The organism is Streptomyces similanensis (genome assembly GCF_039543625.1).
Classification (GTDB): Bacteria; Actinomycetota; Actinomycetes; order Streptomycetales; family Streptomycetaceae; genus Streptomyces; species Streptomyces similanensis.
In genome coordinates this window covers 298,857-344,960 of record NZ_BAABKC010000011.1, presented here as the reverse complement: position 1 = coordinate 344,960, position 46,104 = coordinate 298,857, and the positions used below count along the sequence as shown (strand labels likewise).

General features: G+C 75.1%; 38 protein-coding genes (1 of these 38 cut by a window edge). 12 read left to right on the top strand and 26 right to left on the bottom strand.

Annotation, left to right across the window (positions count from 1 at the left end; translation table 11 throughout):
• Positions 1-123 precede the first annotated feature (123 nt).
• The 9 genes from rfaE2 to ABEB07_RS04765 form a co-directional block, all read right to left on the bottom strand.
• Complete coding sequence (gene rfaE2, locus ABEB07_RS04805; RefSeq protein WP_345667150.1) at positions 124-1,536, bottom strand: D-glycero-beta-D-manno-heptose 1-phosphate adenylyltransferase; 1,413 nt, start codon at positions 1,534-1,536, stop codon at positions 124-126.
• Between the two features lies 1 nt (position 1,537).
• Positions 1,538-2,122 (bottom strand): D-sedoheptulose-7-phosphate isomerase, encoded by a 585-nt coding sequence (locus ABEB07_RS04800; RefSeq protein ID WP_345667149.1) that lies wholly within the window; start codon positions 2,120-2,122, stop codon positions 1,538-1,540.
• 37 nt (positions 2,123-2,159) lie between these two features.
• A complete protein-coding gene (locus ABEB07_RS04795) occupies positions 2,160-3,383 on the bottom strand; it encodes a glycosyltransferase (RefSeq protein WP_345667148.1) in 1,224 nt (407 codons plus the stop codon).
• Positions 3,380-4,333, bottom strand: a complete 954-nt coding sequence (locus tag ABEB07_RS04790) for a glycosyltransferase (protein ID WP_345667147.1) — start codon at positions 4,331-4,333, stop codon at positions 3,380-3,382. The genes ABEB07_RS04795 and ABEB07_RS04790 overlap by 4 nt, the downstream gene beginning before the upstream one ends.
• Positions 4,330-5,316 carry a glycosyltransferase family 9 protein gene (locus ABEB07_RS04785; protein WP_345667146.1) on the bottom strand — a complete coding sequence of 329 codons (987 nt, stop codon included), beginning with the start codon at positions 5,314-5,316 and terminating at the stop codon, positions 4,330-4,332. Before ABEB07_RS04785 ends, ABEB07_RS04790 begins: the two co-directional genes overlap by 4 nt.
• On the bottom strand, positions 5,313-6,095 hold the full coding sequence (locus tag ABEB07_RS04780; protein ID WP_425588950.1) for a D-glycero-alpha-D-manno-heptose-1,7-bisphosphate 7-phosphatase: 783 nt from the start codon (positions 6,093-6,095) through the stop codon (positions 5,313-5,315). The genes ABEB07_RS04785 and ABEB07_RS04780 overlap by 4 nt, the downstream gene beginning before the upstream one ends.
• Positions 6,092-7,153, bottom strand: a complete 1,062-nt coding sequence (locus ABEB07_RS04775; protein WP_345667145.1) for a glycosyltransferase family 2 protein — start codon at positions 7,151-7,153, stop codon at positions 6,092-6,094. The genes ABEB07_RS04780 and ABEB07_RS04775 overlap by 4 nt, the downstream gene beginning before the upstream one ends.
• A complete protein-coding gene (locus ABEB07_RS04770) occupies positions 7,150-8,787 on the bottom strand; it encodes a carbamoyltransferase family protein (RefSeq protein ID WP_345667144.1) in 1,638 nt (545 codons plus the stop codon). The genes ABEB07_RS04775 and ABEB07_RS04770 overlap by 4 nt, the downstream gene beginning before the upstream one ends.
• 345 nt (positions 8,788-9,132) lie before the next feature.
• Entirely contained in the window at positions 9,133-10,095 is a 963-nt protein-coding gene (locus ABEB07_RS04765; RefSeq protein ID WP_345667143.1) for a UDP-glucuronic acid decarboxylase family protein, read from the bottom strand.
• Between the two features lie 212 nt (positions 10,096-10,307).
• Here ABEB07_RS04765 and ABEB07_RS04760 point away from each other — a divergent pair, with 212 nt between their 5' ends.
• Positions 10,308-11,129: a polysaccharide deacetylase family protein gene (locus ABEB07_RS04760; RefSeq protein WP_345667164.1), complete on the top strand. Its 822-nt coding sequence runs from the start codon at positions 10,308-10,310 to the stop codon at positions 11,127-11,129.
• Between the two features lie 116 nt (positions 11,130-11,245).
• Positions 11,246-11,686, top strand: coding sequence for an SRPBCC family protein (locus ABEB07_RS04755; protein ID WP_176151013.1), 441 nt, complete (start codon positions 11,246-11,248; stop codon positions 11,684-11,686).
• 7 nt (positions 11,687-11,693) lie between these two features.
• Here ABEB07_RS04755 and ABEB07_RS04750 read toward each other — a convergent pair whose 3' ends face one another.
• The gene (locus ABEB07_RS04750; RefSeq protein ID WP_345667141.1) at positions 11,694-12,614 is read right to left on the bottom strand and encodes a LysR family transcriptional regulator; all 921 of its coding nucleotides are present in this window, start codon (positions 12,612-12,614) and stop codon (positions 11,694-11,696) included.
• 71 nt (positions 12,615-12,685) lie between these two features.
• On the opposite strand from ABEB07_RS04750, the gene ABEB07_RS04745 reads away from it, so the two are divergent.
• Complete coding sequence (locus tag ABEB07_RS04745; RefSeq protein ID WP_176151011.1) at positions 12,686-12,997, top strand: YciI family protein; 312 nt, start codon at positions 12,686-12,688, stop codon at positions 12,995-12,997.
• Between the two features lie 315 nt (positions 12,998-13,312).
• Here ABEB07_RS04745 and ABEB07_RS04740 read toward each other — a convergent pair whose 3' ends face one another.
• The 5 genes from ABEB07_RS04740 to ABEB07_RS04720 form a co-directional block, all read right to left on the bottom strand.
• Positions 13,313-14,464: an XdhC family protein gene (locus ABEB07_RS04740; protein WP_345667140.1), complete on the bottom strand. Its 1,152-nt coding sequence runs from the start codon at positions 14,462-14,464 to the stop codon at positions 13,313-13,315.
• Positions 14,465-14,511: 47 nt separating this feature from the next.
• Complete coding sequence (locus tag ABEB07_RS04735) at positions 14,512-15,978, bottom strand: NCS2 family permease (protein WP_176151009.1); 1,467 nt, start codon at positions 15,976-15,978, stop codon at positions 14,512-14,514.
• Positions 15,979-16,183: 205 nt separating this feature from the next.
• Positions 16,184-18,571, bottom strand: coding sequence for a xanthine dehydrogenase family protein molybdopterin-binding subunit (locus tag ABEB07_RS04730; RefSeq protein ID WP_345667139.1), 2,388 nt, complete (start codon positions 18,569-18,571; stop codon positions 16,184-16,186).
• 2 nt (positions 18,572-18,573) lie between these two features.
• Complete coding sequence (locus ABEB07_RS04725; protein ID WP_176151007.1) at positions 18,574-19,173, bottom strand: (2Fe-2S)-binding protein; 600 nt, start codon at positions 19,171-19,173, stop codon at positions 18,574-18,576.
• Positions 19,173-20,063, bottom strand: coding sequence for an FAD binding domain-containing protein (locus ABEB07_RS04720; RefSeq protein WP_345667138.1), 891 nt, complete (start codon positions 20,061-20,063; stop codon positions 19,173-19,175). Before ABEB07_RS04720 ends, ABEB07_RS04725 begins: the two co-directional genes overlap by 1 nt.
• Before the next feature lie 337 nt (positions 20,064-20,400).
• On the opposite strand from ABEB07_RS04720, the gene ABEB07_RS04715 reads away from it, so the two are divergent.
• Both ABEB07_RS04715 and ABEB07_RS04710 read left to right on the top strand, forming a co-directional pair.
• Positions 20,401-22,125 carry a PucR family transcriptional regulator gene (locus ABEB07_RS04715; protein ID WP_176151005.1) on the top strand — a complete coding sequence of 575 codons (1,725 nt, stop codon included), beginning with the start codon at positions 20,401-20,403 and terminating at the stop codon, positions 22,123-22,125.
• A gap of 165 nt (positions 22,126-22,290) precedes the next feature.
• A complete protein-coding gene (locus ABEB07_RS04710) occupies positions 22,291-23,061 on the top strand; it encodes a hypothetical protein (RefSeq protein ID WP_176151004.1) in 771 nt (256 codons plus the stop codon).
• 20 nt (positions 23,062-23,081) lie between these two features.
• Here ABEB07_RS04710 and ABEB07_RS04705 read toward each other — a convergent pair whose 3' ends face one another.
• Positions 23,082-23,942 (bottom strand): GntR family transcriptional regulator, encoded by an 861-nt coding sequence (locus tag ABEB07_RS04705; protein ID WP_425588949.1) that lies wholly within the window; start codon positions 23,940-23,942, stop codon positions 23,082-23,084.
• Between the two features lie 165 nt (positions 23,943-24,107).
• Here ABEB07_RS04705 and ABEB07_RS04700 point away from each other — a divergent pair, with 165 nt between their 5' ends.
• Both ABEB07_RS04700 and ABEB07_RS04695 read left to right on the top strand, forming a co-directional pair.
• Positions 24,108-24,944 (top strand): (2Fe-2S)-binding protein, encoded by an 837-nt coding sequence (locus ABEB07_RS04700; protein WP_345667137.1) that lies wholly within the window; start codon positions 24,108-24,110, stop codon positions 24,942-24,944.
• Positions 24,945-25,303: 359 nt separating this feature from the next.
• Positions 25,304-26,341 (top strand): DUF2637 domain-containing protein, encoded by a 1,038-nt coding sequence (locus tag ABEB07_RS04695; protein WP_176151002.1) that lies wholly within the window; start codon positions 25,304-25,306, stop codon positions 26,339-26,341.
• 76 nt (positions 26,342-26,417) lie between these two features.
• On the opposite strand, the gene ABEB07_RS04690 is transcribed toward ABEB07_RS04695, so the two are convergent.
• From ABEB07_RS04690 to ABEB07_RS04680, 3 genes are all read right to left on the bottom strand, one after another.
• Positions 26,418-26,903 carry an ATP-binding protein gene (locus ABEB07_RS04690; RefSeq protein ID WP_345667136.1) on the bottom strand — a complete coding sequence of 162 codons (486 nt, stop codon included), beginning with the start codon at positions 26,901-26,903 and terminating at the stop codon, positions 26,418-26,420.
• 178 nt (positions 26,904-27,081) lie between these two features.
• Positions 27,082-28,824 (bottom strand): pyruvate dehydrogenase, encoded by a 1,743-nt coding sequence (locus tag ABEB07_RS04685; RefSeq protein ID WP_345667135.1) that lies wholly within the window; start codon positions 28,822-28,824, stop codon positions 27,082-27,084.
• A 75-nt stretch (positions 28,825-28,899) separates the two neighbouring features.
• On the bottom strand, positions 28,900-29,805 hold the full coding sequence (locus ABEB07_RS04680; protein ID WP_345667134.1) for a protein phosphatase 2C domain-containing protein: 906 nt from the start codon (positions 29,803-29,805) through the stop codon (positions 28,900-28,902).
• A gap of 2,059 nt (positions 29,806-31,864) precedes the next feature.
• On the opposite strand from ABEB07_RS04680, the gene ABEB07_RS04675 reads away from it, so the two are divergent.
• Positions 31,865-32,854 carry a helix-turn-helix transcriptional regulator gene (locus ABEB07_RS04675; RefSeq protein WP_176150999.1) on the top strand — a complete coding sequence of 330 codons (990 nt, stop codon included), beginning with the start codon at positions 31,865-31,867 and terminating at the stop codon, positions 32,852-32,854.
• A gap of 8 nt (positions 32,855-32,862) precedes the next feature.
• Here the strand turns inward: ABEB07_RS04675 and ABEB07_RS04670 are convergent, their stop codons facing one another.
• From ABEB07_RS04670 to rsgA, 3 genes are all read right to left on the bottom strand, one after another.
• A complete protein-coding gene (locus ABEB07_RS04670; RefSeq protein WP_345667162.1) occupies positions 32,863-33,369 on the bottom strand; it encodes a methylated-DNA--[protein]-cysteine S-methyltransferase in 507 nt (168 codons plus the stop codon).
• 65 nt (positions 33,370-33,434) lie between these two features.
• Positions 33,435-34,832: a bifunctional transcriptional activator/DNA repair enzyme AdaA gene (locus ABEB07_RS04665; RefSeq protein ID WP_345667161.1), complete on the bottom strand. Its 1,398-nt coding sequence runs from the start codon at positions 34,830-34,832 to the stop codon at positions 33,435-33,437.
• A gap of 151 nt (positions 34,833-34,983) precedes the next feature.
• Positions 34,984-36,141 (bottom strand): ribosome small subunit-dependent GTPase A, encoded by a 1,158-nt coding sequence (gene rsgA, locus ABEB07_RS04660; RefSeq protein ID WP_345667133.1) that lies wholly within the window; start codon positions 36,139-36,141, stop codon positions 34,984-34,986.
• A gap of 354 nt (positions 36,142-36,495) precedes the next feature.
• On the opposite strand from rsgA, the gene ABEB07_RS04655 reads away from it, so the two are divergent.
• Complete coding sequence (locus tag ABEB07_RS04655; RefSeq protein ID WP_176150996.1) at positions 36,496-36,783, top strand: metal-sensitive transcriptional regulator; 288 nt, start codon at positions 36,496-36,498, stop codon at positions 36,781-36,783.
• Positions 36,784-37,042: 259 nt separating this feature from the next.
• Positions 37,043-37,498 carry a Crp/Fnr family transcriptional regulator gene (locus ABEB07_RS04650; RefSeq protein ID WP_164585516.1) on the top strand — a complete coding sequence of 152 codons (456 nt, stop codon included), beginning with the start codon at positions 37,043-37,045 and terminating at the stop codon, positions 37,496-37,498.
• Between the two features lie 9 nt (positions 37,499-37,507).
• Here ABEB07_RS04650 and ABEB07_RS04645 read toward each other — a convergent pair whose 3' ends face one another.
• The 4 genes from ABEB07_RS04645 to ABEB07_RS04630 all read right to left on the bottom strand — a co-directional run bounded on the left by ABEB07_RS04645 (position 37,508) and on the right by ABEB07_RS04630 (position 44,349).
• Complete coding sequence (locus tag ABEB07_RS04645) at positions 37,508-38,446, bottom strand: pyridoxamine 5'-phosphate oxidase family protein (RefSeq protein ID WP_345667132.1); 939 nt, start codon at positions 38,444-38,446, stop codon at positions 37,508-37,510.
• 95 nt (positions 38,447-38,541) lie between these two features.
• Entirely contained in the window at positions 38,542-40,926 is a 2,385-nt protein-coding gene (locus ABEB07_RS04640; protein ID WP_345667131.1) for a phosphoketolase family protein, read from the bottom strand.
• Positions 40,927-41,242: 316 nt separating this feature from the next.
• The gene (locus ABEB07_RS04635) at positions 41,243-42,748 is read right to left on the bottom strand and encodes a cellulose-binding domain-containing protein (protein ID WP_345667130.1); all 1,506 of its coding nucleotides are present in this window, start codon (positions 42,746-42,748) and stop codon (positions 41,243-41,245) included.
• A 248-nt stretch (positions 42,749-42,996) separates the two neighbouring features.
• Positions 42,997-44,349 carry a radical SAM protein gene (locus tag ABEB07_RS04630; RefSeq protein WP_345667129.1) on the bottom strand — a complete coding sequence of 451 codons (1,353 nt, stop codon included), beginning with the start codon at positions 44,347-44,349 and terminating at the stop codon, positions 42,997-42,999.
• 149 nt (positions 44,350-44,498) lie between these two features.
• Here ABEB07_RS04630 and ABEB07_RS04625 point away from each other — a divergent pair, with 149 nt between their 5' ends.
• Together ABEB07_RS04625 and ABEB07_RS04620 are read left to right on the top strand one after the other, a co-directional pair.
• A complete protein-coding gene (locus tag ABEB07_RS04625; protein ID WP_345667128.1) occupies positions 44,499-45,743 on the top strand; it encodes an FAD-binding protein in 1,245 nt (414 codons plus the stop codon).
• A 78-nt stretch (positions 45,744-45,821) separates the two neighbouring features.
• On the top strand, positions 45,822-46,104 hold the 5' portion of the coding sequence (locus ABEB07_RS04620) for a TetR/AcrR family transcriptional regulator (RefSeq protein ID WP_345667127.1). Its footprint extends 356 nt past the window's final position; 283 of the gene's 639 nt are visible here — the first part of the coding sequence; its start codon is at positions 45,822-45,824; its stop codon lies off the right edge, out of view.

Below are 46,104 nucleotides of genomic sequence, written 5' to 3'. Positions count from 1 at the left end.
CCGTCCGGGCGGCCCGCAGGGCGGCAGGGGTCGCGTCGCCGGTGGGCGGCGGACGCGGGCGCGTCGCCGGGGCCGGGTGCGGGGCGGGTCGCGCCGGGCGGCGCGGCGTCGCGGCGCCGGCGGTCATCGGGTGTGCTCCGCCGCTCTAGCCAGGAGGGCCGTCGAGGAGTGGCCGTCCAGGTACGGGAGGAGGACGGCCTGGCCGCCCCATTCCTCCAGGAGGGCGGCCTCCGGGAGGTCGGCGCCCGCGTAGTCGCCGCCTTTGACCCAGACGTCGGGGCGCAGCGCGGACAGCAGGCGCTCGGGAGTGTTCTCGTCGAAGACGGCGACCGCGTCCACGCAGGCCAGCGCCCGAAGGACGCGCACCCGGTCGGCGAGCGGGTTGACGGGGCGGCCGTCGCCCTTGCGGCGGCGTACGGAGGCGTCGGAGTTGACGCACACGACCAGGCAGTCGCCGATGCGCCGGGCGGCCTGGAGGAGGCCGACGTGGCCGGCGTGCAGCAGGTCGAAGCAGCCGCCCGCGGCGACGACCGTGCCGCCGCCCGCCCGCACCCGGGCGATCAGCGCGGCCGGATCCCCGTCCAGGTGCGCGGCGTTCGGTCCGTGCGGGGCGGGCCCGTCGCCGAGCAGCGCGCCCGCGCCGCCCGCGCCGACGAAGGCGCTCGCCGCGGTGACGGCGCCCTCCACCGCCTCCTCCACCAGCGCGCCGTCCGCGAGCAGCCCGGCGGCCGTCGCGGCGAAGCGGTCGCCCGCGCCGCACGGATCGCCCTGGTGCGCGGCGGCCACCGGCACCAGCAGCGGGTGCTCGCCGTACGACAGCAGGGCGCCGCGCGCGCCGAGGGTGACCGTGACGGCGGCGACCCGCCAGTGCCGTACCAGAGCGGCGGCCTCGCCGGCCACGGCGCGCAGCTCGTTGCCGGGCCCGTCGCCGCCCCGCGCTCCCGCCTCGCCGGCGCCCTCGCCGGTGAGGCCGGCGGCGAAGGCGTGCGCCTCGGAGCGGGCCGGGGTGACCAGGCGGGTGCCGGGCAGCGGCGGGCCGCCGCGCGGGTGCGGGTCCCACACCACCGGGGGACGGCGGACGAGTTGGGCGCGCAGCGCGTCCACCGTGCCCCGGCCGTAGTCGGCGACCAGGACGGCACGGCCCGCGGCGAGCACCGCGCGGGCCTGGTCGGTGGCCTCGCGGGCCCGGCCGTCGCCGCGGTCGAGGCGGACCACCGGGCGGCCCTGGGCGAGCACCCGGGTCTTCTGCGGCAGTTCGCCCGCCATCGGCAGCGGGACCAGGGTCATCCGGGGTTCCAGGAGCCGGCGCAGCTCGCGCCCGGCCGGTCCGTCGTCCAGGCCGGTGATCAGGGTGACCTCGCGGCCGTCGCGGGCGGCGAGGTACGCGGCCAGCGCGGCGCCGCCCGGCCGTACCCGCTCGTCGCAGTCGGCGACGACCGGGACGGGCGCGTCGGGCGCGAGCCGGTCGGCGTGTCCGGTCAGGTCGCGGTCCAGCAGGGCGTCGCCGACCACGACCAGGGGTGCCTTGCCCGTCATGTCACCTCCCGGCCCGCTCGACGGCCGCGTCGAAGGCGGCGCACACCATGTGCACGGCCACCAGGTGGAGTTCCTGCACGGTGGCGGTGGACGCGCCGGCCACGCTCAGCGTCTCGTCGCTGCCCGCGCTGAGCGGGTTGGGCGCGGGTCCGGTCAGCGCCCACACGCGCATCCCGGCGGCCCGGCCCGCGTCGGCGGCGGAGAGCAGGTTGGCGCTGGCGCCGCTGGTGGACAGCAGTATCAGCACGTCCCCGGCGCGGCCGTGGGCGCGCACCTGGCGGGCGAACACCTCGTGGACGCCGTAGTCGTTGGCGATGGCGGTGGTGCTCGAGGTGTCGGCGTGCAGGGCGATCGCGGAGAACGGCGGCCGGTCGTCGCGGTAGCGGCCGACGAGTTCGGCGGTGAGGTGCTGGGCCTGGGCGGCGCTGCCGCCGTTGCCCGCGGCGAGCAGCCGGCCGCCGCCGCCGAGCACGGTGGCGAGCCGTTCGCCCCACCGCTGGGTGATGGGCGCGGAGGCGCGGAACCGGCCGAGGGCGACGAGGAGTTCGTCGCAGTGGCCGACGACGGCCGGGGTCTGGACGCTCATGACGCCGCCTCCCTGTCCTTGCCGGCAGCGGTGCGCATCACGCCACCTCCGAGCCGACCTCGTGGCCGGCGGCGACCCGCCGGTAGACCTGTTCGACGCCGTCGGCGACGCGCCGCCAGGTGAAGCGGGCCAGGACGCGTTCGCGGCCGGCGTCGCCGTAGCGGCGGCGGGTGCGCTCGCTGCCGAGCAGGTCGCGCACGGCGGCGGCGATCGCGGCGCAGTCGCCCTCGGGCACGAGCCGGCCGGTGCGGCCGTCGGCGACCGAGTCGCGGTGGCCGCCGACGTCGGTGGCGACCACCGGCACCGCGCAGGCCATCGCCTCCAGCGGCACGATGCCGAACGGCTCGTAGGTGGGTGTGCACAGCACCAGGTCGGCGCCGCGCATCAGGGCGGGCATGTGGGCCGGGTCGACGGCGCCGAGCAGCCGTACCCGGTCGCCGACGCCCTCCGCAGCGGCCAGCTTCAGCAGGCGTTCGGCCTCGGGCTCGGTGTGCAGGCGACTCGCGGGCGGGCCGCCTGCGACGACGAGTTCGGCGTGCGGGATCCGGGCCAGGGCGCGGATCGCCTGGTCGTATCCCTTGCGGCGGACCAGCCGGCCGCAGGACAGCAGCCGGTGGCGCTGCTCGCGGGCGGGCGCGGGGCCGGTGGCGGGGTCGGCGCCGGGGTGGAAGTGGGCGGCGTCGACGCCGCAGGGCACCACGGAGACCTGGTTCGGCGAGATGCCCAGGTCGGCGAGTTCGTGCACCTCGTCGGTGCAGGTGGCCAGGACTCTCTCGCAGCTGCGGCCGATCTGCCGCTCGATGCCGACGCGTTCGCGCGGGCTGGTGTCCTCGCGGCCCTGGTGGCGGCGCTTGACGGTGCCGAGGGCGTGGTAGGTCTGCACGACCGGGACGCCGTGCGGTCCGGCGCCGAGCAGGGAGGCCATGCCGGACATCCAGAAGTGCGCGTGCACGACGTCGGGCCTCTCGTGCCGCCAGGCCCGGGCGAGGTGGGCGCCGAAGGCGGGCATGTGCGCGAACAGGTCGTCCTTGGGAAGGACTTCGGGCGGTCCGGCCGGTACGTGCTCGACGACCGCGCCGCCCGGCAGCGGCACCCGGTCGGGCAACTCGGCCGCATCGCGCCGGGTGTAGACGGTGACGTCGTGTCCGCGCCGGGCCAACTCCTCGGTGAGGCGGGCGACGTAGACGTTCTGGCCACCGGCGTCGACCCCGCCGAGCGCGGCGAGCGGACTCGCGTGCTCGGACACCATGGCGATCCTCATCGGGTGACCTCCTTCAGCAGCCGCTCCCAGTCGTCCAAGAAGCGGGAGAGCCCGTAGCGGGCGAGCGCGGCGGCGCGCGCTGCCTCGCCGACGGTGCGGGCGTACAGCGGGTCGGCGACGAAGTCCCGTACGGCGTCGGCGAGTACGTCGAGGCGGTTGGAGACCACTCCGGTGCCCGGCGGCACCGCCTCGGCGACCTCGGTGGTGGCGAGGGCGACCACGGGCATGCCGAGGTGCATCGCCTCCAGCAGGGACAGGCCGAGGGAGGTCCAGCGGACCGGGTGGAGGTAGAGGCGGCGCCGGGCCAGCTCCGTGTGCAGGTCCTTCTGGACCAGTTCGTACGAGCGGCAGCGCCCGGGCGGCAGGCCGAGGTGGCCGGCCAGGCCCTCGGTGCGCATGCCGAAGACGTCCAGCGGGGCGGCCCGCGCGAAGCCGGGCAGCAGGTCCGTGCCGGTCGTCCGGCCGCGCCGGACCGGCTCGTTGACGACTACGGCGGCGTGCGGCAGCTCGCCGGTCCAGCGCGGGCCGGGGTCCACGATGCCGTGTTCGATCACGGCGGTGTCGGCGCTGCCGGCGTCCCACATCAGGCGGTTGAAGTGGGTGACGTGCACCAGCGGGATCCCGGCGGGCAGCCCGGTCACCGGGTGGCGGGTGTCGGGCACGTCGCCGTCGGGGGCGTTGTGCTCCAGGTACACCATGGGCGGGGTGCGGCCGAGCCAGCGCCGTACGAGGTCGTACTCGTGCGGGCGTTGCAGCACGACCAGGTCGACGTCCGTCTCGCGCAGCCGCTCCGGCGGGAGTTCGATCACCGAGCCGGGCCAGTCGAAGGTGCGGGCGCGGCCGAGGCCGTCGGGTCCGCGGTCGGGGGTGACGGGGACGACGTAGGTGTGCGGGCCCTGGACGAACGCGGTCGTCCAGGAGCCGTGCACGTGCCAGATGAGGATCCTCACGCCTGCATCACCTTCTCCACTGCGGCGCGCACGTCGTGCGCGGTCACCGACTCCAGGCAGGGATGGCCGGGCACCGGGCAGGTGCGGGCGCGGCTGCCGGCGCACGGCGCGTCCTGGTCGCCGAGCAGCACGTACGGGACGCCCCAGGGGCGCCAGCGCTCGGCCGGGACGACCGGCGCGAACAGGGAGACGACGGGGGTGCCGACGGCGGCGGCCAGATGGGCGGGGCCGGTGTTGCCGGTGACGACCGCGCGGGCGGCGGCGAGCACCCCGGACAGCTCGGCGGCCTCGGTGCGGCCGCCGAGGTCGAGGCCGTGCGCTCCGGCGACGTGCGCGGTGAGGTCCTTCTCGCCGCGGCCGCCGGTGACGACGACCCGGTGTCCGGCCGCGGTGAGTTCGCGCACCGCCTGCGCGCAGCGTTCGGCGCTCCAGGCGCGGGCGGGCACGCTCGCGCCCGGGTGCAGCACGACGTAGGGGTCCGGGCCGGTCAGGGCGGTGGTGTCGGGCGGGGTCAGCACCGCGAGCCGGCCGTCGTCGGGGCACGGGAAGCCGGCGGCTTCGGCGAGGTCGAGGGCGGCCTCGGCCTCGTGGGCGTGCGGGGCGCGCCGGTGGCGTACGTCGAGCAGGGAGCCGGGGTAGTCCTCGCTGTCGGCGGCGACGCGCCGGACGCCGGCCAGGCGCAGCAGCAGGGCGGTGGGCAGCGGGGACTGGTGGAAGGAGGTGAGGACGAGGGCGGTGTCGGCGTCGATCGCGCCGAGGAGGCGTTCGACGTCGGCGCGGTCGACGGGCGGCGGTGCGAAGCCGGCCCAGGGCGCGTCCCAGACGACGATCTCGTCCACGGCCGGGAGCAGCCGCGCGGCCGGTTCGCCGCGCGGCCCGCACAGGAGGGTGACGTGGTCGGCGCGGGCGGCGACGGCGCGGACGGCGGGCCCGGCGAGCAGGACGTCGCCGAAGCTGTCGAGGCGGCTGACGAGGGCCTTCATCTCGGCCTCCGGCGGTCGTCGGGCACGGCCGGCTGCACGGACGGCTGCACCGGGCGGTGGGTGCGCGGAGCGGTCCGCACGATCCCGTCGTCCGGGCCCGGCGCCGAAGGCCGCGCGGGGCCGGAGGACTGCGCGAACCCGGAGGACTGCGCCGGACCGGAGGACTGCGCCGGCTCGGAGGGCTGCGCGGGGCCGGGGCCGTAGGCGGTGCCGAGGGGGCGTTCGTCGGCCAGGATCCTGCCCCAGGGCGGGTCGGTGAGGACCGCGCGGACGGCGGTCAGCAGGTTCGCGGCGACATGGTCGGCGGCGGTGACCTCCTCGGCGCGGGTGACCGGGGTGGGCACGAGGACGCCGTGGGCGCCGGCGGCGCGGGCGGCCGCCAGGTCGGAGCCGATGTCGCCGATCACGACGACCTCCTCGGGCCGCACCCGCAGCCGGGCGGCCGCCGACAGCACCATGCCGGGCCGCGGCTTGCGGCAGGCGCAGCCGTCGCCGGGGCCGTGCGGGCACACCGCCCACACGTCGAACGGGCCGAGCAGCACCTCGACGCGTTCGTTGACGCGGCGCACGTCGGCGGCGCAGAGCAGCCCGCGGGCCACGCCGGACTGGTTGGTGATCACGCCGACTCCGACGCCGTGCGCCCGCAGCAGCGCCACCGCCTGGCGGGCGCCGTCGACGGGGCGGACCCGGTCGGGGTCGGAGTTGTAGGGGACGTCCTCGACGAGCGTGCCGTCGCGGTCGAACAGCACGGCCTTGATCCGGCCGGTGGGCGCGGTCACGGGGCCACCTCCTGCCAGGCGGGGGCCGCCCGGTGGCGCCACAGGCCGCTCAGCCAGTGCCAGGTGGCGGCGGGCGGGATGAGAACGCTGGTGACGGCCATGGTGGTGACCTCGTCGCGGGTGCGCGGCCCGGGCGCGATCCGCGTCCAGGCGAACTCGGCGGTGCCCGCGGCCCAGCCGAGCGCGGCGACGGCGGCGGCCCGGCGGCGGCCGGCCGCGGCGAGGGCGCAGGCGGTCACGCCGGCGGCGGTGACCGCCAGGTGGGAGCGGATGCGGCCGCGCGGGGCGACCGCCTTGTGCCACCAGTCCGGTCCGTGCAGCCGCAGCATCAGCGCGTCGTCGGCGTTGCCGCGCTGCGCGCGCAGCGACACCCAGCGGTCGGCGGGGCGGACCGGGTGCCGGGTGGTGCGCCGGCCCTGGCGGATGCGCCAGCCGGCGTCCAGGACGCGCAGCGCCAGGTCGGCGTCCTCGCGGAAGGCGCGGGTGAAGCGCTCGTCGAAGCCGGCGACCTGCTTGAGGGCGTCGGTGCGGTACGCCATGTCGGCGGTGATCCAGCGGGCCCGGGCGAGCCCGGCGGTGCCCCGCTCCCAGTCGGTGGGCCGGCGCTCGCCGGGCAGCGGCACGGCGATGACGCCCTGGACGGCTCCGGTGTCCCGGCTCGCCTCGGCCAGGTCCTGCGCCAGCTGGTCGCACCAGTGCGGGCCCACCTGCACGTCGTCGTCGAGGAAGGCCACCCAGGGCGTGGTGACCGCGCGCAGCCCGGTGTTGCGGGCGGCGGCGGGTCCCCGGCCGCCGCTGGTGAGGACGGCGGTGCGGGCGCGCAGGTCGCCCAGCACGTTCAACGGGTGGTGCAGCGCGCCCGGTTCGGGGTCGGGGCGGTCGTCCACGAGGACGATCTCCCGCGGTCCGGGCCCGTGCGCGGCGGCCAGCGCGGCCAGGCAGTCGGCCAGGGTGTCGCGGGCCAGCGTGGGGACGACCACGGCGTAGGCGGGGGCGCCGGGCCGTGCCTCGTCCGTGCGGCCGGCCCCGGCGGGCCTGCCCTCGTCGGTGCGGTTCATGCGTACGCCCTCCCCCTGCGTACCGCGTACGGGCCGATGGCGAGCAGGTCCACGGGCGCGGAGCCGAAGCACTCCAGCGCATCGCGCGGGTCGTCCACCATGGGCCGGCCGGCGGTGTTCAGGCTGGTGTTGACGACGACGGGCAGCCCGGTGCGCCGCTCGAAGCCGCGCAGCATGCGCGCGACCAGCGGTTCGCGCCGCTCGTCCACGGTCTGGATGCGGGCGGTGCCGTCCACGTGCACCACGGCCGGTATCCGCTCCCGCCACTCGGGGTGCACGTCGTGCACGAAGAGCATGTACGGGCTCGGGAGCGGTCCGTCGAAGAGTTCGCGGGCGCGTTCGGCGAGGACCATGGGCGCCACCGGACGGAACTCCTCACGGCCCTTCACCCGGTTGAGCCGTTCCAGGTTCTCGGCGCGGCCCGGGTGGGCGAGCAGGGAGCGGTGCCCGAGGGCGCGCGGCCCGAACTCGCCGCGGCCCTGGAACCAGGCCACGACGCCGTCGCGGGCCAGTTCCTCGGCGACCGTCTCGGCTATGTCCTCGGGCCGCTCGTAGGGTACGGCGGCCTCCTCCAGCCAGTGCCGCAGCTCCTCGTCGCTCCAGCCGCGACCGAGGTCGGCGCCGGTCATCGGCTCGGGCACCGCGCCCTCGCTCGCCGCCAGGTACAGGGCGCCGCCGAGCGCGGTGCCGGCGTCTCCGGCGGCGGGCTGCACCCACACGTGCCGGTACGGGCCGTCGGCGGCGATCCTGGAGTTGGCGACGCAGTTGAGGGCGACGCCGCCGGCCAGGGCGAGGGCCTCCCCGCCCGCCTCGCGGTGCAGCCAGCCCGCGAGGTCGAGCAGCACCTCCTCCAGCACGGCCTGGCAGCTGGCCGCCAGGTCGGCGTGGTCGCGGGTCCAGGGCTCGTCCTCGGCGCGCGGCGGGGCGAGGGCGGACCAGTCGACCCCGTGGGCGCGGAAGCCGCCGTCGCCGGTGGCGTGCACCTGCTCGCGCAGCCGGTCCAGGTGGCGGGGCGTGCCGTAGGAGGCGAGCGCCATGACCTTGTACTCGTCGCTGCTGCGCAGGAAGCCGAGGTGTTCGGTCAGCTCCTCGTAGACCAGGCCGAGGGAGTGGGGCAGCGCCTGGGCGGCGAGGGTGTCGAGCTTGCCGTCGTGGAAGCGGCCCGCGAGGTGGGAGGCGGCCTCGCCGCGGCCGTCCAGGACGAGGACGGCGCTGTCGGGGTACGGGGAGGCGGGTCCGGCGGAGGCGGCGTGCGCGATGTGGTGCGGGACGAAGACGACCTTGGCCGGGTCGAGTCCGGGCAGCGCCTCGGCGAGGAACTCGGGGGCGCGGCGGGCGTACTCCAGGCGCAGCGGGTCCCACGGGTCGAACAGGCCGAGGTCGGCGGCGGGCCGGGCCAGGGCCGGGTCGAAGGAGTAGGTGACGGCGTCCAGGTCCTCGGGGCGCAGGCCCGCGTGCTCCAGGCACCAGCGGGCGGCGAGTTCCGGCAGTTCCCAGGCGGAGAACGGCACCGGGCGCTTGCCGTGCTTGCGGCGGCTGAAGCGCTCCTCCTCGCCGGCCGCGACCGTCCTGCCGTCCACGAGGAGGGCGGCGGCCGGGTCGTGGAACAGGGCGTTGATACCAAGGATGCGCATGGGGGTGGCTCCGTCCCGTTCGGCGATGGTGCGGCGTGTGGGGACTGTCGGGCACATCGGGAAACTTCGGACACTTCGGGCTTCTGGGTGCCGCGCTGCGGCTGTCTCAAACACGTGAAGCCAACTGGCGGCTTCGAGGGCCGATTCGGCCGTCCAGGTCGTGATGTGGTGACCCGAAGTGACCGCTGCTGGTCAGCGGGGCGCAGTACGGTTCAGGACACCGCGGTCCACTGTCCGCCCGGACTGCGCCCCGGTCGTCCGGGTTGCGGCGCGACGGTGGCGGCGGGCGACGCGAAAGCGCCGGTCACCGGTGTCCCCGGTGACCGGCGCCCGCGCTCGGGGCGGTCAGGCCGCCGCCGCTCGGGTGAACCAGCCGATCGTGCGGGCGAGGCCCTCGCTCCAGGGCACGCGCGGCTGCCAGCCGAGCAGTTCGCGGGCGAGCCGGGTGTCGGGGCGGCGGCGGCCCGGGTCGTCCACGGGGCGGTCCACGAAGCGGACGCGCGAGCGCGAGCCGGTCAGCTCCACGATCCGCTCGGCCAGCTCCAGCACGGTGATCTCGTCGCCGCCGCCGATGTTCACCGGCCCGCTCTCACCGGAGGCGGCCAGCGCCAGGACGCCGTCGACCGTGTCGTCGACGTAGCACAGCGAGCGGGTCTGGCTGCCGTCGCCGGCGACCGTGAGCGGTTCACCGTCCAGGGCCTGGGCGACGAAGGTGGGCACGGCGCGGCCGTCGCCGGTGCGCATCCGGGGGCCGTAGGTGTTGAAGATGCGCACGATGGCGGTGTCGGTGCCGTGGACCCGGCGGTGCGCGGTGACCAGGGCCTCGGCGAAGCGCTTGGACTCGTCGTAGACGCTGCGCGGGCCGACCGGGTTGACGTTGCCCCAGTAGCTCTCGCGCTGCGGGTGCTCCAGCGGGTCGCCGTAGACCTCGGAGGTGGAGGCGAGCAGGAGGCGGGCGCCGTCGGCGCGGGCGCGCTCCAGGGCGTTGCGGGTGCCGGCGCTGCCGGCCTCCAGCGTCTGGAGCGGCAGCCGCAGGTAGTCGGCGGGCGAGGCCGGGCAGGCGAAGTGCAGGACGAGGTCGAAGCCGCCGGGCAGGCCGCGTACGGCGTCGGGGTCGGTGGCGTCGGCGTGGACGAAGCGGAAGCCGCGCCGCCGCTCCAGCTCGGCCACGTTGGCGTAGGAGCCGGTGGACAGGTTGTCCAGGCAGACGACGCCGGCGTTGGCGTCGAGCAGTCGCGCGCACAGATGGGATCCCACGAAGCCGGCTCCGCCGGTCACCAGGGCCCGGCGCCAGGTGCGTCCGCTCACTGGGACTCTCCTCCCTCTCGCCCCCAATTGCCTTCACTCGCGTGTCGGCTTGAGTAACCCGGGGGCGGAAGTGCACACATCGGGTCAATTCGGGCGGAGATCGGGGGCGGCGGGGGTCGATCGTGCGTGCGTCGATCGTTTATTCGACCCCGCTATACACCGCGTCTATACCCTCTGTATATAGTCCGCGCATGCCATCTGCGACCAAGAAGATGAAGAAGACGGGGACGGGGTTCCGGAGGATCGCGGGTTTCCGCGCGAGCACGGGACTTCGGGGGATCGCACGCCTGAGGGGGGCCGGCGCGCTGCTGGCCGCCGCCGGGCTGACGCTGGCGCTGAGCGGCTGCACCAAGGTCGACGCCACCTCGCCGAGCGAGGCCCGCACCCAGGCCGCCGCCGGCGCGCCGGGGCGCTTCGGCACCGTCGACTGCCGCAAGGCCAAGTGCATCGCGCTCACCTTCGACGCCGGCCCGAGCGAGAACTCCGCGCGGCTGCTGGACATCCTCAAGGAGAAGCAGGTCCCGGCGACCTTCTTCCTGCTGGGCGCGCGGCACATCGAGAAGTACCCGGAGCTGGTCAAGCGGATGGCGGCCGAGGGCCACGAGGTGGCCAGCCACACCTGGGACCACAAGATCCTCACGAAGATATCCGAGCAGGAGATACGCGAGGAGCTGAAGCGTCCCAACGACGCGATCGAGCGGCTGACCGGCCGCAGACCGACGCTGATGCGCCCGCCGCAGGGCCGTACCAACGACACCGTGCAGCGCGTCTCCAAGGAGATGGGCATGTCCGAGGTGCTGTGGAGCGTGACCGCCAAGGACTACACCACGACCGACTCCGCGCTGATCACCAAGCGAGTCCTCGACCAGGCCTCCCGCGACGGCATCATCCTGCTGCACGACATCTACCAGGGCACCGTCCCGGCCGTCCCCGGCATCATCGACGCGCTCAAGCAGCGCGGCTACGTCTTCGTGACGGTGCCCCAGCTGATCGCGCCGGGCAAGCCGGTCCCGGGCGAGGTCTACCGGCCGTAGCGCCGCGCGGCGCGCGACCGCGGACGTACGCTCCACCGGCGTACGGGCGCGGGGCCGGGCGGGTGACGCGGGGGCGAACGGACGGCGGGGCGGGGCGGATTGCCTACCATCGGCCCGTGGTCTTCTTCTCCCTCGAACGCACGCCGCCGCTCTCGCCCGACGAGGCCTGGCGGCGGCTCACGCGGTGGCCCCGGCACGCCGACGTGGTCCCGCTGACCCGCGTCACCGTGACCACGGACGGGCCGACCCGCGAGGGCACCGCCTTCACCGCCCGGACGACGGTGGGCCCGCTGCGCTTCGACGACCGCATGGAGGTCGTGCTGTGGCGCCCGCCGGCCGACGGCGAGCCGGGCCTGTGCCGGCTGGAGAAGCGCGGCCGGGTGGTGCTGGGCTGGGCGGAGATCGAGGTCGGGCCCGGACCCGGCGGCCGCTCCCGCGTGCGGTGGCGCGAGGAGCTGGGGGTGCGGTTCCTGCCGGGCCTGTTCGATCCGCTGCTGCGGCGCGCGGCGCACGCGATGTTCGGGCGCGCGGTCAACCAGCTGCTGCGCCAATCCTGACGGCGCCTCAGCCGGGCTCCCGGCGACCGCCCGGAGCGTCGGTGAGCCGCCCGGACCAGGGGGTGCGCCCGGCGACCGCCAGCAGCAGCCGCTCGCGGGGCGGCCGGGGGCCGACCGGCCGCCACAGGAGGTCGGCGTCGGCTCCGGCGGCGGACCGGGTGCGCAGCGCCACCAGGTCGTCGTGGCCGGCGAGCGCGTGCCGGAACAGGGTGTGGCTGCCGCTGTCCTCGACGACGGTGTCCGGCCGCCAGCCGTGTTCCGCGAGCCGGGCCAGGACGGCGGACGCGTAGCCGGGGGCGCGCCGTTCGGGGAACCACAGCAGGCGCAGCCCGCTCAGATCGGCCCAGGTCAGCTCCGTGCGCCCGGCGAGCGGGTGCCGGGCGTGCAGGACGACGCCGAGGGGTTCGTCGCCCAGCGGGTACGACTCCAGTCCGGCCGGGTCGGCGACGGGGGCGCGCAGGATGCCGTAGGCGAGCACCCCGGTGCGCAGCAGTTCGGGCTGGCTCGCGGAGTCGGCCGGTTCGTAGCCGAGGCGGAGGGGCCCGGCGGCCGTGAGGCGGCGCTCGGCGCGCTCCAGTACGTCCCTCGGCACGCCCCGGCACACGCCGACCGTCGCCGTCACCGGGGCGGCGCGGGCCGCGTCGAGCGCCGCGCCGAGCACCGCCAGCGCCCGGTCGACGCCGGTCAGCAGCAGCCGTCCGGACTCGGTGAGTTCCATGCCGTGCGGCAGCCGCCGGAACAGGGGTGCGCCGACGCGCCGTTCGAGCCGTTTGAGCTGCTGGCTCAGGCTCGGCTGGGCGATCCGCAGCCGGCGGGCGGCCTCGGTGACGGTGCCGGCCTCGGCGACGGCGGCGAAGTAGCGCAACTGCCGCAGCTCCAGGTCCGGCGCGGCGCTCGGGCCTTCGGGCCCCGTCCCACCAGCGGTCATAGCCGCCAGCCTATAGGTCGCGGGGCGACCGGTCCTGGCGGTGTCGCCCCGCGGTGGCGTTGGCTGGGGCCATGTTCGTCATCGTGTTCAGATACCGGGCCCCGCTGGAGACCATCGACTCGCTGAAGGAGGCCCACTACGCCAATCCGGACGGGGTGTTCGCCCGCGGCCTCGCCCGGATCGCCGGGCCGCTGGAGCCGCGGACCGGCGGCGTGGTGGTGGCGGAGGGTTCGCGCGCGGAGATCGAGGCCGCCGTCGCCTCCGACCCGTTCGTCACCAGCGGCGCGGCGACGGCGGAGATCCTCGCCTTCCGGCCGGTGTTCACCGCCGCGGCGGCCGACGCGGCCGACGAGCCGGCCGGTACGGGGCGGTGCGGCCGATGAGCGAGTCCTGCGGGGTGGTGCGGCCGGTGCGGGAGCGCCGCGAGGCGGTGCGGGCGGCGCGGGGGGCCATCGTCGGGGCGGAGCCGCGCCACCGGGGGCGTGCCCGGCGGGAGGGGCATGCCCGGTGCGAGGGACGCGCGCCTCCCCGCGTGCCCGCCCCGCCCGGCGCCCCCGGCACGTGCCTCGTGCCCGGGGGCGCCGACGCGTGTCCCGAGCCTCGCGCCCGGGGCGCCGACCCGGGTATCAAGCCTCGCGCCCGGGGCTGCGGTCGGCCCGTGTATCAAGACCTCGCGCCCGGAGGCGCCGGCCCGTGGCTCAGGCCACCGAGCCGATCCGCCGGGGCGGCAGGGAGGTGGGGTCGTGGTGGATCGGGGTGTGCGCGCCGGTCAGGGAGGCGCCGCTGCCGCCGCGCCGGGCGGCGACGATCTCCCCGGCGATGGACAGGGCCGTCTCCTCGGGGGTGCGGGCGCCGAGGTCGAGGCCGATCGGGGAGCGCAGCCGGGCCAGTTCGAGGTCGGTGACGCCGACCTCGCGCAGCCGCTCGTTGCGCTCCAGGTGGGTGCGGCGCGAGCCCATCGCGCCGACGTACGCCACCGGCAGCCGGAGCGCCAGTTTCAGCAGGGGTACGTCGAACTTGGCGTCGTGGGTGAGCACGCACAGGACGGTGCGGCCGTCCACGTCGGTGCTCTCCAGGTACGTGTGCGGCCACTCGACGACGATCTCGTCGGCGTCCGGGAAACGGGTGCGGGTGGCGAAGACGGGGCGGGCGTCGCACACGGTGACGTGGTAGCCGAGGAACTTGCCGGTGCGCACCAGCGCCGAGGCGAAGTCGATCGCCCCGAAGACGATCATCCGGGGCGCGGGCACCGAGGACTCCACGAGGACGGTGAGCGGGGCGCCGCAGCGTGAGCCCTGCTCACCGATCTCCAGGGTGCCGGTGCGGCCGGCGTCCAGGAAGGCCGCGGCCTCGCCTGCCACCGTGCGGTCCAGTTCCGGGTGGGCGGCGAATCCGCCCTCCCAGGAGCCGTCCGTACGCACCAGCAGGGCGCGGCCGCGCAGTTCGGCGGGGCCGGAGACGATCCGCGCCACCGCCGCCGCCTCCCCACGGGCGGCGGCGGCCAGCGCGGTCGCCAGCACCGGGCGGACCGGCGAGCCGGCCCGTACCGGTGTGACCAGGATGTCGATGACGCCGCCGCAGGTCAGGCCGACCGCGAAGGCGTCCTCGTCGCTGTAGCCGAAGCGTTCGAGGACGCTTTCGCCGTCCTCCAGCGCCTGCCGGCACAGTTCGTAGACCGCGCCCTCCACACAGCCTCCGGAGACCGACCCGACGGCGGTTCCCTCGCTGTCGACGGCGAGGGCCGCGCCGGGCTGGCGGGGCGCGCTGCCGCCGACCGCCACCACGGTGGCGACGGCGAAGTCACGGCCCTGCTCGACCCACCGGTGCAGTTCCTCGGCGATGTCCAGCATCTGATCGGTCTCCTTACGGACGTCGTGCGGCGGGCGGTCGGCCAGGGCTAGTGAACGCCCAGCCAGGCCTCGATGGGATGCAGTGCGAAGTAGACGAGGAAGATGGCCGTCAAACCCCACATGAAGGCGCCGATCTCGCGCGCCTTGCCCTGGGCGACCTTGATGACGGTGTACGAGATCACGCCGGCGGCGACGCCCGGGGTGATGGAGTACGTGAACGGCATGATCACCACGGTCAGGAAGACCGGGATCGCGGTGGCGCGGTCGGCCCAGTCGACGTGCCGCGCGTTCATCATCATCATGGCGCCGATGACGACGAGGGCGGCGGAGGCGACCTCCTGCGGGACGATCGCGGTGATCGGGGTGAAGAAGAGGCAGGCCGCGAAGAACAGGCCGGTGATCACCGAGGAGAAGCCGGTGCGGGCGCCCTCGCCGACGCCGGTGGCCGACTCGATGAACACCGACTGGCCGGAGCCGCCCGCCACACCGCCGACCACACCGCCGGCGCCGTCGATGAACAGCGCCTTGGACAGGCCGGGCATCCGCCCCTTGTCGTCGGCCAGGTTGGCCTCGGTGCCGACGCCGATGATCGTGGCCATGGCGTCGAAGAAGCCCGCCAGGACCAGGGTGAAGACGATGACCGTGATGGTCATGACGCCCACGTCGCCCCAGCCGCCGAAGGACACGTGCCCGAAGAGCGAGAAGTCGGGCATCGACACCGGGCTGCCGTGCAGCTCGGGCGCGCCGTTGACCCACTGCTTGGCGTTGATGGCGCCCGCCGCGTTCAGGACGGCCGCGACGACCGTGCCGGCCACGATGCCGATGAGGATGGCGCCGGGGACGTTGCGGGCCTGGAGGGCGAAGATCACCAGGAGGGTGACGGCGAACAGGAGCACCGGCCAGCCGGACAGCTCGCCGCCGGGGCCGAGGATGACCGGTCCGCCGCCGGGCGCCGGGTTGCGGCCGATGAAGCCGGCCTTGACCAGCCCGATGAAGGCGATGAACAGGCCGATGCCCATGGTGATGCCGTGCTTGAGCGGCAACGGGATCGCGTTCATGATCATCTCGCGCAGGCCGGTGACGACCAGCAGCATGATGACGACGCCGTAGGCGACGCACATGCCCATCGCCTGCGGCCAGGTCATCTCGGGAACGACCTGGGTGGCGACGACGCCGGAGACGGACAGGCCGGCGGCCAGGGCCAGCGGCACCTTGCCGACGAAGCCCATGAGCAGGGTGGTGAACGCCGCGCCGAGCGCGGTCGCGGTGATCAGGGCCTTCTGGCCGAGGGTGTCCCCGGCCACGTCCTTGCCGGACAGGATGATCGGGTTGAGCAGCAGGATGTACGCCATCGCCATGAAGGTGGTGACGCCGCCGCGCACTTCGCGCGCGACGGTGGAACCCCGCTGGGTTATGTGGAAGTACCGGTCGAGCCAGGACCGTCCCGCCGGGACGCGGCTGCCCGCGCCCGCTTCTTCGGCGGTGGTTCTGGGCTCCACGGACTGCTGGGTCATGGGGCCATCTCCCAAGGTTCACAGGGGCACCCGTGCGATCACCCTTGCGGGGCACGGGATTTGGGATGGACGACCCGGGAGGACGGCCCAGGACGAACCTCGTTGCTGGTACTTCAAGACCGCGAGCGGAGCGGGACTCGAAGGACGGGGAGTGCTCCGGGCGGCGCGGAGGTGTGACGTTCCGTGCGCCGCCCGGAGGGTCTGCTCACGCCTTGCCGGTGAGGTGCTCCGGCCGTACGGGCGTGCGAGGGAGCTCCAGCCCGGTCGCGTTCCGGATCGCCGCGAGGACGGCCGGGGTGGACGACAGGGTGGGCGCCTCGCCGATGCCGCGCAGCCCGTAGGGGGCGTGGTCGTCGGCGAGTTCGAGCACGTCGACCGGGATGGTCGGCGTGTCGAGGATGGTGGGCAGCAGGTAGTCCGTGAAGGACGGGTTCCTGACCTTCGCCGTCACGGGGTCGACGATGATCTCCTCCATGATGGCGATGCCCAGGCCCTGGGTGGTGCCGCCCTGGATCTGCCCGATGACGGAGAGCGGGTTGAGCGCCTTGCCGACGTCCTGTGCGCAGGCCAGCTCCACGACCTTGACCAGGCCGAGTTCGGTGTCGACCTCGACGACGGCGCGGTGCGCGGCGAAGGAGTACTGCACGTGGCCGTTGCCCTGGCCGGTGCGCAGGTCGAAGGGCTCGGTGGGCCGGTGGCGCCACTCCGCCTCGATCTCGACGGCCCCGTCCTCCAGCACGTCCGCCAGGTCGGCGAGGACCTCGCCGCCGTCGGTGACGACCTTGCCGCCCTCCAGCAGGAGTTCGGCGGTGGCCCAGGCGGGGTGGTAGGAGCCGAACTTGCGCCGGCCGATCTCCAGGACCCGTTCGCGCACCAGCTCGCAGGCGTTCTTGACGGCGCCGCCGGTGACGTACGTCTGCCGTGAGGCGGAGGTCGAACCGGCGCTGCCGACCTGGGTGTCGGCCGGGTGGATGGTGACCTGGGCGACGCCGAGCTCGGTGCGGGCGATCTGCGCGTGCACGGTGACGCCGCCCTGGCCGACCTCCGCCATGGCGGTGTGCACGGTGGCGACCGGTTCGCCGCCCACGGTCTCCATGCGCACCTTGGCGGTGGAGTAGTCGTCGAAGCCCTCGGAGAAGCCGACGTTCTTGATGCCGACCGCGTAGCCGACACCGCGTACGACGCCCTCGCCGTGCGTGGTGTTGGACAGTCCGCCGGGCAGCTGGCGCACGTCGGAGCCCTCGCTGGACTCCCACTGGCGCTCGGGCGGCAGCGGCATCGCCTTGATGCGGCGCAGGAGTTCGGCGACCGGCGCCGGGGAGTCGACCGGCTGTCCGGTGGGCATGAGGGTGCCCTGCTCCATGGCGTTGAGCCGGCGGAACTCCACCCGGTCCATGCCCACCTCGTCGGCGAGCTTGTCCATCTGCGCCTCGTAGGCGAAGCACGCCTGGACCGCGCCGAAGCCGCGCATCGCGCCGCACGGCGGGTTGTTGGAGTAGAGGGCGATGGCCTCGATGTCGACGTCGTCGACGACGTACGGGCCGACCGCCAGCGAGGAGGCGTTGCCGACGACCGCCGGGGAGGCGGAGGCGTAGGCGCCGCCGTCCAGGACGATCCGGCACTTCAGGTGGGTGAGCTTGCCGTCCTTGGTGGCGCCGTGCTCGTAGAAGAGGCGGGCCGGGTGGCGGTGGACGTGCCCGAAGAAGGACTCGAACCGGTTGTAGACGATCTTGACGGGCTTGCCGGTGCGCAGCGCCAGCAGGCAGGCGTGGATCTGCATGGACAGGTCCTCGCGGCCGCCGAAGGCGCCGCCGACGCCGGCCAGCGTCATCCGGACCTTGTCCTCGGGCAGGCCGAGCACGGGCGCGATCTGCTTCAGGTCGCTGTGCAGCCACTGGGTGGCGACGTAGAGGTGGACGCCGCCGTCCTCCTCGGGCACGGCGAGGCCGGACTCGGGGCCGAGGAAGGCCTGGTCCTGCATGCCGAAGTAGTACTCGCCCTTGACGACGAAGTCGGCCTTCTTGGCGGCCTCGTCGGCGTTTCCGCGGATGATCGGCTGGCTGTGGACGATGTTGGGGTGCGGGACGTGCCCGATGTGGTGGTCGTCGCGGTTCTCGTGGACGAGGATCGCGTCCGGGGCGGTGGCGGAGGCCTCGTCGGTGATGACGGGCAGCTCCTTGTAGTCCACCTTGATCTTGGCGGCGGCGCGGCGCGCGGTCTCCGGGTGGTCGGCGGCGACGATGGCGACCGGCTCGCCGTGGTGGCGCACCTTGCCGTGGGCGAGCACCGGGGTGTCCTGGATCTCCAGGCCGTAGTGCTTCATCTCGGCGGGCAGGTCGTCGTAGGTCAGGACGGCGTAGACGCCGGCCATGGCGAGGGCCTCGGAGACGTCGATGGAGACGATCTCGGCGTGGGCGACCGTGGAGCGCAGGATCTGGCCCCACAGCATGTCCTCGTGCCACATGTCGGACGAGTACGCGAACTCGCCGGTCACCTTGAGGGTGCCGTCGGGGCGGAGCGTGGACTCGCCGATGCCGCCCTTGGACTTCGAACCCTGGGTGATCTTGGTGGGAGCACCGTTGGCAGTCGTCATGGTCAGACCCCCTCGGACTGGCGGGCGGCCGCCAGGCGGACCGCGTCCATGATCTTCTCGTAGCCCGTGCAGCGGCACAGGTTGCCCGACAGCGCCTCGCGGATGTCCGCGTCGCTCGGGTTCGGGTTGCGCTCCAGCATCTCGTCGGCGGCCACCAGCAGACCCGGCGTGCAGAAGCCGCACTGGACGGCGCCGGCGTCGATGAACGCCTGCTGGATCGGGGCCAGTTCCACGCCCTCGCCGGTCTGCGAGTCGGCGCCCTTGGCCTGCCAGCGGCGGGCCTCGTCGAGCGTGGTGCCGGCCGCGCCCGCGGTGCCGCAGGCGCCGCTCGCGCAGCCGCCCTCGGCGCGCTGCTGGGCGAACTCCGCCAGGCCCTCGACGGTGACGACGTCGCGGCCCTGCACCTGCCCGGCGGCGACCAGGCACGAGCACACCGGCACGCCGTCCAGGCGCACCGTGCAGGAGCCGCACTCGCCCTGCTCGCAGGCGTTCTTGGAGCCGGGCAGGCCCATGCGCTCGCGCAGGACGTAGAGCAGGGACTCGCCCTCCCACACGTCGTCGGCTTCCTGCGGCCGTCCGTTGACGGTGAAGTTGACGCGCATCACGCGGCTCCCTTTGCGGTGTTGCGGGCGCCGCGGTACGACTCCCAGGTCCAGGTCAGGGTGCGGCGGGCCATCACGCCCACCGCGTGACGGCGGTAGCTCGCGGTGCCCCGGACGTCGTCGATCGGGTTGCAGGCGGCGGAGCACAGCTCGGCGAACTGCTTGGCGACCGAGGGGGTGACGATCTTCCCGTTGTCCCAGAAGCCGCCCTCCTCCAGCGCCGCGGCCAGGAACTCCTCGGCGGCCTTGGCGCGCACCGGGGTGGGCGCGGCGGAGCCGATGCCGGTGCGCACCGTGCGGGTCTCGGGGTGCAGGGCGAGGCCGAAGGCGCACACGGCGATCACCATGGCGTTGCGGGTGCCGACCTTGGAGTACTGCTGGGGTCCGTCGGCCTTCTTGATGTGCACGGCGCGGATCAGCTCGTCCGGGGCGAGCGCGTTGCGCTTGACGCCGGTGTAGAACTCGTCGATCGGGATGCGGCGGGTGCCGCGCACCGACTCCGCCTCCACCTCGGCGCCCGCGGCGAGCAGGGCGGGGTGGGCGTCGCCGGCCGGGGAGGCCGTGCCGAGGTTGCCGCCGACGCCGCCGCGGTTGCGGATCTGCGGGGAGGCGACCGTGTGCGAGGCGAGCGCGAGGCCCGGCAGCTCGGCACGGAGATTTTCCATGATCTTCGTATAGGAGACCGAAGCGCCCAGCCGCACGCTGTCCTCGCAGACCTCCCACTCGTAGAGGTCGCCGACGCGGTTCAGGTCGAGCAGGTACTCGGGCCGGCGGTGGTCGAAGTTGATCTCGACCATCACGTCGGTGCCACCCGCAATCGGCACAGCGGTGGGGTGCTCGGCCTTCGCGGCGAGCGCCTCCTCCCAGCTGGCGGGGCGAAGGAAGTCCATGACCGGCTCTCTTCTTCGTCTCGAAAGGTCGTCCAGATTGAGCCAATCCGTGTGCGGCGGGCCAGGCTCGTTCGTGTTCATGTGCTGTTCACGCGGAGTGGAGCCAGTACACCGCCCGCTGCTCCGATGGGGTCAGTCACCGAAACCATGAAGGGTTTGGCTGGCCACGCCGGGCATCTTGTAGATTCGTATGAACGGAGGTCGTCGGTGACATCTTGGGATTCCCCCGAGACGAAGATCACCGCCCTCCCGGCGGAGCTGCCGACCGGCCGCCCGGCCGGGCCCCCACCACAGGATTCATCGTAGTTTTCGAGACAAAGAACGGCGGCGACGACACATGCGGCTGCGCGCACTGCTGGACACCGATGCGCTGGGCCTGAAGCTGCTCGGCGGCGAGGAGGAGCTGGACCGCACCGTCCGCGGTGTCATGACCACCGACCTGCGCGACCCGAGCCGCTACCTCTCCGGCGGCGAGCTGGTCCTGACGGGCCTGGCCTGGCGCCGCGACGCCGCCGACGCGGAGCCGTTCGTACGGATCCTGGCGCAGGCCGGGGTGGCCGCGCTGGCCGCCGGCGAGGCCGAGCTGGGCGCCGTGCCCGAGGACCTGGTGCGGGCCTGCGCCCAGCACCGGATGCCGCTGTTCGCGGTCCACGAGTCGGTGGCGTTCGCCTCGATCACCGAGCACGTCGTGCGGCAGGTATCCGGCGAGCGGGCCGGCGACCTCGCGGCCGTGGTCGACCGGCACCGGCGGATGATGACCGCGGGACCGGCCGGCGGCGGCCCGGACGTGGTCCTGGACCTGCTCGGCTCCGACCTCGACCTGCGGGCCTGGCTGCTCTCCCCCACCGGCCGGCTCATCGCCGGGCCGGACGCGGGCGGGCCGGGGGCCACGGGGCCCGCGCTGTCCGCGGGCGCCTGCGCCCTGCTGGCCGCCGAGCACCTGACGGCCGGCCGCTCGGGCCGGCGCGGCCCGCACCGGGTCACGCTGGAGGGCACCACCTACTCCCTCTTCCCGATCCGCGCCGGCGGACAGCGCTCCGCCGGAGCCGCCCAACGGCCCGCGCAGGCCGCCCGCGACGTGCGCGAGACGGTGCTGTCGGACTGGCTGCTCGCGGTCGAGGCGGACGCCGGCGACTGGCCCGATGAGCGCCTCGACCTGCTCCAGGGCGTCACCCAGCTGATCGCCGTGGAGCGCGACCGGCGGGACGCGGCGCGCACCGTGCGCCGGCGGCTCGCCCAGGAGGTGCTGGAGCTGGTGCAGACCGGCGCGCCGCCCGCCGAGATCGCCGCCCGGCTCCGGGTCGCCGCGCCGGTGCTGCTGCCCGGCCTCGGCGCCGCCCCGCACTGGCAGGTGGTGGTGGCCCGGGTGGAGTGGGAGGGCGCGCCCGTCCAGAGCGGGCCCGTCGCCCAGGCGCTGCTGGAGGAGATCCTCGCCGACCCCGCCCCCGGCGCCGCGCAGAGCGGGCCCGAGGCGACCGACCGGATCGCGGTCGCGCACAGCGCCGGCGAGGCCATCGCCCTGGTGCCGCTGCCGGCCGTCGCCGCCGAGCACGACGGCACCGAGAGCGGGATCCTCGCCGACGCGCTCCTGGAGTCCGTGCGCGGCCCGCTGTCGGCCGGGCTCGGCGACGACGGGCGGCTCACGCTCGGCGTCAGCGCGGCCGTGCACTCGGCCGAGGGGCTGCGCGGGGCGCTGGAGGAGGCGCGGCACGCCCGGCGGGTCGCCGCCGCGCGGCCGGGCGGCGTCTGCGCGGCCGGCCACCAGGAACTCGCCTCGCACGTGCTGCTGCTCCCGTTCGTCCCGGACGACGTGCGGCGCGCCTTCACCGCCCGGCTGCTGGACCCGCTGCGGGACTACGACCGGCGGCACCGCGCCGAGCTGATCCCCACGCTGGAGGCGTTCCTCGACTGCGACGGCTCCTGGACCCGGTGCGCGACCCGGCTGCACCTGCACGTCAACACACTGCGCTACCGGGTCGGGCGGATCGAGCAGTTGACGGGGCGTGACCTTTCGCGGCTGGAGGACAAGCTGGACTTCTTCCTCGCCCTGCGGATGAGCTGAGGCCGGACCGGTGGCGGCGGCGACACCCGCCACCGGCCACGTTCCCCCGACTTTGTGAAATCCTTCACCCACCCCCTTGGCCGGGCGCCGCGATTCGTGCTGAGATGCCGCCACCACTCACAGCTCGATGACGTGCTCGGGGAGGGCAACGTGGCGCATACCGCCATGTCTGGTAACGGAACGACCGCAGGTGACGATCCACTCCAGACCGCGGTATGGCGGCTGCGCTCGCGCGCGTGCTGGGCCGACGCGGCGGAGCTGCTCCAGTCGGCCACCGCCGCCGCCGCGTTGCAGCGCGCCGCGCTGCTGGTGGAGCGGTGCCTGTACACCGAGGCGGGGTGGCAGGACGCGGAGGACGCGCTGCGCGCGGCCGAGGCGCTGGCGCACACCGACGAGGAGCGGGGCGCGGCCGCCTGTGAACGCGGGTACCTGGCCTACTCGGCCACGCTGCACGCCGTGCGCGACCGGGCCGACGAGGCGCGCTCGGCACTGGGGCGGGCGGCGGCGCTGATCACGCCGGGCTCGCCCGGACGGGCCCTGCTGGACTTCCGGCGCGGGCTGATCGCGGAGAAACTGACCCGCTCCCCGCAGTCCGCGCGCGCCGCCTACCGCCGGGCCCACGCGGGCGCCACCGCCCACCACGACCCGCTGCTGCTCTCCTCCACCTGGCGGCACCTGGCCGGACTCGCCCTGCGGGAGGGCGAGTTGGCCGACGCCCGGCACGGCTTCGCCGAGTCGCTGCGGATCCGCGAGGAGCTGGGCTATCTGGTCGGCACGGCCCCGGCGCTGGTCTCCCTGGCCGAGACGGAGCAGGAACCGGAGGCGTCCCGCCTGCGCGAGGAGGCCCGCCGCCTCTTCCGCCTCCTGGGCGGCGTCCCCACCTGGCTGGCCGCCCATCTGACCCCGCCGGCCCCGGGGGCGACCGCGACGGCGTGAGCGCGGCCCGGCGGGCCGCCTCAGTCCGGCTCGGCGAAGTGGCGGTCGAGCAGGGCGCGGACCCGGTCCGCGTCCCGGGCGATCAGGGCGTCCAGCAGGGCGGTGTGCTCGGCCGCGTCCGCCAGCAGGGCGGGGGCGGCGGCCGGCGGGCGCTGGGTGCGGCGGTGCAGGTCGGCGGCGATCCGGAGCAGCTGCTCGTTGCCCGCCAGGGACAGCAGCGCGTGGTGGAAGGCGCGGTCGGACTCGGCGTAGGCCGCCGGGCGGCCGGAGGACGCGGCCCGCACGGTGGCCTCGGCCAGCGGCCGCAGCCCGGCCCACCGCTCCACCGGCACCGTCCCGGCCAGCCGCAGCAGCACCGGGACCTCGATCAGGGCCCGCACCTCGGCCAGCTCGGCCAGCTCGCGGGCGCCGCGCTCGACCACCCGGAAACCCCGGTTGGGCACGACCTCGACGGCGCCCTCCAGCGCCAGCTGCTGCATCGCCTCCCGGACCGGGGTGGCGGACACCCCGAACCGCTCGCCGAGCACGGGAGCGGAGTACACCTCGCCGGACCGCAGCTCACCGGCGGCCAGCGCGGCGCGCAGGGCGTCGAGGACCTGCCCGCGCACGGAGGAACGGCGCACGACCGGACCGGAGCGCGGACGGCCGGCCGGCTCACCGGGCAGGTGCTCGCCGTACGGATGCCCAACGTGCGGGTACTCGCTGTGCGGCGGGCGCTCGCCGTACGGATGCCCGCCGTACGGGTGCTCGCCGTGCGGCGGGTGCTCGCCGCGGGCGCCGGGCGTCGTCAGGGCGTCCCGCTCCCCCGCCTGCCGGGGCAGCCGCGCCGCGCCCGGGGCTGTCCCGACGGCGCCGGCGGAGTCCTGCGCGCCCTGGTTCACGGTGCTCCTGGGGGCTTGGGGGTGCTTGGGGTCATTACGGCGGGTTGCTGCTCGTCCGTCAAGCACCTTAGACACAAGTGGCCAAGGGTTCACATTCCGCCGAAGTGAAGTAAGGTAAGGCTTACCTCCAACCGTCCTCGTCGACCGTGAATCGGTGGTTCCGGCATGCCTGTGCCCCCTTCGGCAATCGCGGCCGCGTACGCGCGCCTGACCGAGGTCTTCCCGGGCCTCACGGTGACCGAGCCGGCCCCCGGAGAGCCCCTGCCGCGGGGCGAGGGGTGGACCGGCGCCGCCGCCCTCGCCGCGGGCGGCCCCGAACTGGACGCGTTCCTGGCCTGGGACGACGCCCAGGTGCTGCGCGACTACGGCACCCGGGCCCGCCCCGACGTGGTGGCGAGCTTCGCCCTGCACCGCTACGCCTGGCCCGCCTGCCTGCTGTTCACCGTCCCGTGGTTCCTGCACCGCCGCGTCCCCCGCCTGCCCGCCGCCCACGTCGCCTACGACCGGACCGGCGGCCGGATGGCCGTCCGCCCCGACTCCTTCGCCTGTCTGCCCGGCGACCCCGCCGCCGCCCTCCCCGGCGCCCGCGTGGTGCCCGACGAGGAGGCGCTGCGCGCCGAGCTGCGGGCGGCCGTCGCCGAGCACCTCGAACCGCTGCTCACCGCCTTCGGCCCGCGGATGCGGCGGCGCGGACGGGCGCTGTGGGGCATGGCGACCGACGAGATCGTCGAGAGCCTGTGGTACATCGCCCAGCTCCTCGGCGAGCAGGACCGCGCGCTGCGCGAGCTGGAGCTGCTGCTGCCGGGCGCGACCCGCCCCTACGTCGGCGCGGCCGCGTTCCGCGAGCTGACCGGACCCGACGGCACGCCGCAGTCCACCCGGGACCGGATCAGCTGCTGCATGTTCTACACGCTGCGCCCCGAGGACACCTGCGACAACTGCCCGCGCACCTGTGCGGCGACCGAGCGCCCGGTCAAGGCCACTGCCGCCATGGCCGCTTGACGCCTCGTCCTGTCCGACGCCGCGTCGCACCTGACGCCGAGGTCACGCCTGACGAACCGTCGGAACGTACGGCGGGCCGCCGCGCGTCACGTAAGATCGTCCACGACTGGGACTCCGTACGGGCGCGAGGAGTTCACAACTCCCTCACCCGTCGCGGGAACTTTCCGCGGAACCGCCCGTACGGGTAGTCTTATTCGAACTCAACTCCCGCCCCTCACGCGGCAGTTCGAGCAGAACGCCGTCCCCGGGCATCCCCTTGCACCTCCTTGGCGGCCTCTTGCCCCGAAACCCCCTGAGGGACGGCGGGATTGGGCCACTATGGCGGGCGTTACGCCCTATCCCAATGCAAGGGACCCTAGATGAGACTGACCGACATATCGCTGAACTGGCTGCTTCCGGGCGCCGTGCTGCTCCTGGGCGTGCTGGCGGCGGTGGCGGTGCTCGCGCGCGGCAAGCGGTCCAAGGGGAACACGGGTACCGAGGACTCGTGGGAGCGCAGCGAGGAGCGCCGGCGGCGCAAGGAGGCCGTCTACGGCACCGCCTCCTATGTGCTCCTGTTCTGCTGTGCGGCGGTCGCCGCCGCGCTCTCCTTCCACGGCCTGGTCGGCTTCGGCGAGCAGAACCTCGGCCTGACCGACGGCTGGCAGTACCTGGTGCCGTTCGGCCTGGACGGCGCGGCGATGTTCTGCTCCGTGCTCGCGGTGCGCGAGGCCAGCCACGGTGACGCGGCCCTCGGCTCCCGGCTGCTGGTGTGGCTGTTCGCCGCCGCCGCGGCCTGGTTCAACTGGGTGCACGCGCCCCGGGGCGTCGCCCACGCGGGCGCGCCGCAGTTCTTCGCCGGCATGTCGCTGTCGGCGGCGGTCCTCTTCGACCGCGCGCTGAAGCAGACCCGCCGGGCCGCCCTGCGCGAACAGGGCCTGGTCCCGCGCCCGTTGCCGCAGATCCGGATCGTCCGCTGGGTGCGGGCCCCGCGGGAGACCTACCGCGCCTGGTCGCTGATGCTCCTGGAGGGCGTGCGCAGCCTGGACGAGGCGGTCGAGGAGGTGCGCGACGACAAGCGCGAGAAGGAGGAGCGGCGCCGGCTGCGGCGCGAGCAGGAGCGGGTCGAGCGCGCCCAGCTCAAGGCGATCAGCCGGGGCCACCGCGGGTTCGCCGGCCGGGGCGGACGGCAGGGCGAGGCGCAGGCTCTGGAGCGCGGCTCCGGGCAGGCCTCAGCGGAGCCTGCCATAGCGCCCTCGGAACCCCTGCCGGTGCGCGCGCGTCCCTCGCTCCAGCCCGTCCGCAAGGGCGGTGACGCCATCACGGTCGACCTCACCGCGGAGGACGACACACAGGCCCTGCCGCGTCTGGACTCACTGGAGCGCAAGCTGAAGGACCTGGAGCAGCAGTTCGGCTGAGCCACGGGGTCCGGTAGGACGCCGACAACGCCGTAGGGAAGGGCGCGACCGCGACGGGTCGCGCCCTTCCCGTCGTTCAGGCGGCCTGCGCCCCGGTCAGCTCGAACCAGACCGACTTGCCGACCTCGTGCGCGCACACGCCCCAGGCGTCCGCGAGGGACTCGACCAGGACCAGGCCCCTGCCGTTGGTGTCGGCCGCGGCCTCCGGCACCCGCGGCCGGGGCCGCTGCGGCACGAAGTCCCGTACCTCCACCCGCAGTCCGCTCGGTGACACGGTGGCGGTCAGGATGGCGTCGTCGTCGGTGTGCACGAGCGCGTTGGTGACCAGCTCGCTGGTGAGCAGTTCGGCGACGTCCGAGCCGTCCGGCGGCCCCCACTGGCGCAGCAGCTCGCGCAGCGCCCGGCGCGCCTCGGGCACCGCGCGCAGATCCGCCCGGGGCAGCCTGCGCCGGAGCTGCGGAGCCGGTGGGCGCCGCGCCCCGGTCCCGGGCCCGTCCGCCGCCGTTCCGGTCGCGAAGGCCCCGGTCGCCGTGGGACCGCCTCCTCGTACCTGACTCTCCATCTCCCCCGCCCGCGTGCCGATCTCGGTTCCCCTCCAGCTCGAACACGTTCACGGGGATCCATGCCCAGCCCGACCCGCGCCAGTCATGTGGAAGTGTCAACGACCGAACGGTCGGCGAAGTTGGCCGGAGTACGACGCTTCTCCCGCCCGGCGGCGGGCGGTTCGCGCGGGGCGCGGATCAGGGGCGCGGCACGTTGCGGAGGTTGGAGCGGGCCATCTGCACCATCCGGCCGACCCCGCCGTCCAGCACCATCTTGGACGCCGACAGGGCGAACCCGGTCACCATCTCGGCGCTGATCTTCGGCGGGATGGACAGCGCGTTGGGGTCGGTGACGACGTCCACGAGGGCCGGACCCTTGTGCCGGAAGGCGTCCTTGAGCGCCCCGGCCAGTTCCTTGGGCTTCTCCACCCGCACGCCGTGGGCGCCGCAGGCGCGGGCGACGGCGGCGAAGTCCGGGTTCTTGTTGGCAGTGCCGTAGGAGGGCAGTCCGGCCACCAGCATCTCCAACTCCACCATGCTGAGAGCGGAGTTGTTGAACAGTACGACCTTCACCGGCAGGTCGTACTGGACCAGGGTCAGGAAGTCGCCCATCAGCATGGCGAACCCGCCGTCCCCGGACATCGAGACGACCTGCCGGCGCCGGTCGGTGAACTGCGCGCCGATCGCCATGGGCAGCGCGTTGGCCATCGAGCCGTGCGAGAACGAACCGATGATCCGGCGGCGGCCGTTGGGCGAGATGTAGCGGGCGCCCCAGACGTTGCACATGCCGGTGTCGATGGTGAACACGGCGTCGTCGGCGGCCACTTCGTCCAGCACGGCGGCCACGTACTCGGGGTGGATCGGCACGTGCCGGTCGACCTTCCTGGTGTACGCCTTGACCACGCCCTCCAGCGCGTCCGCGTGCTTCTTGAGCATCCGGTCCAGGAAGCGCCGGTTCTTCTTCTCCCGCACCCGCGGGATCAGACAGCGCAGCGTCTCGCGCACATCGCCCCACACGGCCAGGTCGAGCCGGGAGCGGCGGCCCAGGTGCTCCGGCCGGACGTCGACCTGCGCGATCTTCACGTCGTCGGGCAGGAACGCGTTGTACGGGAAGTCCGTGCCGAGCAGGAGCAGCAGGTCGCACTCGTGGGTGGCCTCGTAGGCGGCGCCGTAACCGAGCAGCCCGCTCATCCCGACGTCGTAAGGATTTCGGTACTGAATGAACTCCTTGCCGCGCAGGGCGTGTCCCACGGGTGACTTGATCTTCCCGGCGAACTCCATCACCTCGGCGTGCGCGCCCGCCGTGCCGCTGCCGCAGAACAGGGTGACCTTGTCGGCCTTGTCGATCATCCGCACCAGTTCGTCGATCTCGGCGTCGCCGGGCCGCACGGTGGGCCGGGAGGTGACGATCGCGGTCTCAGCGGACTTCTCGGGGGCGGGCTCGTCGGCGATGTCGCCGGGCAGGGTCACCACGCTGACGCCGCCGCGGCCGACCGCGTTCTGGATGGCGGTGTCCAGCAGCCGGGGCATCTGCTTCGGGCTGGAGATCAGCTCGCTGTAGTGGCTGCACTCCTGGAACAACCGGTCCGGATGGGTCTCCTGGAAGTAGCCGAGGCCGATCTCGCCGGAGGGGATGTGCGAGGCGAGCGCGAGCACCGGGGCCATGGAGCGGTGGGCGTCGTAGAGGCCGTTGATGAGGTGGAGGTTGCCGGGGCCGCAGGATCCTGCGCAGGCCGCGAGCTTTCCGGTGATCTGCGCCTCGGCGCCGGCCGCGAAGGCTGCGGTCTCCTCGTGCCGGACGTGGACCCAGTCGATGGCGGCATGGCGGCGCACCGCGTCGACGACCGGATTGAGGCTGTCCCCCACGACGCCGTACAGGCGTTTGACGCCGGCGCGGGCGAGGGTGTCGACGAACTGTTCTGCGACGTTCTGCTTGGCCATGGCTGCTGGACGCCCTTCGGTCTCCCGCGCTGCGGTGCGGATTCCTCTGGGTCCATGAATTCACAGCCGCCGCGCTCACGCCTCCCACACGGCGGCCGCCGTACGGTCGTCCGCGTACCCCTTGACCCGCGTCTGGGCGTCCGCGAGGAACGCGGCCAGGCCCGGCGGGGCGGCGTCCGACCACTGTCCGGCCAGCCGCGCGGCCAGCTCCGCCTCGCCGCGCAACGGGTCGGCGAGGCCCTGAGTGCACATCAGCAGCACATCACCCGGCCGGGCTAGGGAGGCCCGGAACCGGAACGGCTCGCGGGGCGGCTCGGGCGGGGACGCGGGGGCGTACGGACCCGGCGGGCCGGGAACCCCGAGGTCCAGGGTGAGGTGGTCGCCCTCGGCCGGGGCGGCCGGTCCGGTCTCCGGGGCGGGGCCGGGCGCCGGGGGCTCGATGTCCTGCCACGCGCCGCCGCGCAGCCGGAACAGTCCGCCCGCGCCGACCCCGAAGAAGACCCGCACCCGGCACTCGGGGTCGGCGGGCAGCAGCAGGCAGCGCAGCCCGGCCGTGTACTCCTCCGGTTCGACGCCGCGTTCGGCGGCGGCGGCGCGGAGCTTGCCGAGGGTGCGGTCGGTGAGGCGGTGCAGCCCGGCCTTCAGCTCCCCGCGCCGGCCGGCGCGGATGTCCTCCACCAGCCGGGAGTGGCTGCGGCCCACGGCCCGCGCGATCCACCGGCACGCCTGGGCGGCCGCGCGGTGCGCCTGCGGGGAGGTGCGGGCGCCGGTCGCCGCCGCGACCAGCACCAGCGCTTGGTCGCCGCTGCCGAACCGGACGGTGAGCAGCGCGTCGCGGCGCGGTTCGCCCCGGTAGCGCGGGGAGTCTCCGCGCAGGGACACGGCGCGCAGCGTGCAGGTCCCGTACCGGGCCCCGTCCAGCACCGTGTCCGGCACCGGCTCGTCCCCCTCGTCCAGCTCCTCCGGATCGCCCCCCGGCAACGCGGTCGGCTCCGCGTCATAGGTGGGCGGCCCCGACCCGACGTACGCGACGGTCAGCGGGGGCGGCGACGACGAGGACGGCGGTTCGGGGACATGCGGGACACCTGAGCCCGCGACCTCGGCAGGGCTGGGCTGCGGGGGCGGTGAGGTCGGCGGGGGCGAGGAGGGCCGCGGGGGCGCGGAAGGGGGCGGGGGCGCGGGGGTTACGGTGCGCGGGGCTGGTGGGGTGGGGGCGGCTGGGGTGGGCGCGGCTGGGGTGGGGGCGACTGGAGTGGATGTCTCCGGGGCGGGGCCAGCCGTGGTGGGGACCTCCGGGGCAGGGGCCGGCAGGGCCGGAGCCGACGGGGGTGGGATCTCTGGGACAGGGGCCGCCGAGGAGGCGGTCGTCGGGGCGGACGCCTGCGGGGCGGAGGTTTGCGGGGCCGGTGCCTCGACGGTCCAGGAGTCCGCCGGGGCCGGGGCCTCCGGAGCAGGAGCCGTTGCGGCGGAAGCCGCTGGGGTCTGCGGGGCCGGGGCCTCGGTGTTCCACGGGCCCGCCGGGGCGGGGGCCTCCGGGGAACGGCCTGCCGGGGAGGAGCCCTGTCGGACGGGGTCCTGCCGGGCGGGGGCCTGCCGGGCGGGGGCCTGCGGGGCGTGCGCACCGGTGGGTGCGCTCCCTGCGGTGTCGTCGAGCGCGGGCGTGCTCGGGGGCGCTGGCGGGCGCGGTGGCGCGGGCGGGCGCGACGGCGTGCTCGGGTGCGCTGGCGGGTGCGGTGGCGCGGGCGGCCGCGACGGCGTGCCGGGGGCGGGCGGGTGCGAGCTGGTGGCGGAGGTCGGCGCGGCAGCCTGCGGCGCCCGGCGCCACCAGTCCGGCCCGGGGGCCGGGGACGGGACGTCGGGAGCGGGGGCGCGACCGGGCTTCGCCGACTCGGCGCCGTCCCCGGCCGCCCAGGGCCGACCGGGGTCGGGACCGAAACCGGGCGCGGAACCCGTGGCCCGCGGCGGCGCGCTCGACGGCTTGGGAGGCACCTCGGCGGGCGACCCGGCGAACGGCCCGGAGGGCCCCTGCGCAGCGCCACCGGCAGGCGGCGCGGCCGTGGACGCGCCGGCGGGCGACTCGGCGGCGAACGCACCGGTGGCGGGCGGCTCGGCGACGGGCGGGCCAGCGGCCAGGTCGGTGACGGGCGGATCGGCCGCGCACCGGTCGGCAGCGCGCGAGTCGGCCGCGCCTGAGTCGACGGCCTGCTCCGTGGCCCGGTCGGCCGCGCGCGGCTCGGGTACGGCCGGCTCCGGCGGAGCCGAGGGCGGGCGTTCGCCGAACGAGTACCACTCCTCGTCCCAGCCCTGCTCGTCCGAGCCCCGCTCAGCACCGGCACGGCCGTCACTGCCGCGATGGCCCCCGACACGGCCGTCGCCGTGCTCATCGCTCCGTCCGTCGCCGGGGCGGGCCGCGGTGTCGGTGCCGGGCGGGGCGTCCGCGCGGGCGTCGGTCCGGTGGCCCGGGGCCGTCGCCTGCGGTGGTGGGGCGCCCTCGGCGTCCTCCAGCGCGTCGGCGGCCGAGGCGAAGCGGTCGTCCAGGGAATCGGCCGCGGCCGTCGGACCCGTGTCCGCCGTCGAGTCGTCGTACAACTGCCGCCACCAGTCGTCCTCGTGACCGGTGGGCCTTCCCCCCTGCTGGCTCATGCCCTCAATTGTCCACCGCGCGGGCCGCGGGGAAACGGGGCAACGCGAAAATCCGGCGCGCACCCGTCCCGCGAACGGACCCGTCGGGTGACGCCCCGCACTTCCGTACGAAATGCAGCCGCCGGGCGGTCCCACCCCCCACGGGAGAACCGCCCGGCGACACCTGGGCGACCCGGAACCGGGTCACGTACGGACGGCCGCCGCACGCAGCCGGCGTCCACGCAGGCCACGGCCTCCGGGGCGGCACATCGATGCTTCGGTGGTGCCACCTTGTCAGGAGGACCACGGGTACGGCGATGATGTTGGGAGGCGGGTTTGCGCCGTGGCCGTTTCCCGCCACCGCGGGCCCGCCGCGAACACCGTGGCACAGCGCCCGATTGGGGAGGGACGGCAGCCGATGCTGGCAGCGATAGGTCTGGACGAGCGGCACGAGACGGCGTACCGGGCACTGGTGTCCGTGGGCGCCGCCGAGGTGCCCGACCTCGCGCGGCGGCTGATGCTCGGCGAGCGGGACACCGAGCACGCGCTGCGCCGCCTGGAGCGGCACGGGCTCGCCGCGCAGTCCTCGGCGCGCCCCGGCCGCTGGGTCGCCGCACCGCCCGGCGTGGCGCTGGGCGCGCTGCTCACCCAGCAGCGGCACGAACTGGAGAAGGCGGAGCTGGCCGCCGCCCTGCTCGCGGAGGAGTACCGGGCGGCGGCGGCCGAACCCGCGGTGCACGATCTGGTGGAGGTGGTCACCGGCGCCCCCGCCGTCGCGCAGCGCTTCCTCCAGCTCCAGCTGGGCGCGAACGAGGAGGTGTGCGCACTGGTCACCGACAATCCGGTCGCCGTCTCCGGCAGCGAGAACGACGCCGAGGAGCAGGCGGCCGGCCGCGGCGTGCGCTACCGGGTGGTGGTCGAGCGCGCGGTGCTCCACCAGCCGCACGGCATCGCGGAGTTGACGGCCGCGCTCGGCCGGGACGAGCAGGTGCGGGTGGTCGAGGAGGTGCCGACCAAGCTGGTGGTGGCCGACCGTGCGCTGGCGATGGTGCCGCTGACCACGCACTCGGCGGAGCCGGCCGCGCTCGTCGTGCACGCCAGCGGTCTGCTGGAGCTGCTGTCGGGGCTGTTCGAGTCGGTGTGGCGCACCGGACTGCCGCTGCGGCTGGGCGCGTCCGGTGTCACCGAGCAGGACCCGGACGGCCCGGACGCCACCGATCTGGAGGTGCTGTCGCTGCTCCTGGCCGGGCTGACCGACGCGAGCGTGGCCAAGCAGCTCGATCTGGGTCTGCGCACCGTGCAGCGCCGGGTGAAGCGGCTGATGGAGCTGGCCGGGGTGACCACCCGGCTGCAACTGGGCTGGCACGCCTACGAACGCGGCTGGGTGGCCAGGGAACGGCGGCGCTGACGGCGGACTCAGCGGCCGAGCACGCCCTCCAGGGCGAGCAGCGCCGTCTTGCGCTCCAGCCCGCCCGCGTACCCGGTGAGCGAGCCGTCCGCGCCGATCACCCGGTGACAAGGGCGCACCACCAGCAGCGGGTTGGCGCCGATCGCGCCGCCGACGGCCCGAACCGCCGCCCGGGAGGCCCCGATCCGCGCGGCGATCTCGCCGTACGTGGTGGTCGCGCCGTACGGCACGGTGTCCAGGGCGGCCCACACCCGTTCCCGGAAGTCGGTGCCGGAGCTGCGCAACGGCAGGCTGAACTCCTTGAGTTCACCGGCGAAGTAGGCGCGCAGCTGCTCCTCGGCCGCGCGGAAGGGCGCCGGATCGCACAGCCAGTCCGGCTCGACCGCGTGGCCGCCCTTCTGGCCGGGCACCGACAGCGAGGTCAGGGCGCCGGACGGGTCGGCGGTCAGGAGCAGCGGCCCGAGGGGGCTGTCGAGCCGGGTCCAGTACGTCGTGGCCGCGTCGGGCGGCGCCATGGGGGCGGCCTCGGCTGCGGCGGCCGCCGTCGCTCCGGGCGTCGACAGGTGTTCGGCGGCGGTCATCATCGGATCTCCCACTCCCCTGCTGCGCGCAGGTGGTTGAGTGCGTACGAGCGCCAGGGGCGCCAGCTGTCGGGGGTGTGCGCCTCGGGCGGGGCGGCGTCGGGGTCGCCGAGGGCGCGGGTGCGGACGGCGGCGGCCACGGCGGCGGTCAGACCGGGCAGGGCGAGCAGCGCCCGGTGCGCCTCGTCGCGGTCGGCGCCCGGGTCCAGCCGTAGGGCGCCGTCGGCGAGGGCGGCGGTCAGGGCGCCCAGCGTGCCGTGCGGCTCGGCCCCGGCGAGGACGGCGGGTTCGGGGAACAGGTGGGTGAGGCTGCCGCAGGGGGCGTCCAGCGCCTTGCCGTAGCGGCGTACCAGCTCGGCGGCGGCCGCCGGGCCCACCAGCGCGCGTACCGCCGCCTCGTCGGGGTCGGCGGCGCCGGGCGAGCGCAGTCCGGGGCGGGCGGCGACCAGCGGGGCCAGCCGCGGGTCCGCGCCGAGCCGCTCGTCGACGGCGTACGGGTCGGCGTCGAGGTCGAACAGCCGGCGCAGCCGCTGCACGGCCGTGGTCAGGTCGCGCGGGTCGGTCAGGTGCAGCCGGCCCTCCAGCCAGCCGCCCGGCCGGGTGCCGGATGAGGTCCTGGGCGCGCGGGTGCGTTCATCGACGGCGACGATCCCGGCGCCGTGGGGCAGGCGCAGGGTGCGCCGGTAGGTCCGCGCGCCCGGCCGTCCGGTTATCTCCTCCACGCCGGGCACGGCCTCGTGCTGGAGCAGGTCGAAGACGGGGCCGGCCTGGTAGGGGCCCCGGTGGGCGAGGCGCAGCGGGATGCCGGCGGTGGGGGCGGCGGCCGGGCGGCGCCGGGTGCGGGGCGCGGCGGCGCGCAGTTCGCTCGGGGTCGCCGCGTAGACGGCCCGTACGGTGTCGTTGAACTGCCGCACGCTGGCGAATCCGGCCGTGAAGGCGATGTGGGTGACCGGCAGGTCGGTGGTCTGGAGCAGGACGCGGGCGGTGTGGGCCCGCTGGGCGCGGGCGAGGGCTACGGGGCCGGCGCCGAGTTCGGCGGTGAGCTGCCGCTGCACCTGCCGGGCGCTGTAGCCGAGCCGGGCGGCGAGCCCGGCGACGCCCTCCCGGTCGATCACGCCGTCGCCGATCAGGCGCATCGCCCGGCCGACGACGTCGGCGCGCACGTTCCAGTCGGCGGAGCCGGGCACCGCGTCCGGGCGGCACCGGCGGCAGGCGCGGAACCCCGCGCCCTGGGCGGCGGCGGCCGTGGCGTAGTACCGCACGTGGGGCCGTTTGGGCGTCACGGCCGGGCAACTGGGACGGCAGTAGATCCCGGTGGTCTCGACGGCGAAGAAGAACTCGCCGTCGAACCTGCCGTCCCGGCTCCGCACCGCCTCGTACCTGCTGTCCTCATCCATCACGCTGTCCAGTGTCCGCCCTCGGGCACGGGACGACTGGCGGGAATCGGACATCGCGCTACGGACCGCCGCCCAGGGGCCACGACCGCCCAGGGGGCACGACCGTCCGGAGCCGCGGCTCTGGACGGTCGTGCCCCCGGCGGCCTCGCCGCTACCCCCAGTGGCCCCGCTTCGCGGCCACCGCCGCGCGCCCCTCCGCGCCCTTGCGCTTCCAGTCGCGGCGGATCTCCGCGCGCAGCCGGGCGTCGGTCTTGGCGGTGATCCACTGGTTCTCGCGCACCAGCTTGCGGTAGCTGTCCAGGCGGCGTTCGGGCAGGGCGCCGGTGTCCACCGCGGCGAGGACGGCGCAGCCGGGCTCGCTGTCGTGGGCGCAGTCGTGGAACCGGCACTCCTCGGCCAGTTCCTCGATCTCGGCGAACACCTGCCCGACCCCGGTCCCGGCGTCCCACAGGCCGACCCCGCGCAGGCCGGGCGTGTCGATCAGCACGCCGCCGTGCGGCAGGACGAGGAGGTTGCGGGTGGTGGTGGTGTGCCGGCCCTTGCCGTCCACGTCCCGGGTGTGCCGGACGTCCATCAGGTCCTCGCCGAGCAGCGCGTTGGCCAGCGAGGACTTGCCGGCCCCGGACTGCCCGAGCAGGACGGAGGTCCCGTCGGCGACGACGGCGGCGAGCACGTCGAGCCCGTCCCCGGTCAGCGCGCTGACCGAGAGCACCGGCACGCCGGGCGCCGCCGTCTCCACGTCCTGGACGAGGTACGACAGGGCGACCGGGTCCGGGACGAGGTCGGCCTTGGTCAGCACGACCAGCGGCTGCGCCCCGGACTCCCAGGCCAGGGCGAGGAACCGTTCGACGCGGCCGAGGTCGACCTCGACGGCGAGGGAGACCGCGACGACGGCGCGGTCGACGTTGGCGGCGAGGATCTGCCCCTCGGACCGCTTGGAGGAGGTGGAGCGGACGAAGGCGGTACGGCGCGGCAGGCACGACCGTACGTAGCGGGGGTTGCCGCCGGGTTCGACGGCGACCCAGTCGCCGGTGCACACGACGCGCAGCGGATCGTGCGGGGTGACGAACGCGGTGTCGGCGCGCAGCACGCCGCCCGCGGTGACGACGTCGCACTGGCCGCGGTCGACGCGGACGACCCGGCCGGGCAGCAGGCCCTGCCCGGCGTACGGCGCGAACTCGGCCGCCCAGCCCTCGTCCCAGCCGTGACCGGCGAGGGGGTGCGACGAGGGGGGAGGCGGGCAGGAGGAAGCCTCGCGGGAGGCGGAGGAAGAGGAAGCCTCGGAGGAACCGAAAGCGGAGGAAGACAAGGGGAAGCCCTTCAAGGGGGCGGCCCCGGCCGCCCGCGCCGGTCGGCGCGGGAGAAGTCGGGTGGTGTCAGCCGGAGGCCGCGGAGGTGGAGTGGACGATCCTCTGGGTTCGGGCGGCAGCGCCCTGCGCAACGACAGCCATCGGTCACACCTCCTGTGGGACAACCTCGGACAACCTCGCCGAAAGCGGCGGCCGGCGGCCACCGCGAGAAGCGACGCCCACTCTAGAAGGGCCCGTATCCCGCCGCCACGGGTTTTCCGCCCGGTTACTGTCCTTGCGGGACGGTGGGGGTTCGACGGCGGCCCGAAACGGGACGTACAGTACCCCCAGGGGTATTTTCACTAGGAGTGATCGTGGATCTGGAGCTGGACGGCGCCGACCTCAAGGCCGTACTGAACCGGCTGCGCCGCGCGCAGGGCCAGATCGCCGGGGTGATCCGGATGATCGAGGAGGGCCGGGACTGCGAGGACGTCGTCACGCAGCTCGCCGCCGCCTCCCGCGCCCTGGACCGGGCCGGTTTCGCCATCATCGCCACCGGGCTGCAGAAGTGCGTGGCCGACATCGAGGCCGGCCGGACCGCCGGCGAGGACGCCGCGGCGATGCGCGCCCGGATGGAGAAGCTGTTCCTGTCCCTGGCGTGACCGGCGGGCGGGCTCGGGCGGCCTCTCGCGCGGTACGTGCGCGGCGCCGAGCCCGACGTGCGCGAGGTCCGCGTGCGGTTCCCCCTCGTGTCCCCCACGTGCGGCCACGCCGTCCGGGCCGAACGGCCCTCGGCCGGGGCCGAGCGGCCCGTGGCGGTCCGCACCGCGCGGCCGCAGGCTGAAGTCGGCAGCGGCCCGCGCCCGGCGCGGGAGTGCCCGCAGCCGACACGGGACCCTGGGACACGAAGGAGCCGCAGCGATGACCTCCACCACCACCCTGACCGGGGCCCTGCCGGCCGAATACCGCGCACGGCTGACGGACCTCGCCCGCGAGGTCTCCTTCGAGGCCGGCGACCGGCTGTTCGAGGAGGGACGGCACGCGGACCGGTTCTGGATCGTCCGCACCGGCACGGTCGCCCTCGACCTGCGCGTCCCCGGCCGCCGCGCCGCCGTGATCGAGTCCCTGGGCCACGGCGAACTCGTCGGCTGTTCCTGGCACTTCGCGCCGTACGCCTGGCAGCTCGGGGCCGAGGCGGTGACCCCGGTGCGGGCGTACGAGTTCGACGCGGAGACCGTGCGGGCGCTGTGCGCGCAGGACCCCGTGTTCGGCCACGCGGTGGCCTGCTGGGTCGGCCGGGTGGTCGCCCGCCGACTGCACGCGGCCCGGGTCCGCCTCCTGGACCTGTACGCCCCCTACGGCAGCGGAACCAGGTGACCTGACCCGCTACTGGTTCCGGCCCTCGGCCGGGGTGATGCGGCGGCCCGTCACGCGCGCGGGCCGGATCCGCACCCACAGGGGCCGACGGCCGCCCGCCCAGGGCGCGGAGTGCGCCCGCTCCTCCAGCCGGCGCGCCTCCTGCGGGTCGGCGACCTCCTCGGCTCGGCCGACCACCAGCACGCTCCAGCCCCGGCTGAGCGCGTCGTCCACGTGATCGACCTCGAAGGCGATCTCGGCGCCCACGGCGGACGCGGGCGCCGCGTCGGGCGCGGTGCGGAAGACGACGTCGCCGTCGATCACGTCGTAGTTGACCGGCAGGACGGCCGGTCCGTCCGGGGTGCTGAGCCCCACCCGCCCCACCCCGTGCGTGGACAGCAGCTCCCGGCTCTCCTCCTCGCCGAGGTCCGTCAGCAGCGGACGCAGCAGCGCGTGGCCCTGGCCGGGCGGCAGCTCCTGGCCGCCGCCGCGCAGCGCGTCCAGCGTGGTGCCCAGCGCGTCGGCCAGGCGCAGCAGCGCGGCGGGGCTCGGGTCTGAGGGGTGCTGCTCCAGATAGGCGAGGTACTGCGGTGACATCCGGGCCCGGGCGGCCGCCTCCGCCACGCTGAGCCCCTGCCGCTCCCGGGCGGCCGTCAGCCGCCGCCCCACGTCCCCGGGCCGCACCGCCCGCGCCCCGGCCCCGGCCCCTGGCCCAGCCCCGGTCGCCGGCGCGGACGCGCGGTCCGGGGCGGCCGGGGCGCCGGGGAGCGGTTCCCGCCCGTGGTCCGCCGGGTGGACGTGGGCGTCCGGGCCGGGGAAGACGAGGGTGGTCTCGCCCGTGTCCGACCAGCGCACGTCGTACGGCGGTGTGCCGTCGTCGTGGTGCAGGCCGACGATCTCGCCGTCGCGCCGGGTGACGCCGGTGACCGGGCTTTCGATCACGAGCCGATCGCCTAGCTGAGCGTGCATGACCGTGCCTCCCTCAGGGACCCGCTTCCCAGGATCGCCCGCCGCCGCCCCGGGCACCAACGGGCGGGTCCCGGGGCGGGTCCCCCCGCGCCGCCTCAGCCCTCCCAGGACCAGTCGGCCACCTCGGGCATGTCCACGCCGTGCTCGCGGATGTAGGCGTGGTGGCGCAGCCGGGCATCCTCCATGCGCTGGCGTACGGCCGCGGCGCGCACCGCGAGGCCGGGGACGCGGTCGATGACGTCCATGACCAGGCGGTAGCGGTCCAGGTCGTTGCTGACGACCATGTCGAACGGCGTGGTGGTGGTGCCGATCTCCTTGTAGCCGCGCACGTGCAGGTGGCGGTGGCCGTTGCGCCGGTAGGCCAGGCGGTGGATCAGCCACGGGTAGCCGTGGTAGGCGAAGATCACCGGCCTGTCGGCCGTGAACAGCCCGTCGTACTCGAAGTCGGACATGCCGTGCGGGTGCTCCCCGCTGGGCAGCAGCCGGGCGATGTCGACCACGTTGACCACACGCACGGCCAGCTCGGGCAGCTCGCGCCGGAGCAGCTGGGCGGCGGCCAGCACCTCCAGGGTCGGTACGTCGCCCGCGCAGGCCAGGACGACGTCGGGTTCGCGGGTGCCGTCCTCGGTGCCGGCCCAGTCCCAGACGCCGGCGCCGCGCGCGCAGTGCACGACGGCCTGGTCCATGGAGAGCCAGTCGAAGCTGGGCTGCTTGCCGGCGACGATCACGTTGACGTAGTCGCGACTGCGCAGCGCGTGGTCGGCGACGGAGAGCAGGGTGTTGGCGTCCGGCGGGAAGTACACGCGGACCGCTTCGGGGCTCTTGTTGAGGATGTGGTCCACGAAGCCGGGGTCCTGGTGGGAGAAGCCGTTGTGGTCCTGGCGCCACACGTGTGAGGTGAGCAGGTAGTTCAGGGAGGCGATGGGGGCGCGCCAGCCCAGCCGGCGGGTGGTGCGCAGCCACTTGATGTGCTGGTTGACCATGGAGTCCACGATGTGCACGAACGCCTCGTAGCAGGAGAACAGTCCGTGCCGGCCGGTGAGGAGGTAGCCCTCCAGCCAGCCCTGGCAGGTGTGTTCGGAGAGGATCTCCATCACCCGGCCGTGCCGGTCGAGGTGTTCGTCCACGTCGAGGGTCTTCGCCTGCCACGCCTTGCCGCTGGCCCCGTAGACGGCCTGGAGGCGGTTGGAGGCGGTCTCGTCGGGACCGACCAGCCGGAAGTCACGGCGTTCGGCGGTGGCGCGCATGACGTCTTCCAGCAACTCACCGAGCACATGGGTGGGTTCGTGCATGCCCGCGCCGGGCTTGTCGACGGCGACGGCGTGCTTCTCCAGCGGCGGCAGGGGCAGTTCGCGCAGCAGGAGGCCGCCGTTGGCGTGCGGGTTGGCGCCGAGCCGGCGAGCGCCCTCGGGGATGCCGGACAGGACGGCCGGGCGCGGGACGCCGTGCTCGTCGAAGAGTTCCTCGGGCCGGTAGGAGCGCAGCCACGCCTCCAGCTGCCGCAGGTGTTCGGGGTTGTCGCGGACGGCGGCGAGCGGTACCTGGTGGGCGCGCCAGGTGCCCTCCACGGGCAGGCCGTCCACCTCGGCCGGTCCGGTCCAGCCCTTCGGGGTGCGCAGCACGATCATCGGCCAGCGGGGCCGCTCGGTGGCGCCCTCCTCGCGGGCGGCGCGCTGGAGGGCGGCGATGCGGTCGGCGGCGGTGTCCATGGCGGCGGCCAGGGCGCGGTGCACGGCCGCCGGGTCGTCGCCGGTGACGTACAGCGGGTCGTGACCGTAGCCGCGCAGCAGTTCGTCGAGTTCGGCCTCGGGGAGCCGGGCCAGGACGGTCGGGTTGGCGATCTTGTAGCCGTTGAGGTGCAGGATCGGCAGGACCGCGCCGTCGTCGACGGGGTCGAGGAACTTGTTGGAGTGCCAGGACGCGGCCAGCGGTCCGGTCTCCGCCTCGCCGTCGCCGATGACGCAGGCGACCAGCAGGTCCGGGTTGTCGAAGGCGGCGCCGTAGGCGTGCGCGAGGGCGTAGCCGAGTTCGCCGCCCTCGTGGATCGAGCCGGGCGTCTCGGGGGCGACGTGGCTGGGCACCCCGCCGGGGAAGGAGAACTGCTTGAACAGCCGTCCCATGCCGGCCGCGTCCCGGGTGACGTCCGGGTAGGTCTCCGTGTACGAGCCCTCCAGCCAGGAGTTGGCGAGCACGGCCGGCCCGCCGTGCCCGGGCCCCCAGACGCACACCGCGTCCAGGTCGCGGGCCTTGATCAGGCGGTTGAGGTGGGTGTGGACGAGGTTGAGGCCGGGCGAGGTGCCCCAGTGGCCGAGCAGCCGCGGCTTGACGTGCTCCGGGCGCAGCGGCTCGGTCAGCAGGGGGTTGGCCATCAGGTAGATCTGGCCGACGGCGAGGTAGTTCGCGGCGCGCCAGTGGGCGTCCAGTCCTGCGAGCTCCTCGTCCGCGAGTGCGGCGGGCGCCTGCTGCGTCTCGACGGACATCGGGATTCCTTCCTGGTGGAGACCGGCGGTGAGCGTGCTGCGCACACGTGCCACGTGGCACACCCTCCACCCTCGGGGGCCGCCCGGGTACCCGACAGGGCCGTTCGGGTCACACTCCGGGGCCGGGCGGTCCGCGGCCGCGGGGAGCGGGGGCGGTTTCCGGCCGGAGGAGGCGGTCTTCGGCCGGGCGGGAAGGCGGGTCTTCGGCCGGGCGGGGAGACGGCCTCCGGCCGGGCGGCGGTGCGGGCGAAGAACCCGGCCGGGCGGCCGTACGGTGACCACCGTGGTGGGGCGGTCGTAGGTTCGTGACCAGCCGTCAGGCGACCGCGCAGGATCGGCCGTTGAGGCTGAAGGCGGCCGGTGCGGAGTTCGTGCCGCCGCGGGCGGCGACGAAGCCGAAGGCGAAGGTGCCGCCCGCGGCCACCGAGCTGTTGTAGTCGGCGGCGGTGGCGGTGACCCGGGAGCCGTCCTGCGCGACCTCGGCGTCCCACATCTGGCCGACGCGCTGTCCGTCGCGGAAGGACCAGGCGACGCGCCAGGCGTCGAGGGGGCGGCTGGTGGTGACGGTGACGGTGGCCTGGAAGCCGTCGGTCCACTCGTTGACGACCCGGTAGCGGACCCGGCAGGCGGCCGGCGTCTCGCTCGCCGGGGCGGCCGGGTCCTCCGCCCCGGTGGGCGAGGCGGTGCCCTGCGGTTCCGGGTCGGGGTTGCCGTGGACGGGCTCGCTCGCCGAGGCGGCGGCGGTCGGCCGGGCGGAGGAAGGGGCCGGCGAGGACGCCGGGGCGGCCGGGTCCGGGGCGGGCGAGGTACCGACGGGCAGCGGGAGGACGCCGGGGTCGGCCACCGACCGCCGGCCGCCGTCGCCCCGCGCGGCGTTCTGCGCCGAGCCGTCGAACGGCATCAGCGACACGGTCAGCGCCAGCGCCGACAGCGCGACGGCCCCGGCGAGCAGGCTGCCGCGCAGCACCTGGGCCCGGCCGCCGCCGTCCCCGGGCTCGCCGCCCGACGCCCCGGCCGCGGGGCGCCGGGCGCCCAGGCGCACGTCGGCGGCCCGGCGGCGGCGCTCCAGATAGGCGAGGCCGCCCCAGCCGATGACACCGCCGGCCAGCGCCGCGGGCAGCGCGCCGCCGTGCGGGCGCAGACAGGCGGCGGCCTCCGCGCACGCCGCGCAGGTGGCCAGGTGCCGGGAGAGGTCCTCAGGGGCCTCGGCGGCGGCCGCCGCCGGCCGGGTGACGGCGTCCAGCAGCCGGGCGTAGCTGCGGCACTCCGCGTCCATCGGGGTGTCGAGGTGGTCGCGCCGGCAGCGGTCCCGGAACAGGGCCCGCACCTGGTCGAGTTCGCCCGACACGGCCACCGGGTCCAGACCGAGCCGGCGGGCCGCGACGACCAGCGGCAGCGCCTCCACCTCGGTGAGCCACAGCAGCGCGGCGTCCGCCTCCTGGAGGTCCCGCAGGGCGCGCAGGGCGAGCGGGCGGTGCAGCGGCGGGCCGGGATAGCGGGCGGCCTGCGGGGAGTTGAGCCACAGCCGCAGATCGAGGTCGAGCAGGTGGCCGAGGCCCTGGGTCTCCCAGGCCGTGGCGGTGGTGCGCACGGCGGTCAGCATCAGCGGGATCGCGGGCAGCCGGGGCGTACGGCGGCCGCGGGAGGCGCCGGCGTCGGCGGCGCGCACCTCGCGCGCGCCGAGCGCGAACGCCTCGGTGGCCAGATCGTGCGCCGCGGTGGAGCCGGCCGTGCACAGGTCGGCGTAGGAGAGGACGGCGTCCCAGCACTCGGCGAACAGCGCGGCCTCGGTGGCGTCCTTGGGGCTCGGCTGATCGGGCATGGCTCTCCTGCGTCCATGGGTGCGAGGTCAACTGGCCTGCAGAGAAGAGAAGTTGGCGGCGCGCCTCACAGCGGAGCAAAAGCCTTTCACGGCTCCCGCACAACTGACAAGCCGCTCACCCGGTTGCCATGGCGCACACCGCGGCGCGCGCGTGCGCACCGTCACCGCGGGCCGGCGCCGCCCGGGCGGGCGGTGTCCGAAAAGCCGCACCGCCGCCCGCCCGGGCGCCGCCCCTCGCGCCCGTCCCGTTACGCGCCCGGAGCCGCCGTCTCCTGCGCGCCCTCGTCGCCCGTGGAGGCGTCCGCCGGGAGGCTGTCCATGAAGGAGCTGACCGAGAAGACCGCGCGGCCGGGTCCGGGCAGGCCGTAGCCGGGGGGCGAGGAGAGGCCGAAGTCGTCCATGGTCTGCCGGTAGGCCTCCAGCAGCCGGATGTGGTACTCCAGGGGCGCGCCCTGCGGGTTGGCCTTGCCGAGCGGGGTGGTGGGCTCGGGGCACCAGGTGGTGAAGCGGGGCGTGATGCCGTGCGACATGAAGAAGCGCAGGCCCTCGGTGGTGGAGGCGATGGCCTCGTCCACGGTGGTGAAGCCGAACGGCTCGGCCATCTCCACGCCCGCCACGAAGTTGGGGATCACGTTGCGGGCGCCGAAGACGTCGGCGGAGTCCAGGATCCGCTTGTGCCACTCGTCGCGGCCGACGTAGCGCTCCTTGCCGGGGCAGTACATCTTGAACAGGTACTCGTCCCACACCTCGAAGTTGGGGTGGTAGATCTGCACGCCGTAGTCCTTGAACCGCTGCACGTCCGCCTTGGGCAGCGCCTGCGCGACGACCTTGCCGATCCAGCGGCCGGGGAACCGCTCCTCGATGGCCTTGGCGTAGTGGCCGTAGAAGTCGGCCTCGTCGCGGCCGGAGACCGTCTTGGTGATGGCGCCGCCGGTGAGGGTGTAGGCGGTGGACGCCTTCTGGGTGTCGTAGCGGTCGATGATCTCCAGGGCCTCCAGCACCTCCTCGACGTCCTTCACGCCCGTGTAGGGGCGGCCGGCCGCCTTGTGCTGGCGCCAGTTGTGGTTGATGTCGCAGTACTGGCACTCCTCCTTGGCGCCGAAGTACTGGCAGACGCGGAAGACGGTGAGGTAGATCAGGTAACCCCACTGGATGGTGGGGGCGACCTCCATCACCGACTTCCCGCTGGCGAGGGTGTGCCGGTAGTACTCGGGCATCGGCGGCACGCCGACGTCGGCGATCCGCTTGCCGTCCAGGTAGAGGCCGAGCACGCCGTCCTCGTCCGCGGCCACCCGGTAGGGCGAGGCGGGGTTGACCCGTACGGAGACGACGGTGCGCCGCAGGTCGTACGGGCCGCCGGTGAGGATGATCTCCTCCGGCGGGCGGCGCAGCGCGGCCTCGCCCAGCTCGGGCAGGGTGCCGTGGTCGAAGGAGAAGATGAAGTACGACTTCGGCTTGACCTCGCCCCCCTCGTTGTCGCTGAGCGCGGAGGGGTCGAAGGCCACCCCACCCCGCAGCAGGTCCTCCTTGAAGACCGCTTCGCGCGGCACGTGCGGGAAGCGGTCCATCAGATCCTCGACCAGCGCGGTACGGCTGCCCATCCCGTCTCTCCTCCTGGCTCGTGCGTACGACTCCTCACGGTATGCCCCCGCCCGAGGGCGGACCGTGCCGGGTCCCCCCACTGGCGCGTGCCATGGCCCGGCGTAATTAGTATGGTGGCTTGACAAATGGACGCGGGAGGGACGCCGGGATGAGCGGGACCATGACCAACTGGGCGGGCAACGTCGCCTATGCCGCCGGGGAGGCGCACCGGCCGGAGTCGGTCGAGGCGCTGCGGGCGCTGGTCGCCGGCGGCGCGAAGGTGCGCGCCCTGGGCAGCGGGCACTCCTTCAACGAGATCGCCGACCCCGGCCCCGGCGGCGTCCTGCTCTCCCTGGCGGCGCTGCCGGCCGGCGCGGACGTCGACACGGCGGCCCGCACCGTCCGGGTCGGCGGCGGGGTGCGCTACGCGGAGCTGGCCCGGCGGGTGCACGCGCACGGGCTGGCGCTGCCGAACATGGCCTCCCTGCCGCACATCTCGGTGGCCGGCTCGGTCGCCACCGGCACCCACGGCTCGGGCGTGGCCAACGGGCCGCTCGCCTCGGCGGTGCGCGAGGTGGAGCTGGTCACGGCCGACGGGACCGGCGTGACGATCACCCGCGGGGACGCCCGGTTCGACGGCGCCGTCACCTCCCTCGGCGCGCTCGGCGTCGTCACCGCGCTCACCCTGGACCTGGTGCCGGCCTTCGGGGTGGAGCAGCACCTGTTCACCGAACTCCCGCTGGAAGGCCTTGACTTCGAGGCGGTGGCGGGCGCGGCGTACAGCGTGAGCCTGTTCACCGACTGGCGGGATCCGGGCTTTCGGCAGGTGTGGCTCAAGCGGCGCACCGACCAGCCCCTGCCCGCCTTCCCGTGGGCGGCGCCCGCGAAGGTCGCGCTGCACCCGGTGCCCGGGATGCCGGCCGTCAACTGCACCGGGCAACTCGGGGTGCCCGGCCCCTGGCACGAGCGACTGCCGCACTTCCGGCCCGAGTTCACCCCGAGCAGCGGCGCCGAGCTCCAGTCGGAGTACCTGCTGCCGCGCCGCCACGCCCTGGCCGCGCTGCACGCGGTGGACGAGATCCGCGCGGCCGTCGCGCCCGTGCTCCAGATCTGCGAGGTGCGCACCGTCGCCGCCGACGCGCAGTGGCTGAGCCCGAGCCACGGCCGGGACACGGTGGCGCTGCACTTCACCTGGGTCGAGGACACGGCGGCGGTGCTCCCGGCGGTGCGGCGGGTGGAGGAGGCGCTGGAGCCCTTCGACCCGCGCCCCCACTGGGGCAAGGTGTTCACGACACCGGCCGCCCTGCTGCGCGGACGCTATCCGCGACTGGCCGACTTCCGCGCGCTGGCACAGGAGTTGGACCCGGCGGGCAAGTTCGCCAACGCGTTCGTGGCGGCCCTGCTCGACGACTGACCCCCGCCCGCCCGCGCGGCTCCTTGGGCTAGGCTGCTGCCTAGAGGGCCTAGGTTCGGGGGCTCGGGGAGGTGTTCCGTGGCGCGTGTCGGGCTCAGTGGGGAGCGGCTGGTGGCGGCCGCCGCCGAACTCGCCGACGAGGTCGGGTTCGAGAACGTCAGCCTGTCCGCGCTGGCCCGGCGCTTCGGGGTGAAGGACGCGAGCCTGTACTCGCACGTGCGCGGCCTCCAGGAGCTGCGCACCCGGGTCGCGCTGCTGGCCGGCGGGGAGATGATCGACCGGATCGCCGCCGAGGTGGCCGGGCGGGCCGGGAAGGACGCGCTGCGGGCGTTCGCCGACGCCTACCGCGCCTACGCCCTCG

Excerpts from the sequence above, each read along its gene's own strand:
- rfaE2 (WP_345667150.1), bottom strand. The coding sequence starts at position 1,536 with ATGACGGGCAAGGCACCCCTGGTCGTGGTCGGCGACGCCCTGCTGGAC.
- ABEB07_RS04800 (WP_345667149.1), bottom strand. The coding sequence starts at position 2,122 with ATGAGCGTCCAGACCCCGGCCGTCGTCGGCCACTGCGACGAACTCCTC.
- ABEB07_RS04795 (WP_345667148.1), bottom strand. The coding sequence starts at position 3,383 with ATGAGGATCGCCATGGTGTCCGAGCACGCGAGTCCGCTCGCCGCGCTC.
- ABEB07_RS04785 (WP_345667146.1), bottom strand. The coding sequence starts at position 5,316 with ATGAAGGCCCTCGTCAGCCGCCTCGACAGCTTCGGCGACGTCCTGCTC.
- ABEB07_RS04775 (WP_345667145.1), bottom strand. The coding sequence starts at position 7,153 with ATGAACCGCACCGACGAGGGCAGGCCCGCCGGGGCCGGCCGCACGGAC.
- ABEB07_RS04770 (WP_345667144.1), bottom strand. The coding sequence starts at position 8,787 with ATGCGCATCCTTGGTATCAACGCCCTGTTCCACGACCCGGCCGCCGCC.
- ABEB07_RS04760 (WP_345667164.1), top strand. The coding sequence starts at position 10,308 with ATGAAGAAGACGGGGACGGGGTTCCGGAGGATCGCGGGTTTCCGCGCG.
- ABEB07_RS04750 (WP_345667141.1), bottom strand. The coding sequence starts at position 12,614 with ATGACCGCTGGTGGGACGGGGCCCGAAGGCCCGAGCGCCGCGCCGGAC.
- ABEB07_RS04745 (WP_176151011.1), top strand. The coding sequence starts at position 12,686 with ATGTTCGTCATCGTGTTCAGATACCGGGCCCCGCTGGAGACCATCGAC.
- ABEB07_RS04740 (WP_345667140.1), bottom strand. The coding sequence starts at position 14,464 with ATGCTGGACATCGCCGAGGAACTGCACCGGTGGGTCGAGCAGGGCCGT.
- ABEB07_RS04735 (WP_176151009.1), bottom strand. The coding sequence starts at position 15,978 with ATGACCCAGCAGTCCGTGGAGCCCAGAACCACCGCCGAAGAAGCGGGC.
- ABEB07_RS04730 (WP_345667139.1), bottom strand. The coding sequence starts at position 18,571 with ATGACGACTGCCAACGGTGCTCCCACCAAGATCACCCAGGGTTCGAAG.
- ABEB07_RS04725 (WP_176151007.1), bottom strand. The coding sequence starts at position 19,173 with ATGCGCGTCAACTTCACCGTCAACGGACGGCCGCAGGAAGCCGACGAC.
- ABEB07_RS04720 (WP_345667138.1), bottom strand. The coding sequence starts at position 20,063 with ATGGACTTCCTTCGCCCCGCCAGCTGGGAGGAGGCGCTCGCCGCGAAG.
- ABEB07_RS04715 (WP_176151005.1), top strand. The coding sequence starts at position 20,401 with ATGCGGCTGCGCGCACTGCTGGACACCGATGCGCTGGGCCTGAAGCTG.
- ABEB07_RS04710 (WP_176151004.1), top strand. The coding sequence starts at position 22,291 with ATGTCTGGTAACGGAACGACCGCAGGTGACGATCCACTCCAGACCGCG.
- ABEB07_RS04700 (WP_345667137.1), top strand. The coding sequence starts at position 24,108 with ATGCCTGTGCCCCCTTCGGCAATCGCGGCCGCGTACGCGCGCCTGACC.
- ABEB07_RS04695 (WP_176151002.1), top strand. The coding sequence starts at position 25,304 with ATGAGACTGACCGACATATCGCTGAACTGGCTGCTTCCGGGCGCCGTG.
- ABEB07_RS04690 (WP_345667136.1), bottom strand. The coding sequence starts at position 26,903 with ATGGAGAGTCAGGTACGAGGAGGCGGTCCCACGGCGACCGGGGCCTTC.
- ABEB07_RS04685 (WP_345667135.1), bottom strand. The coding sequence starts at position 28,824 with ATGGCCAAGCAGAACGTCGCAGAACAGTTCGTCGACACCCTCGCCCGC.
- ABEB07_RS04675 (WP_176150999.1), top strand. The coding sequence starts at position 31,865 with ATGCTGGCAGCGATAGGTCTGGACGAGCGGCACGAGACGGCGTACCGG.
- ABEB07_RS04670 (WP_345667162.1), bottom strand. The coding sequence starts at position 33,369 with ATGGCGCCGCCCGACGCGGCCACGACGTACTGGACCCGGCTCGACAGC.
- ABEB07_RS04665 (WP_345667161.1), bottom strand. The coding sequence starts at position 34,832 with ATGGATGAGGACAGCAGGTACGAGGCGGTGCGGAGCCGGGACGGCAGG.
- ABEB07_RS04650 (WP_164585516.1), top strand. The coding sequence starts at position 37,043 with ATGACCTCCACCACCACCCTGACCGGGGCCCTGCCGGCCGAATACCGC.
- ABEB07_RS04645 (WP_345667132.1), bottom strand. The coding sequence starts at position 38,446 with ATGCACGCTCAGCTAGGCGATCGGCTCGTGATCGAAAGCCCGGTCACC.
- ABEB07_RS04640 (WP_345667131.1), bottom strand. The coding sequence starts at position 40,926 with ATGTCCGTCGAGACGCAGCAGGCGCCCGCCGCACTCGCGGACGAGGAG.
- ABEB07_RS04635 (WP_345667130.1), bottom strand. The coding sequence starts at position 42,748 with ATGCCCGATCAGCCGAGCCCCAAGGACGCCACCGAGGCCGCGCTGTTC.
- ABEB07_RS04630 (WP_345667129.1), bottom strand. The coding sequence starts at position 44,349 with ATGGGCAGCCGTACCGCGCTGGTCGAGGATCTGATGGACCGCTTCCCG.
- ABEB07_RS04625 (WP_345667128.1), top strand. The coding sequence starts at position 44,499 with ATGAGCGGGACCATGACCAACTGGGCGGGCAACGTCGCCTATGCCGCC.